We start from the raw sequence: 57,671 nt of genomic DNA, 5'->3' as shown, positions 1-57,671 counted from the left end.
GCACACTCAGCATTTGATGGTTTAATGATGGGGCTAGGTTTTACTGCTGTGCTTGTAGTGTTGGGCGCAACTCGTGAGGTACTTGGGCAAGGCACCCTATTTGATGGCGCAGATTTATTACTTGGAGATTGGGCTAAATCGCTTACCATTCACCTATGGCAAGTCGATAATGCATTTTTGCTGGCGTTACTTCCCCCAGGCGCATTTATTGCAATGGGATTATTAATTGCGTTGAAAAACGTTATTGACCTGAAAATGAAACAGCGCCAACCCCAAATGCCAACCCAGATTGTGGAGCGAGCACGTATCACTAAAGTGAGCTAGTTTTCTGATGAATAAAGACAAACGAATACAAATACTCAAACGATTACGGGACAACAATCCTAAGCCTGAGACTGAACTCAATTTTAGTTCGCCTTTTGAATTGTTAGTTGCGGTGACGTTATCGGCTCAAGCAACAGATGTGAGTGTAAATAAAGCCACAGATAAGTTATTTCCCATCGCCAATACCCCACAGGCTATTTATGATTTAGGGGTAGACGGATTAAAACATTATATTAAAACCATAGGGCTATATAATAATAAAGCCGTTAACGTTATTAACGCCTGTAAAATGTTAATCGACCTACATCAAGGCGAAGTCCCTGAAAATCGCGAAGCATTGGAAGCCCTTCCCGGAGTGGGGCGTAAAACAGCTAATGTGGTGCTCAATACCGCTTTTGGTTGGCCCACTATTGCTGTTGATACCCATATATTTAGGATGGCGAATCGCACTAAATTTGCGATGGGTAAAAATGTCGACCAAGTTGAAGAAAAAATGCTTAAGGTCACCCCTGCAGAATTTAAAGTTGATGTACATCACTGGTTTATTCTACATGGCAGATATACCTGCATTGCCAGAAAGCCACGTTGTGGTTCTTGCATCATTGAAGATTTATGCGAGTTTAACGAAAAATTTTATCCTGAAGAATAAACTCAATGGTTTATTTGAGATCGAAAAAGCCGCTACAAGCGGCTTTTTTGATTATGCTGATTTGATGGTCGATTAAAAATTTAAAAAAGTGAAACGAAAAAAGCACTGAAACAAATTGCAATGATTACGGTTGTGCCTAAAGCCATTTTTAGTTCGGTTGTCATGTTAAATCTCCCATTTGTTATAGGCAAATCATAGCGCGCTGGGAGAATTTTTGTAGCGTTGAATTGTGCATTTGTGAACTAAAGCAAATTTTAATTCATTTTTACAATCTTACCTACCACAGTACATCAGTGCGCAGAAACAGCGAAGAAAAAATACCTGATATCAATGCAAATTTTTGTGATTAGAACTTATCAACAATCTAAAAATTAACGCTATTATCAATTATTCCAAGAGTTAGAAGGAGCCAATTTTATTAAGATTGGTATCACACCCTCACCAGAAATCATTAAAGCTTAGCAAAGAGCCTTTTGTCATTTTGACATGATGAAAATGCTCGGTCTTATCTTGTTAACAGTATCATTAATAATAGTCATTGCTTATCAGAAGCTAACCTTAGGTAAGGTAAAATTGGTATTGTTAGCCTCATTCATTAGATAACCATAACTAAGCACCTGTTTATATTATTGTATCTTCACTTAACTTTGCTGTTATCCCTTTACAAGTATTGTTATGATCCCTGTTTGTCATTCGCCTTGTTATAGGACAACTATCATGTCGCAACTTTTACATACTATGATCCGCGTGGGTAATTTAGAACGCAGTATCGCTTTTTATACTAATGTGATGGGGATGAAACTGTTACGCCAATCTGAAAATCCTGAGTATAAATATACTCTTGCATTTGTTGGTTATGGAGAAGAATCAACCGGCCAAGCCGTCATTGAATTAACCTACAACTGGGGAGTTGAACAATACGATCTTGGCACTGGCTTTGGCCATTTAGCCATTGGTGAAGCAGACATCTATGCCCGTTGTGAAGCAATTGTTGCTGCTGGTGGCAAAATAACACGCGCCCCTGGACCGGTTGCTGGTGGTAAAACAGAAATTGCGTTTGTTGAAGATCCTGATGGTTATAAAATTGAGTTAATTCAAAAAAGCGCCGCTATGGCAGCCCTAGGTTAATGCGATAAATTTTGCAAAAAAAAGCCAGCAACAGCTGGCTTTTTTATGCAATCAGAATTTAGAACTTCATCGAGAAGCCTGCATAATATTGACGTCCAATTACATCATAAACTTCAGGTACTGTTCCACCATCAGAACCATTTGATACTCTTGATGGTTCTTCATCTGTTAGATTTTTAACACCTGCCATCAATGTCATATCATCATTGATATGATATGTGCCAGAGATATTGTGGTACAACACAGCATCGGCCTTAGCCAATGCAGCAATAGGATTGCCGCTTTCGTCATAATCAGTGTAATGGTCATCCATTTCACCGATGTAACGATTGAAGTACATTACACTCCAATCTCCCTGAGATGCTTGGATACTGAAGTTATTACGCACTTTGGCATAAGCACCAAAATTGCCATCGATGGTACCCGTATAATCTTCATTATCTTGCTCAAAGTTTAGCAAGTAAGTCGTATCGTTACTGATTTTCCAGTCTAAACCTAAGCCTTCAAAACTATAGGCTAAGTTAAAATCGATACCTGAAGTATTTTGAGAACCAACGTTAGTCAATGAACTCGTCAAGTTATCAAACTTAGCAGCTCCAGCAGTTGGATCAATACCGAAGGTATCACAAGCAGTGCTATCATTACCGATTAAACATGCATTAATACCTGATTGCACATCTAAACGTGTGATCGCATTGGTTACTTTGAAACTCCAGTAATCTAATGTTAATGATAAACCATCAATTGCGCTCGGAGAATATACTAAACCTGCAGTTAATGATTCAGATTCTTCTGCTTCTAAATCATCATCAGAAGTATAACGAACTAGAATTTGCGGGTCCTGCTCATGACCTAATGGATCGCTTAAGTAGTCAAATGAACCTGTGTCTCCACCGTATAATTCGCTGATGCTTGGGGCTCTGAAACCTGTTGCAGCAACACCACGAAGCATTAGATCATCAGTAGCTTCATAGGTTAAGCCTACTTTCCAAGTAGTTGCTTTACCAAAGGTAGAATAATCATCATAACGTAGCGCAAACTCACCGGTTAGCTTATCAGTGAACGGTACACTGACTTCTTGGAAAATAGAGAACACGTTATAATCGCCATCTGTTGCATCCTGTTGCGCAGCAGTACCGTCACCATCTTGAATCACTTGATCAGGCGTATAATATCCACTTTCATAGCGATATTCTGCACCAATAGCAAAAGCAACTGCTCCTGCATCTAAATCGAATAATTCACCGTTCAAACCTGCTGAGAAAGTATGTTGCTCATTACCACCGCTGTTTCGTTCGGTAAAACTGATGTCATCGATAATGGCTTGAGTTAATGGATCACCATTAAACCATGCACCTTGGTTAGCATATACAGAGTCTTCCATTTTGGTCGCATTGATTGAATTTTCGACCTGAGTTTTGGCTTTGTTATTTCCGTAAGTATAAGACGCATCCCAGTTGAAACCAGTATGCACATCTAAGGTACCTGCTAACCCTGCTGATACGCGATAGGTATCGGTATCTTGGGAGTAAATACGTGGGCCAACATCGGTAGTGCGACGACGATAATTAACACGGCCAGTATCATCAGCGCCAATACCGCCTTTAATCATTGCATCATCAAGTGTGATGCAAGGTTCCCCTGGTAATATATTGGCATCACCGCACACATTTAACATGATATCTGCAGGTTGAGCAGACATTTGTTGATTTGATTTACGTTTGGTATATAAAAAATCACCCGTAAATACAATATCGTCGTTAATTTCTTGCACCATGTTAGCGAACACACTGGTACGTTCATTTGGCGTTTGATAGAAACTGTCTTGGGTGAAATCATAGCCGGTGTTGCGTTTAACCCACTCACCTTCATCGTTAATAACTTTGCCGCCTAATGATCCCTCCGGAATAAAAGAGCTGTAGCCTGGTTCAGTCCAATCACGGTCTGATTGAATCACGCCTTCACGTTTAGAATAAGCCACACCAAAAGTATAGTTTCCTGAATCAGTATTCAAACCATAAAGTGCACTGATTTCACCATTTTCACCATCACTTTTATCCGTCATTCCACCTTGAACATCAAACTGAAATCCTTCAAAGTCTTTTTTGGTGATAATGTTAACCACACCCGCAATTGCATCAGAACCATAAACAGCTGAAGCACCGTCTTTTAAAATTTCAACGCGGGCAATCATTGCAACAGGTATTGCATTTAAATCGACAGCACTATCTGCACCAGAACCAGAATTGACCATACGACGGCCATTTAGTAGCACCAAAGTACGTTGTGAACCCATGCCACGTAAATCAACCTGTGCTACGCCATCTGCGCCATTGTTAGTACTTGAACCTACTGCAGCACCCGCCATTGATGTTTGTGCTTGTAACAATTCATCAACTGACGTGAAACCCTCAGCCTTAATTGCTGCTGCATCAATCACGGTCACGGGAGATGCCGTTTCCATATCCTGACGTTGAATACGAGAACCCGTTACCTCAATACGCTCTACTTTTGCCGTTTCTTCTGCTGCATAAGCAGAAATTGATACACTTGATGAAACAGCAATGGATGCGAATAACGCGGTTTTTATACTTGTGGAAAGAACTGTTCTTTGGGTCATATTATATTGGCTCCCTGGCAATAATTTATTGTTATATTTTCGTTAAGTAGATATTCATTAAATTAACGATAGCTGGATATTGAATAAAATATTAAAACAGGTCAAACCCCAAACTTTTAACCTTTATGGCTTAGTTTGTTAATTAATTAAATTGTAAAATAAGTGATATTGTTAACTCAGAAAAAATTCACTATGAAAAGTCGTCAAATAAGTTACAAAAACTGGCTATTGTTTTATTTAAAGAGGATTAAACCTGAAGAGATATAACAATAAATACACTTGATAACTTACTAAAATGTGATCAAGATCACAAATTATTTAATTTTATAATGTTAATTGGAACTATCACAAGAATAGTCAACCTCTGTTCAATAGCGATATCACAGGATTTGGAGGCACTAATGAGATAATTAGTAACCCCATAAGGCAAAGAAGTGTGTGCAATTAACGCTATGTAAATGAATGAACCGTAATTATTGTTATCGTTTCAAAATAAATCTGAATAATTTGACTACCCAACCATTAAATTGGCTGAATAAATAATATTAATTATTTATCAATACATTTATAAGGCAAAAACAATTATAAAATTTACTAACAAATAGCATTCTGGCAACATCAATTACACCTGAAACAATATGTAACTGCCGATTTGATTGTATTAAAAATGGAAACTCGATTTATAAACCATTAAAAATATCGTTAATATGAACTTTACATTCTTATATATTTATAATGACTCTTGCAAAAAAACATCAGCATTTTAAATGTGTAAATCAATGTTGATTTCTGATTAAAAGCATAAAAATAAAACACTCTAAAAATTTCGATTGTTCAACGATTGTCAGTATCTGCCATCCTCGCGTTATAAAATAAGTGTCATACGAATTCTAAAATGCTGTGTTTAACGTCTGTTTCCGCTCAATGTAAGATCGCAAGCTAAGAACGAGCTAGATGAACCAAAATTAAAGTAAAAGAGCCACCTTCTGATGAAGGTGGCTTTGATATCACTCCCTAAAATGGAGCTTTCCTACCATGCGTTAACAAGACTCCATAAATATATCCATATAGGCTCTATTAAATCATCCCTGATTTAGAAGCTTGTACCGCACCATTAGCAAAGCTAACGTATTACTTGAGTTAATCAGCTATTGAACATACTTCAGGCAAAGCCTAATGGATGATAGCCCCCTACTGAAGTAGGTGGTTTATGGGCTGAAAATAAAAAGCGCACCTTAGTGCGCTTTTATGAATCATTATACCGGTTGAATAATATTGAAGTGCTGATAGGCCCTTGCTGTTGCAATACGCCCTCTTGGAGTGCGTTGAATAAACCCCTGTTGGATTAAAAATGGTTCCAATACATCTTCAATGGTATCTCTATCTTCGCCAATCGCTGCAGCAAGGTTATCAAGACCCACAGGTCCACCCATAAACTTATCAATAATCGCTAGCAATAGTTTTCTGTCTAAATAATCAAACCCTTCTAGATCCACATCAAGTAAATCTAACGCTTGTTCAGCTACACCTTGGGTTACAACACCGTCGTGTTTGACTTCAGCATAATCACGTACTCGTCGTAATAATCGATTGGCAATACGCGGTGTTCCACGAGAACGCTTGGCGATTTCAACAGCACCTTCAGGTGCAATAGCTAACCCCATCACTTTTGCCGAACGTGTCACAATGGTGGTTAAATCTTTCACATTATAAAACTCAAGCCGCAATGGAATACCAAAACGCGCTCTTAATGGCGAAGTTAACGCCCCCGCTCTTGTGGTCGCTCCAACTAGGGTAAAAGGCGGCAAGTCTAACTTGATAGAGCGCGCAGCAGGCCCCTCACCAATCATAATGTCTAATTGATAATCTTCCAATGCAGGATAAAGGATCTCTTCAACAACAGGGCTTAAGCGATGTATTTCATCGATAAATAACACATCCCCTTCTTCTAAGTTAGTTAATAGCGCGGCTAAATCACCGGCTTTTTCTAACACAGGTCCTGAGGTCGATTTAATATTCACTCCCATCTCATTGGCCACAATCATGGCTAAGGTGGTTTTGCCTAAGCCTGGGGGGCCAAAAATCAACATATGATCGAGCGCTTCTTTTCGATTTAGCGCAGCTTGAATAAACACCTTTAATTGGGCGCGGGTATCGTCTTGCCCCGTATACTCGTCAAGCATTTTGGGACGCATAGCTCTATCAATAGCTTCGTCTTGCACCAAAACTTGAGGTTGTATTAATCGATCTGCTTCAATCATGTTACCGCTGTCCTTTTAGGTTAAAGCATCGACTTTAATGCCGCTTTAATAAGTATTTCAGATGTCATATCAACTTTATAATTTGCAGCTACGGCCTTACTGGCTTGGGCAGGTTTGTAACCTAACGAAATTAACGCAGATATTGCATCTTCTTCTACGCTTTCAACCGTAGGAGCTGGTGAATAATTAGATTGTAAAACAAACTCACGTTCTGAACCAACAGACGCCGCTAACAAGGACTTAAGTTTATCGCGCATTTCAACAACGAGACGTTCTGCGGTTTTTTTACCCACGCCAGGCAGTTTAACTAAGGTGGCTATATCATCACGCTCAACGCAGGTAACGAACTCATTGGCACTCATACCTGATAAAATGGTCAGCGCTAATTTAGGCCCTACACCGTTGGTTTTAATTAATAGCCTGAATAAGGCACGCTCTTGCTTGGTAATAAAACCGTATAGCAATTGGGCATCTTCACGCACAACAAAATGGGTATATACCATTGCAGGTTGATTTAGCTCGGGAAGTTCATAAAAACTGGTTAGGGGTACCTGTAATTCGTAGCCGACACCGTTAACATCAAGCACGATTTCTGGAGCTTGCTTCTCAACCAAAATACCTTTTAAACGACCAATCATTTGTATCTTCCGTAGGTTCTTATGTTCGCCCTGCCACCTAAGGCAGCTAAACTTTGATTTGTATGATAATGACACATGGCTACAGCAAGTGCATCGGCAGCGTCAGCTTGTGGCGCTGCGGGTAATTTTAGTAGCTGCGTAACCATGTGTTGAACTTGGGTCTTTTGTGCTCTACCAGTGCCGACAACCGCACTTTTTATTTGGGTAGCACTATACTCTGCAACGGGTAAATCTGCACATGTCGCCGCAACAATCGCGGCGCCTCTTGCTTGACCAAGCTTGAGTGCAGAATCAGCATTTTTAGCCATAAATACCCGTTCGATGGCGAATTCATCTGGTTGATATTGAAGAATTATTTCAGATAATCCAGCAAATATCTGTTGTAATCTCAGGGGTAACTCATCAGATTGTGTGCGAATGCAACCACTACCGAGGTAAACTTGCTGGCGACCAACACACTGGATAACACCATAACCGGTTATCCTTGAGCCCGGGTCAACACCTAAAATAATTGCCATTGTTTACCCTAAACTTTCCATAACATCATCACTGATATCTGCATTATGATAAACCTCTTGGACATCATCATGATCTTCTAAGGTATCGATAAGTTTTAAGAATTTTTCGGCACTGTCTAAATCGAGTTCGGCTTTGGTCGATGGCACCTGTGTCACTTCTGCATTGACACAAACTAAAGCTGCAGCATCAAGGGCATCTTTCACTTTGCCGAAAGTATCGGGTAAAGTGTAAACATCAATTGAACCATCTTCATTGATGACAACATCTTCAGCACCAGACTCAAGCGCGGCATCCATGACACTTTCTTCATCTAGCCCCTCAGCATAGGAAATAACACCTAACTTGGTAAATAAGTATGCCACCGAGCCATCGGTGCCTAAGTTACCGCCATTTTTGCTGAAGGCGTTACGCACACCAGATACCGTGCGATTGCGATTATCCGTCATGGTTTCAACCATAACCGCACTGCCGCCTGGACCATAACCCTCATAAATAATGGTTTCTAGCTGTTGCCCTTCCGTTTCCCCAGCGCCACGTTTAATTGCACGTTCTACCGTGTCGCGGGTCATGTTATTCGATAACGCTTTATCGATTGCGGCTCTGAGTCTGGGATTTGCATCTGGATCTGAGCCTCCTTCTCGGGCGGCCACTGTCAACTCACGGATAAACTTGGTAAATAGCTTTCCGCGCTTTGCATCCTGTGCAGCTTTACGGTGCTTGATATTAGCCCATTTACTGTGTCCTGCCATGAAAGACTCCTGTTGTATCTGTTAATCTATTCGTCATTGCAATAACTAATTCCATTGACGCAGTGTATTGACGAAATGTAATACTGAAACCAGCAACACTATAAACACAGACCGAGGCAATTGCCTCGGAATGTTAATAAAATCATAAGCATAACTGAGTAAGTTATTCTGCGTCGGCTTTGGGTTTCTCAATCACATTAATGCCTAGCTCAACAAGCTGCTGAGGGTTAGCAAAACCTGGCGCGTTGGTTAATGGACAAGCTGCTGTAGTAGTTTTTGGGAATGCCATTACATCACGAATTGAGCTTGCACCCGTCATTAACATAATGATGCGATCTAAACCAAAAGCAAGGCCAGCATGTGGTGGTGTGCCATAGCGCAATGCTTCTAATAAGAAACCAAATTTCTCTTTAGCTTCTTCTTTGTCAATGCCCAACAATTCGAATACTGTACTTTGCATTTCTGCATTATGGATACGTACCGAACCGCCGCCTAATTCACAGCCATTTAACACCATGTCGTAAGCGTCTGATACGGTATTGGCTGGGTCGAGTTTAAGTTGTTCGGCTGATACACCACGCGGCGCAGTAAATGGATGATGAACCGCATGCAGCCCCCCTTCCACTTTTTCAAACATCGGGAAATCAACAACCCAAAGTGGACGCCATTGACCTTGCAGTAAGTTAAAATCTTCACCGGCTTTAAGGCGTAATGCCCCCATAGCTTCAGCAACGATATTAGCTTTGTCTGCACCAAACAAAATAATGTCGCCCGTTTTGGCATCAGTACGGCTAATAATTTGCTTAACAATGTCTTCATTTAAGAATTTAAGCACTGGAGATTGAATACCGTCCATGCCTGCATCTAAATCATTTAGCTTCATCCAAGCTAAGCCTTTTGCGCCATAAATGCCAACAAACTTAGTGTAATCATCAATTTGCTTACGTGATAATGATGCGCCCGTTGGGATACGCAAAGCCGCTACACGCCCGTCAACGTCATTTGCTGGGCCATTGAACACGGCAAACTCAACGTCTTTCAATAAATCAGCCACATCAACAAGCTCTAAAGGATTACGTAAATCAGGCTTGTCTGAACCAAAACGACGCATCGCTTCAGCAAATGTCATACGCGGAAAGTCGCCTAAATCAACATTAAGCAAATCTTGGAATAAACCGCGCATCATCTGCTCGGTTTTTGCCATAACCTGCTCTGAGCTCATAAATGACGTTTCAATATCAATCTGAGTAAATTCAGGTTGACGATCAGCACGTAAATCCTCATCACGGAAACATTTGACGATTTGGTAGTAGCGGTCAAAGCCTGACATCATCAACAATTGTTTAAACAATTGCGGTGACTGTGGCAGTGCAAAGAATTGGCCTTTATAAGTCCGGCTAGGCACTAAATAATCACGTGCGCCTTCTGGGGTAGCTTTTGTCAAAATGGGGGTTTCAATATCTAAAAATCCATTTTTATCTAAAAAGTTACGTACATAACTGGTTACTTTTGCGCGGAAGATCAAACGCTCCGCCATTTCTGGACGACGTAAATCAAGGTAACGGTATTTTAAACGTTGTTCTTCGCTGTTGTTCTGGTAGTTGTCCATACTTAAAGGCAATGGCGCAGAAGCGTTAATTATGGTTAAGCCTTTACCTAAAATTTCTATCTCACCCGTTTTCATTTGAGTGTTAACTTGACTGTCTGGGCGAGCTCTAACAAGGCCTGTCACTTGAACACAAAATTCAGCGCGTAATGTACTTGCAACATCAAATACGTCTTTAAGATCTGGATCATATACAACTTGAACTAACCCTTCACGATCACGTAAGTCCAAGAAAACAACGCCGCCTAAGTCACGACTACGATTAACCCAACCAACTAAGGTAACTTCTTGACCCAAATGAGACTTATTGATGTCTCCACAATAATGGCTACGCATTGAACAGTATCCTTTAAATAAAAACGATTTTCGAAAAGCAAACGTTTCGCATATCAACAATGATAAAAACGGCATTATATACTTAAACAGCGTAAAGATGCTCGTTCCAGTATGAATTTATTGCTATATAAATGGCCGTAATCAGCAAAAATTGCATCTAAATTCGGCAAAGTAAAATATCAATTTAAAATAATGCGGGCAGTATCAGGCAGAACAAACAATTTAACCAGACCTACAAGGGATAATATGCAACAACTGAGCAAAAAAACGACAGAGGAAAACGCTTAAACCTAATTGGGTGGAAGTGGTTTGTTGTGTGAATTCACAGATAAATTTATCGCAAACCTGATGTTCATTGCTTTGAACCATCCTCCTTGGCCATGATGGGAAAATTTCCATTTTTTAGCAATTTTTAACTGAATTAAACCAGCACCCTGGCTGCACAAAAATACAAACCAAGCTTTCGAGGAGCACTGTTAATTATTACGATGGCGGTGTCCACCAACGCGCTTTGCTTGGTACATTAATAAATCTGCACACTTAAGTAACTCTTCTGACGTAGTGCCATCATCCGGATACATCGCAATACCAATACTTGCTGAAATTTGCACAGGTTTATCATCAATGGCAGTCACCTGCGACAGCTTTTTTAACACGGTATCGGCAAGCCTTTTACCATGGTCAATCGTGTCTAGGTTATTCAATAAGATAACAAATTCGTCGCCACCAAATCTGGCAACAAAGTCAGTGTTGCGAATAGCCCTTTTCAATAAATCAGCCACTAACTTAAGCAGCTGATCGCCTACATCATGTCCATACTCATCGTTTACAACTTTAAATCCATCTAAGTCGATAAACAAAATGGCAAACTTTGTATTGGCTTTTTGATGTAACTTTTTCGCTGATGCTAATTCTTGGTCCAGTAACGTTCTATTAGCTAAACCCGTCACATTGTCATGGTTTGCTATAAAGACCAGTTTATTTTCTGCGGCTTCACGACGGGCTATCTCAATTTTTAATCGACGATTTACCACTAATACCATCACAGCAATAACACTGACGATTAATAAACCAATAATAAGTGAATTCATCCAACGTTGATAAAATTGATTATCAGTATTGAGCTGTACATCATTCCATTTTTGATAGAGTTCTTGCTGAGTGGCTTTATCTATCGTAGCGAGTGTGCGATCAATCAAAGGTTTTAGCTCGGTTAAACCACTGAATATACCGATTCGACTTTGTTGATCTGCTAAGTCTGCTATCAAAGACAATTTTAAACTGGGATATTGACCCTTTTTCAATTTTTCCGCCAGGGTACTGACCTTTTCAACGAACATGTCAGCGTGACCATTAACAACCGCATCTAACCCTTCTTGTGTATCTGCGACAATCACGAGTGATAATTCAGGATGTAGTTGCCTTATTTGGTCGATTAATTGATAACCGTTCACCACAGCAATCTTTTTATTACTTAACTGACCAATATGAAAAATAGGTGGTTGCGCTAAATCACTGGCGACCGCCCATGGGGATGGCCAATAGGGTTCGCTGAACAATATACTTTTTTCACGCTCTGGGTTGTAAGCTAAACTGGCAACAAGTTGGATCTCACCACTTTCTAATTGTTGTAACATATCGTCAAAACGCTCAAAGGCGACAGGGATTATAGATATACCGAGGTGATTCACTAAAATAGACTTGATGTCTGAGTTAACCCCCAAAAACTCGCCATTTTTCCCCTGAAACTCCATGGGCCGCCAATCTTTTAAATAACCCATTTTTATCGCACCTAAAGTTGATAAGTAGGATTTTTGTTGATTAGATAAAATAATATGCTTCTCGATGCCACGATAGTAACGATCATCAGGATTAATAAGCCATTTACGCTCTATTTGTAAACGCTCTTCAGGTGAAATTAATTCAAAACCCGCTCGGATCCTTTTGGCTAATCCCGTGTCATCAATACGGGTTAAACTGTAGATATCTGTTGAAAATTCAATATTGGAATATTGTTTGAAATCAGTCCAAAGCTTATTGCTCAATAAATAATGAGAGGTCATGGCCGAAGATGCGATCAAACCGATGACATCCCCTTTTATTGTGGCATCAACTAATTGATCAATTGATTCATAAAAACGTAATTGAGCTTTTGGATAAAGTTTGTGAATTTCGGATATATACGGTGCAGTAGGAAAAACGCCAATACGCACATTTTCAATTTTATTCAGATCTTGTATATCATTTTTTAAACTGAAAAAACGACTTTTAATGGAGGTTAAATGCCACGCTTGTTCAAGACCCGTTCGCATTTCATTACTTTCAGGGTATCCAATATGGACATCTGCAAATCCCCGTTTTATATCCTCAACAGAGCTATTCATATCACCAACAACAAAATCGATGCTAATACCTGTTTTTTGGGACCAAAGTTTCCATAAATCGACATATAAACCATGTGGTAAACCATCATTACCGATGTCAGCATAAGGTTCAACATTGGTTTGCATTGCAATCAAAACACCGGCATTTTCTCTGTGGTATCCTAGCCAGCGTCGTTCAATTCGTTCAATTTGTTGCGCATCTATTGCTGCAAACCCTGCGTTAATGGTTGCTAATAGTGCGGGATGGCCTTTGGCTATCGCAGGTGAGATATCTGTTTTATCAATCGGTATTCGGGATGAAATATAATATTCAGTGGCAATGTTTTGCTCTAACGACATATTTCGTTGAAAACCTTCGATGCCAGCAAAGACCAATACCTCGCCGTTTACAGCGGCTAATAAAAGCGCTTCTCTATTAGGATATTTTCTAAATGAGAAATCAGTATTCATCGCCAATAAAGTCTGCTCATGGGATGAACCATCAACAATACCAATTTGATAAGGTAGTAGGTCTGTCAATCGATGCTTATCACCAATTGACTTATGCACGAACAAAAAAGTTTGTAAAGAAGATATCGGATTTGCAAAATCAAAAAAGGCTTTGCGGGAATCATTAGGACTCATACCAATATGGACATCATATTGACCATTTCTAACGCTATCTAACGATTGCTGCCAATTACGTACCTCAAATGACACTGGTATACTGGTGACTAAAGACCATTCACGCCATAGATCAACCAATATACCTGCAGGTTGACCTGAGTCGTCCAAGTATTGAAAAGGATAAGTGTCCTGCCCCATCACAATGCTGACATGGTTAATGGAGTCTTGGGTAATATCACTATTGTCTGCTGTCACATTCCAGCTATAAGTCCACAATAAAATGCAGAATAGTAATCGTCCGATTAATTTCAAGTGGTGTCCCTATCTACTTTCTGGCATATGCCACAAAAAATCGTATGAGTAAATAATACTTCAAGATGAACTGAATCATACCTGAATAATTTCAACAGCTTAGCAACCATACTTTCGGTAAACTGTATTATTTTAATTGTTTTTTGTCAAAATATCTTAAAAAAAACCAAAAGCATACTTCTATTTGCATGTATTAAGTTTGTTCCAGTAAAAATCACAGATACTATAACCATCATAGATAGGCAAGGTAATAAAAAATAATAAATTTTTACTCAATACTTGCTGCAATTTGCTTTGATTGGCTAAAATAGCATTAGAATTTTACAAAATCGCATTACATGAACTCTGAACTCGACAACATCTACGCTACAGCGAACGCTCAAGTCGCTGATTTTGTTTTTGATAAAAAAGTCGCTGGCGTATTCAATGATATGATACGTCGTTCCGTACCAGGTTATGGTCAAATCATTAATACTATTGGTGATTTTGCCCAGTCTTTTGTAACCCACAATTCCAATGTTTACGATTTAGGCTGTTCTCTAGGCTCTGCAACGTTAAGTATTAGGCGTCAAATTGATCAAAGACACTGCAAAATTATCGCTGTGGACAATAGCGAATCAATGATACAACGTTGTCATGAGAACTTATCTGCTTATGTCAGTGACACTCAAGTTGAGTTGATCTGTGGTGACATCAGAGATATTACATTCCAAAACGCCTCTATGGTGGTGTTGAATTTTACGCTGCAATTCCTTCCCGTGGCAGATAGAGACGCCTTAATTAATAATATTTATCAGGGTATGTTACCTGGGGGGATCCTGGTGCTATCTGAAAAGCTTCGCTTTCAAGATGAGACGATTCAACAACTACTCGATAAGCATCATTTAGACTTTAAACGAGCCAATGGCTACAGCGAATTGGAAATCAGTCAAAAAAGAAGTGCGTTAGAAAATGTGATGCGTCCAGATACCCTCGAACATCATACCAAACGATTTAGCGACTGCGGTTTTAGCCACTCAACGGTTTGGTTTCAGTGTTTCAATTTTGCGTCCATGGTTGCGATTAAATGATAAGTTTTAGTGGATTTTATAAACAAATAGCCGATTCTAGCCTTCAACATTGGTTAGAAACATTGCCGTCAATATTGGGCAATTGGCAGCGGGAACACAAGCACGGCACTTTTCCTAAATGGGAAAAAGTACTCAATAAACTGCATTATCCCGCGCCAGACATCATTAATTTTAGTTCAGGTGTGACTATTGGCAGTGGTCAGCAGCTTTGTGCAGGTGAAACAGAAAAGCTGACCAATTTATTAGGTATCTTCAAACCTTGGCGTAAAGGCCCTTTTTCGATACATGGGATTCAAATCGATACAGAATGGCGAAGTGATTGGAAATGGGATAGAGTTAAGCCTCACCTTTCGCCATTAAAAAATAGAACAGTATTAGATGTTGGCTGTGGAAGTGGATATCATATGTGGCGTATGTATGGTGAGGGGGCTAAATGCGTTGTTGGCATTGACCCTTCGCCGTTATTTTTATGCCAATTTGAAGCAGTTAAACGGTTAGCTGGGCAGCAACATCCTGTTCATTTATTGCCTTTGGGTATTGAAGAACTTCCCCCTTTAGATGCATTTGATACTGTATTTTCAATGGGGGTGCTTTATCATAGGCGCTCGCCAATTGACCATATTATGCAATTACGTGATCAATTGCGAATGGGCGGAGAGTTAGTGCTCGAAACGCTGGTAATAGATGGTGACGAAAATGCTGTCTTAGTTCCCAGTGACAGATACGGCAAAATGAACAACGTTTGGTTTTTACCTTCCGTTGAAGCGTTAATGCTGTGGTTAAGAAAATGTGATTTTACCAATGTGAGATGTGTGGATGTGGATATAACATCTCTTGCAGAACAACGAAGTACACAATGGATGCAAAATGAATCCCTAGTAGATTATCTCGACCCAAATGACGTAAGCTTAACGGTTGAAGGTTATCCAGCACCAAAAAGAGCAATAATAATTGCGACTAAAAATCAACCTAATTTAGATTTAATTTAACTCACAATATTCAACAGGAATTGACATGTTTAAGCAGGCACTTGCACTATCCATTGCGGCAATACTTGTCTCGGGTTGTACAGCAACTCAACAACCTAGCACACCTACAATTACTAATACTGACTTGAACACGACCCTACAGTCTTCTCAAGTGCAAATTATTTCTGCCTTTCACGAGCAATGTAGCCAACAGTCTGAAGATATAAATGAATTATCAGCTGAACTACGTAAGCTAAAAACTCAAGTCAGTGAAGCAATGGCACAATCGCAAAAAGTACGCGTTGTGGCAGCACCGCTCCCTACTCCTCGTCCAGTTGCGGTTCCTGCACAATGCCCTGAGGCATTAGTCGGTGAAAAGTTTTTACTTGGTGAAGTAGAAAGTGTTTACATTGATGAGGTCAAAACTAAGTTTGCAACACGCATTGATACGGGCGCAGAATCATCGTCTTTAGATGCGCGCAACATTGTCTTATTTGAGCGTAATGGCGAAGAATGGGTTCGTTTTGATGTAATGACAAACGGCCCAGATCAACCAGGTAATACCTTTGAATCCAAAGTGGAACGCTTTGTCAAAATTAAACAAGATGTTGAAAGCGGTGATGATCGTCGTCCGGTTATCCACGCACATTTAAAAATTGGTAAATATTCAGCCGAAACGGACTTAAATCTTACTGACAGAAGTCATTTAGATTATCCATTATTGCTTGGCCGTAAATTTATGAAAGACATTGCCATTGTCGATGTAGGTCAAATCTACATTCACGGTAAAGCTAAAAACCAAGTCACAACCCTAATTAAATAGGCTAACAAATGCATTCTCGTAAACCGTTTTATATATTCGTTATTTTGCTGTTTGTTACCGGCATCGGTGCCAGTATTTACCGTGGTATGGAGCACAATGTGCCTTTTTTACCCGGTGAGCAGGTTCAAAGTTGGGCTATTGACGCCAAAATCAGTTTCAATGGCCGTAACAAACCTGCAGAAGTGCAGTTCTCATTACCTAATGATCCAGCATTTGATATTTTAGTTGAAAATACCACATCTCCAGGTTACGGCTTAACCATTACCGATGATGTAAATCGTAAAGCGATTTGGTCAATTAGAGAAGCGTCTGGTCCGCAATCATTATTTTATCGTGTGACGCTTGTTCCAACTGGAAAATTAGCACTCCATGCTGAACAAGCTCCCGCCGATACTGAACTGTATCTTTGGCCTGCAACTGAAAAAACCGCTGCAGAGCAAATTGTTGAAGATGTATGGAGCCGCAGTGCGACAAATCTTTCTTTCGCAAAACAGTTAATGACATTGATTAATGATGATAATCAAAGTCAAAACATGTCTTTATTATTATCGACCAATACGTCAACCAAACTGTTTTTACAAATGCTGCATACCAAAGGCGTACCTGCACGTTATGTCAGCGGTTTATTACTTGAAGATCAACGTCGTCGTCAGCAGTTAACCACTTATGTGCAAGTGTACCAAGATGGTGAGTGGCATTTATTTGATGTTCAGAACAACAAGCAAGGCCGTGATAACAATCTTGTACTGTGGGAATATGCTGGTGGGTCAGTATTAGAAGTCATGGGTGGAAGTAACTCTTTAGTTAACTTCTCGATGTTACAAGATACGCGCTCTGCATTAGCCACATCAATTGATATGATGATGACAGATGATGCATTGGACTTTTCTTTGTATCAATTACCCCTTGAAGAGCAAAGCCTGTTCAAAGGAATCTTGTTAATCCCGATTGGTGTTTTAGTGGTGGTATTTTTGCGCGTGATTGTCGGGATTAAGACATCGGGTACCTTTATGCCGGTACTAATTGCAATGGCCTTTATTCAAACCACCCTATTAACCGGATTAATTGGCTTCCTGTTAATTGTATCTTTTGGTTTGATGATCCGCTCTTATTTATCAACACTCAACCTGTTGCTGATATCACGAATATCCGCGGTAATTATCGTGGTGATATTTATTATCGGTTTGTTCACATTAATTTCATTCAAATTAGGACTCAGTGAAGGATTAACCGTCACATTCTTCCCAATGATCATTCTTGCTTGGACGATTGAGCGCATGTCAATTTTATGGGAAGAAGAAGGCCCTAAAAAAGTATTTGTGTCAGGTGGTGGTAGTTTATTTGTGGCGACCATCGCTTATTTAGCAATGAGTAATGAATTAGTACAACATTGGGTATTTAACTTCTTAGGTATTCACTTAGTTATTCTTGCGCTAGTGCTTGTTATGGGGCAGTACACAGGTTACCGCTTAACAGAGCTAAAACGCTTTAAACCCTTAGTGGGAGAGAAGTAATGAAGTATGCCTGGCCTTGGGAACTGAGCCGCGCTGGCGTGCTTAACATGAACAAGCGAAACATCAGTTATATTGGTCGTTATAATCCACGCAAGCACTACAAGCGAGTGGATGACAAGCTGATCACGAAACAATTGGCGTTAGCCAATGGTATTGCTGTGCCGGATCTCATCGGCGTAGTTAAAGAGCAGCATGACATAGAACAAATACCAAACATGGTATTAGGCAGATCGGGTTTCGTGATTAAGCCTGCTAAAGGCTCCGGTGGTAAGGGCATTCTGGTCATTACCCGAGTTGAAAATGGCCGCTATTACAAAGCTAACGGTAACGAAGTTACCCCCAATGAAATCTATCGCCATGTTTCAAATACACTCAGTGGTTTATTTTCTCTGGGGGGGAAACCGGATGTCGCATTAATTGAGGGATTAATTGAATTTGATCCTATATTCAACGGTGTGAGCTATGAGGGTGTACCGGACATTCGTTTGATTGTATTTAAAGGCTTTCCAGTAATGGGAATGTTACGTTGTTCAACCGCGGCCTCTGATGGAAAAGCAAACTTACACCAAGGTGCTGTAGGGATTGGATTAGACATTGCCACTGGCAGAAGCTTGCATGCAGTACAGTTTGATGTGCCTGTGGATAAACATCCCGACACCCATTTTCCATTATCTAATATTCAAGTTCCCCACTGGGAAACCTTACTTCATACCGCTTCTAGTGCCTATGAAATGTGTGAACTTGGTTATTTAGGTACCGATATGGTGCTGGATAAAAATCGTGGTCCCTTGCTATTAGAATTAAACGCCCGCCCAGGGTTAACAATTCAAATTGCCAACGGTAAGGGAATTCTACCCCGCCTTAAACATGTAGAGTCATTAAAAGGCGCTGCCATGTCAGTTGAGCAACGAGTAGAATATGCGAAAAAGCATTTTTGCGATAAGCCTCTTTTTTAATTTTTTAGCCACGGCAATCGTCGTGGCTAATCCTTTAAATCTGTTTGTTGATCAATGTCTGCAATTTAATGCCTTACAAGAGATTGCCATTCCACAGGAGTGGCAATTATCATCAAATGCCTTCACCTCCCCTAAATTCGCGTCTGACAATTCATTAGTCAGATTCGAATCAAGTTTACTTTCTCTTAATAATTTAAATGATCGTAATAACTACTATAGAAGTTTGACCAAACAAACAGAATTACAGCAGCAACTTCTTAATTGCCAGGTACATTTAGCTGATGAATTGTCAGTATTGTTCAAAAATATTGATGCCGAGAAATTAAACCAAGATTTACGCCTACGTAGTCAAATCGATGCTAATGGTATGTCTACGCTTTATGTTAAAACGATACTGCACTTACAACAGCAACAATTGGCATACGATGTAAAATCACAGTTACATAGCTTACAAGCCAGTATTAGCCATTATTTTGCTCAAAATTTTCAATTTGATGTTGCTCAAGGCTGTGTATTACCAGAATTTTTTGAAAATGATGATAAACCTTCTTTAAAAGCATCCACCGAATCAAATGTCGCACGTTATCTAATATCACAGCCAGATAGAAAATGTCGTCAACAAGCCTGGTTTGCCTACCAAACACGGGTTAAAAGCCATAATCAATTAAACCTGTTAGCGTTGCACAAGCTGAGAACGGATTTGGCTCACAAACAAGGCTTTGCTAATTTCGCAGATTATCAATTATCGATGCAAGGTTTAACTGCCTCACAGTTAACGTTATTTCTTGATAGCCAGACAATCAATATTGAAATGGCACCTTGGGATTTGCCTAGCGCACTGCAAGCATTACCAAAAGTTGCAGTAAAGCCGCATGAATCATTATTGGTATTAGAACAAATGTTTGCGCAGTTAAGCGCATTTGAATTGCGTTTTGAGCTAATTTCAACAACCGATAATGCGTTACGTCTTTATCGAGTATGGCTAAGTGAAAGATTACTCGGTGAAATGTACGTTGAGTTAAATCAACATACGGGCAAAATTAGCCACCACAGAATCAAACAAGCGGTGATTGGTCATCAAGTCGGCCAGTACGCACTTAAAATGCCATTAACGCTAGCAAGTGTTCAACATTACAATGATTTGATATTTATCGTCGCTGACACCATTAATCAGCTAGCAAAAGGTAGTGTGTTTTATTATTTAAATCAGCAAGATATTTCGTTAACTAACCAACAGTTAGGTAGCTATTGGTTAGCAACTTGGTTAACAGATACATTGTCATTTGAACATACAAGCTCACCAAGAGTAAAATTACTACAATCGTTTACCCAACAACAACGCATCTTTAGAACCAAAGTGGCGCTATTGTTTTATCAGCAAGCTGATCTTTCAAATTACCTTCTTCATGAATCAAGCCTGCATCAAAGAGTGTCAAAAGCTTTCAATGACAGTTTTGGAGTACCGTGGATAAATGGTGCAAATGCAATATTTAGTTATCAGGCTATTGCTAATCAAGGGATTAGTTATTATCTTCTGCTGTGGCAAGAAACACTGGCGCAGTTAATCCACAACCAAATGCTTTCCAGCAGTCAAGCCAAGGAAATCTTTGATGTGCTCATTGTTAATGAGCACAATCGAACCATTTATGATCAATTGTCTGTTATTTTCAATCAGCCAATGGATTTTGAAAACCTATTACGGAGAATTAATTATGCTGGCACTAAGCAAGAGTAAAACACTCTCGTTAGTTGCATTATCCGCTGCGTTACTTAGCAGCAGTTTATTTGCCAAAGAACCCTATGTTAATCCAGAACACAATTTAACTGGCGAACAAGTTTATCAACAACTTAAAACTAATCTTGAAACCAACTTGTATTCATTGCCACCCCGTGTACAAGGGCATTATGCCATCCGTCAATTCCGCATGACTGGCGATGAAAAATACGCAAATGGTGCATTAATCGATCTGTTAACAATTGCAGAGCGTCAAGCGTATTACGCATGTAATTTGGATAAACCAAATTTTATTGAAACTGAATCTGCACTCGCAGGCAGCAAACTGGGTAAAGGTCCACGAGGTAAAGCCCGTAAAAAAGCCATTGTGCCTTATCCAAAGTTTATGTTGTTAAGCGATACCCTACTTCGTTATTCGAGTCGTATTGATGAGTTTGGCTTTACAGGCCCTTGTCATGACTTAATGATAAAAACATTAAAAGAGCATGATTTTACCCCTGCATTTACTGATAAGAAAATGATCAAGTCTTGGGCTGCACAGTTAATTAACTATGTATTCTGGGCAAAGCAAATTGGTGTGGGTGACTACTACCCTGCTTATAAAGCGGCATTCATCAAAACTTATCCAGATAGTAAAGATGCAAAATTATCTAAAGGCCAATTTAAAAACAAAATCTATGGCATGACGCACTTTATCTTTGCTGCCAGTGAATACTATCAATACCAGGTCGATCCAAAAGAGTATCAATGGATCTTAGATTACTTTGAAAAGAATATTGACAGAATTATTGCCGATACCACTGAAGATATTACAACAGAGGTGGGTATTAGTTTCTTAATAACCGGTCATAAAAATCATCCCGTTACCCAAAAAGTGAAGGACTATATTATTTCCTCTTACAACCCAGAAATGCAGATGATTCCATCACCATCTGGAAAAGCTGACTTAGCAACGGGGGAGCACAGAAACGTGTTAGCTATGATGTTACTTGATTGGCCAGACACACTTCACCCTGGTCCATATTTAGCAGATATCAAGAGTACTAAGAAAAATTTACCACGTCTTGTTAATGTCAAAACCGAAGATAACAAAGCCGTGATAAAACCGACATTGCACTAACAACTTAATTTTAGTGGCTGATGCTCAACAAAAAACCCAATGCTTGCATTGGGTTTTTTATGACTCGAATATTAAATCTGCAGATTATTCTGCAGCGTCTTCTGTACGGTATTTATCAGCTGTAGCTTTGATGATTGGCTGAAGCTCACCCTTTTGGAACATCTCTGTGACGATATCACAACCACCAATCAACTCGCCTTCAATCCATAATTGAGGGAATGTTGGCCAATTTGCATATTTAGGTAATTCAGCACGAATATCTGGGTGCTGTAAAATATCCACGAAAGCAAACTGTTCGCCACAGTTAATCATCACCTGTGCAACTTGTGAAGAAAAACCACAACTAGGTAATTTAGGAGAGCCTTTCATGTAAACAATGATTGGGTTTTCACTGATCTGCTGTTTAATTTTTTCTACAGTTTCCATTTTAATTCCTAATGGTAGACAAAGTATGAATAGCTAGAATGCCTATATTGTACGACACCTTGCGCAATAACAAAATGCTACAGTTTGTAAGGGTATAGATTAATTCAACTATTGAATCGTCTTAATCGGTATTATTCAAGAAACAATGATTCACATCACAAAAATAATCAGTACAATAGCTGCAGAGCAATGTACCAATTAGGTATAAAAACGATAAACCTAAATCCATGGAGAGAGACTAATGGCTTTCGAATTACCAGCATTACCTTATGCAAAGAACGCACTAGAACCACATATTTCTCAAGAAACAATTGAGTACCACTATGGTAAGCATCACAATACTTATGTTGTAAAATTAAATGGTTTAGTTGAAGGAACCGAGTTTGCTGGAAAAAGCTTAGAAGAAGTTGTTAAAACTTCTACTGGTGGTATGTTCAACAACGCAGCACAAGTTTGGAACCACACTTTTTATTGGAACTGTTTAGCCCCTAACGCAGGTGGCGCAGCAACGGGTTCAATCGCTGCAGCTATTGATGCATCTTTTGGCTCTTTTGAAGAATTCAAAGCAAAATTTACCGATTCTGCAGTCAACAACTTCGGTAGTGCATGGACTTGGTTAGTTAAAAAAGCTGATGGTTCATTAGCAATTGTTAACACCAGTAATGCAGCAACACCGTTAACTGATGAATCAGTTACCCCATTACTGACTGTTGACGTTTGGGAACATGCATATTACGTTGATTACCGTAATGCACGTCCAGAATACTTAAACCATTTCTGGCAATTAGTTAACTGGGAATTTGTGAACAGCAACTTTGCATAATCACAATTACCATTAACTTTCAAAGGAGCCTTAGGGCTCCTTTTTTGTATCTGTCAGTGTGTCCATAATAAATGCAACTATTGCAATTGCTACGTTTATCGTTGTTTTATAAACAATTATTTATAATTATCTTGCACAGTTTTCTATTTTTTATCCTAAACTCAATATGTAGAGGCCAAAATGATAGTTTGGTTAACACCCCAAATTAACTTATGCCTCACATTATGTTGCCATCCCGGCATTGATGTTTTAGGGGGTTATTATGGGCATTTTCGAACACTACCAACAACGTTACGAGAAAAAGCTTGATGAGGAATATACCTTAGAGCAGTTTCTTGAAATTTGTAAGCAGGATAAGAGTGCTTACGTATCCGCAGCTGAGCGTTTATTGATGGCTATTGGTGAACCTGAAGTTGTCGATACCTCAAAAAATTCGGTATTAAGCCGCATTTTTTCAAACCGGCTTATTTCCCGTTACCCTGCCTTTAAAGATTTTTATGGCATGGAAGAAGCGATTGAGCAAATCGTGTCTTACCTTAAACATTCTGCACAGGGATTAGAAGAGTCTAAACAAATATTGTATTTACTTGGGCCTGTAGGGGGTGGGAAATCATCTCTGGCGGAAAAGCTTAAATCACTGATTCAACATGTCCCTATTTATATTTTAAGCGCTAATGGTATGCGCAGTCCGGTTAATGACCATCCTTTCTGTTTGTTCGATTTAGAAGAGGACGGCGCCTTATTACAACAAGAATATAATATCCCTCACCGCTACTTGAAAACCATCATGTCCCCTTGGACAGTTAAACGTTTGCATGAGTTTGGTGGTGATATTTCTAAGTTTAGAGTGGTTAAAGTTTATCCTTCTATTCTAGATCAAATCGGTATTGCTAAAACCGAACCTGGGGATGAAAACAATCAAGATATTTCTGCATTAGTCGGTAAAGTTGATATTCGTCAATTAGAGCATTTTTCTCAAGATGATGCCGATGCTTACGCATACTCAGGAGCATTGTGTCGGGCAAATCAAGGGTTGATGGAATTTGTAGAGATGTTCAAAGCACCGATAAAAGTGTTACATCCACTATTAACCGCCACTCAAGAAGGCAATTATAACGGGACTGAAGGCTTGTCAGCTTTGCCTTATACAGGAATAATTTTGGCTCACAGTAACGAGTCGGAATGGTCAACCTTTAGAAATAATAAGAATAATGAAGCCTTTTTAGATCGTGTGTATATCGTTAAAGTCCCCTATTGCTTGAGGGTATCAGAAGAAATTGAAATTTATCAAAAATTATTAACAAATTCAGAGCTATCTAAATCGCCTTGTGCACCAGGTACATTAGAAACCCTTGCGCAATTTAGTGTGTTATCTCGCATTAAACCGCCAGAAAATTCGTCTATATATTCAAAAATGCGGGTCTATAACGGTGAAAGCTTAAAAGACACCGATCCGAAAGCCAAATCGTATCAGGAATACCGAGATTACGCCGGTGTCGATGAAGGCATGAATGGCCTATCAACTCGATTTTCCTTTAAAATTCTATCCAAAGTTTTTAATTTTGATCACACTGAAATTGCAGCTAATCCTGTGCACTTATTCTATGTGCTTGAAAAACAAATAGAGCAGGAACAGTTTCCAAATGAGCTTAGTGAGCGCTATTTAGAGTTTTTAAAAGGCTATCTTATTCCTAAATATGTTGAATTTATCGGTAAAGAGATCCAAACCGCCTACCTCGAATCTTACTCCGAATATGGTCAAAACATTTTCGACCGTTATGTCACTTATGCTGATTTTTGGATCCAAGATCAAGAATATCGTGACCCAGAAACAGGGCAGCTTTTCGATCGCGGTGCATTAAATGCTGAATTGGAAAAAATTGAAAAACCTGCGGGAATAAGCAATCCAAAAGATTTTCGCAATGAAATTGTCAACTTTGTACTTCGAGCGAGAGCTAATAATGAAGGAAACAACCCACTGTGGACAAGTTACGAAAAACTTCGCACCGTGATTGAAAAGAAAATGTTCTCTAATACGGAAGATTTATTGCCTGTGATTTCGTTTAACGGCAAAACATCAAACGATGACCAACGAAAACACGATGATTTTGTCAATCGCATGATGGATAAAGGCTATACCAAGAAGCAAGTGAGATTGCTATCAGAATGGTATTTACGTGTGCGTAAATCATCATAACCCAACAAAGGCTTTACTCTGCGGTATAAAGGCGTAAAGCCTGCATTCAGGCTTGGGAGGTTCGTATGGCTAATTTTATAGATAGACGGTTGAATGCTAAGGGAAAAAGCACCGTTAATCGTCAACGATTTATCGAAAGATATAAAAAGCAAATTAAAAAGGCTGTCAGTGATGCTGTCACCAGGCGAAGCGTTACTGATGTTGATAAAGGCGAGAAAATCAGTATCCCAACAAGGGATATCAGTGAGCCCCTTTTCAGGCAAGGTAAAGGGGGGCATCGTGAGATGGTTCACCCTGGTAATGATAAGTTTAACCGAGGTGACAAAATTGATCGCCCTCAAGGTGGACAAGGTAATGGCGGTTCTGGCAAAGGAGATGCCTCTGACTCGGGGGAAGGAAATGAAGACTTTGTATTTCAAATATCAAAAGATGAATACCTTGAATTATTATTTGAAGATTTAGAGTTACCCAATTTACAAAAAAATCGCTTGAACAAGTTGGTTGAATACCAGACCTATCGGGCGGGTTTTACCAACGATGGTGTACCGGCCAACATTAATATTGTCCGTTCGTTGCGCTCTTCTTTAGCCAGAAGAATCGCGATGTGCGGCAGCAAGAAAAAACTGCTGAAAGAAATTGAGCAAGAACTGTTTGAATTAGAAAATACGCCTGGTTCAAAAGCTGAACTTATCATTGATTTAAAAGCACAAATTGAATTACTCAAAAAGCAAATTGCTAAAGTGCCTTTTATAGATACATTTGATTTGCGCTATAACAACTATTCAAAAAAAGAAAAACCTTCTAGCCAAGCTGTCATGTTTTGTTTAATGGATGTGTCTGGTTCTATGGATCAAGCCACTAAAGACATGGCGAAACGATTTTATATTTTGTTATACCTGTTTTTAACCCGCACGTATAAAAATTTAGAAGTGGTATACATACGTCATCACACGCAAGCCAAAGAAGTTGATGAGCATGAGTTTTTCTATTCACAAGAAACTGGCGGCACCATAGTATCAAGTGCGTTAAAACTAATGCATGAAATCCAGCAGGCACGCTATCCTGCAAATGAATGGAATATTTATGCGGCGCAGGCATCAGATGGGGATAATTGGTCGGATGATTCACCTGTATGTAAAACCCTATTAACTCAACACATATTGCCGTTAGTTAGGTACTTTAGCTATATCGAAATCACTCACAGGGCGCATCAGTCACTGTGGCAAGAATATGAACAATTACAACAAAGCTTTGACAATATGGCGGTGCAGCATATCAAGCAAGTTGATGATATTTACCCAGTATTTAGAGAACTCTTTAAAAAACAAGCTGTTTAGGAGGCACTATGGATAAATCTACCCGTTCGCCTTTAAGTGATGGCCCCGAATGGACTTTCGACTTGCTGCAAGCCTATCTCGATGAAATTGAAAAGGCAGCTAAATTTTTTAACATTGATGCATACCCCAATCAAATTGAAATCATTACCGCTGAACAAATGATGGATGCTTATGCAGGCATAGGCATGCCTATTGGTTACACACATTGGTCTTTTGGGAAACGATTTATCGAGACTGAACAAGGCTACAAACGCGGCCAGATGGGACTAGCATATGAAATTGTGATCAATTCAGATCCCTGTATTGCCTACCTTATGGAAGAAAATACCATAACGATGCAAGCATTAGTGATGGCTCACGCCAGCTTTGGTCACAATAGCTTTTTTAAAAATAATTACCTGTTCAAAACCTGGACCGATGCCAGCTCTATCATTGATTATTTGGTATTTGCTAAAAATTATATCCATGAATGCGAACTCAAGTATGGCGTTGATCAAGTCGAGCTCACCATTGACTCATGCCACGCATTGATGAATTACGGTGTTGATAGATACAAGCGCCCTTCTGAAATATCCTATAGCGAAGAAAAAGCAAGACAAAAAGACCGCGAAGCATACCTACAAAGTCAGGTTAATGATTTATGGCGCACCGTGCCCACCAGCAATCAGGAGCATGTTGAAACCAAACGAAAACAATTTCCATCTGAGCCACAAGAAAATATTCTCTATTTTTTAGAAAAAAACGCCCCACTACTTGAACCTTGGCAACGTGAAATTGTCCGTATTGTTAGGAAAATGGCCCAATATTTTTACCCGCAAAAACAGACACAAGTAATGAACGAAGGTTGGGCCACTTTTTGGCATTACACCATTCTCAATCATTTATACGACAGCGGCAAAGTGACGGACAGATTTATGCTTGAATTCTTACAAAGTCACACAGCGGTGGTCGCACAACCAGCGTACAACAGCCCATATTACAATGGAATAAATCCTTACGCTCTAGGTTTTAGTATGTTTGTCGACATCAGACGCATATGCGAAAACCCAACCGACGAAGACAAATATTGGTTCCCAGATATTGCTGGCAGTGATTGGTTGTCTACAGTGCATTTTGCAATGAAAAACTTTAAAGACGAGAGCTTTATTAGCCAGTACCTGTCACCAAAAGTGATTCGAGACTTCAAACTATTTGGCATTTTAGATGACGATAAACGTTCATTTATTCATGTTTCCGCTATCCATGATGAAACTGGTTATCAAGAAATTCGCAATATGTTATCGCAACAATACAATTTATCTAATATTGAACCGAATATTCAGGTGCAAAATGTACAGGTCAATGGCGATAGATCACTCACCTTACGTTATACGCCGCAAAATAATATTCCGCTGTCGGATAATGTAAGTGAAGTTTTAAAGCATTTACATCGTTTATGGGGCTTTAAAGTGAGCTTAGAACAAATCGACGCGAATGAAAATATCAGCGTATTAGCAACCTGCCCTGAAATGAAACCCTCATCAGACCCAGTAACATCCTCTAGTTATACCCACGTCACTATCTAACTATCTCATGTCCCCCCAGAGACTACTGAGTCTCTTGGGGGATAAGATTTAGCCTGTAGATCTTCAAGGTTTTATTTTCAGCCAATGGTTGATCATTCGTACAAAGCTGATACTCCGTAATGTACTCATCCTAAATAATCGATAACGCAGTAAAAATGGTTAAGAAATACAACCGGAGATATTCAGATAAAAAACATGTTAGTCATTATGACTAATTTGTTATTTTTTTCACTACAAAATACCCCCTTACGATCTTCAAAAATAAATCCCCCTCCATAAAACACTGTAAATAAACAACAAACCCTATTGGCACACTCCCTGCATTGCACACCACAATAAATCAACATTTGTTACAAAAGTCAGCGTGACGAAGCCGTTAAACGGCGTAGGCTTATAGCAGCTCAAACGGTTTCATTCGTAACGTAGAACAGCATAATTATTTAAGGCAGGTTCCAATGGACAGGATTCAATCAGTAAAAAAATTTATTATCCCTTTTTGTTGTTTAGTGATGCTAGCGGGATGTAATGGAGAAGAAGAGCAAACAAAAGAAGAAGACAAATTTGCTGTTCCCGTTGAAACCACATTAGTGGCTTTGGGCAATGTATCCTCTTTCTATAGCACAACCGCAACCCTAGAAGCGCCTCAAGAAGCCCACGTGATGACGCGAATTTCTGGATTAATTGAAAACATTAATGTTGAAGAAGGTGATCGCGTTACCACAGGACAAGTACTCGCCGTTATCGATGCAAAACGTCAGCAATACGACTTCAATCGCTCACAGGCTGAAGTACAAATTATCGAGCAAGAATTAAATCGCTTACGCAAGATGACAAACAAAGAGTTTATTAGCCAGGACACAATGGCTAAACTCGAATTTAACCTACAAGCAGCCATTGCAAAGCGCGATTTGGCTGAACTGCAAGTCAAAGAAAGCCGTATCGTCTCGCCTATCAACGGTATCGTAGCAAAAAGGCATGTTAAGCAAGGCAACATGGTGCGTGAATTTGACGAATTATTCTATGTTGTTAACCAAGACGAACTCCACGGCATCGTGCATTTACCTGAGCAACAGCTTCCTAGCCTTCGCTTAGGCCAACATGCAAGCGTCCGTCAAAATCAACATGATACAAATATGGTCGATGCCACTGTACTAAGGATCAGCCCGATTGTGGATGCCCAGAGTGGCACCTTTAAAGTCACATTAGCGGTACCGAATAAAAATGCCCAATTAAAAGCAGGTATGTTTACTCGGGTCGAAATTAAATATGACACCCATGATGATGTGATAACCGTGCCATATAACGCGCTAATCAATCAGGATGATACTCAAGCTATATATGTTATCAAAGACGCGATTGCACAACGTCGAGTCGTCAGTCTAGGTTATCGTCAAGATAATACCGTTGAGGTGATATCAGGCGTTGCTTTAGGTGAGCAAATCGTCATCCGTGGCCAACAGAACTTAAAGGATCAATCTCTTGTAGAAGTGATTCAGCCTCTAAATGTTGCGGCTATTAAATAACGGAGCGATTTTATGTCAATCATTAACACTTCTGTTAATCGCCCTGTGTCGGTTTGGATGCTTATGCTTGCGGTCATGCTATTCGGTATGGTCGGATTTAGCCGACTTGCAGTAATGTTGCTGCCGGATTTAAGCTACCCAAGTGTCACCATCCGCACCGCTTATGATGGAGCAGCGCCCGTTGAAATTGAGCAATTGGTATCAAAGCCTATTGAAGAAGCCGTTGGCGTTGTTAAGGGGCTAAGAAAAATTAGCTCTATCTCTCGTTCAGGCATGTCTGATGTGGTGCTTGAATTTGAATGGGGCAGCAATATGGATATGGCAAGCCTCGAAGTACGAGAAAAACTCGACACCATTGAACTACCACTTGATATAAATAAGCCGCTTTTGTTGAGATTTAACCCCAATCTTGATCCTATTATGCGTTTAGCATTTTCAGTACCAGATGCGACGGAAAGTAACCTTAAGCAAATGCGGACATTTGCTGAAGAAGAACTGAAACGCCGCTTAGAAGCACTTTCAGGTGTTGCAGCGGTCAGGTTATCGGGAGGGCTTGAACAAGAGGTACATATTCTGTTGAATCAGCAAAAACTGGCACAACTTAACCTCAATGCGGATGATATAAAACAGCGGATCAATCAAGAGAACATTAACCTTTCTGCCGGTAAAGTGATTCAAAGTGACAAAGAGTATTTAGTCAGAACATTGAATCAATTTAATTCACTGGAAGAGTTAGGTAATGTGATTGTTTTTCGTGATGGGCAAACTTTAGTGCGTTTAAGTGAAGTGGCACAAATCAGTGACGCATATAAAGAACGTACTGATATTACGCGCATTGGCTCGGTTGAGTCTATCGAACTCGCGATTTATAAAGAAGGCGATGCGAACACGGTTACCGTAGCAAAAAAATTGCAAGCAGAGTTAGAAAAAATCAATAAAGCAGATGAGAATAAACAGCTCAATATTATTTATGATCAATCTGAATTTATTGAAAGTGCTGTAAATGAGGTCACATCGTCTGCGCTCATTGGCAGTATTTTGGCCATGTTAGTCATTTACCTATTCTTACGAAATATTGTGGCGACATTAATTATTTCCATCTCAATCCCCTTTTCTGTGATTGCCACATTTAACATGATGTACTTTGCCGATATCAGTCTCAATATTATGTCATTGGGCGGAATTGCATTAGCCATCGGGTTGTTGGTAGATAATGCTATTGTTGTACTTGAGAATATAGACAGATATCAATCTCAGGGATTAAGTAAGATGGACGCTGCTATTGCTGGTTGCCAAGAGGTTTCAGGTGCAATTGTGGCCTCAACCCTCACAACACTGGCGGTGTTTGTTCCTTTAGTCTTTGTTGATGGAATTGCAGGTGCACTGTTTGCCGATCAGGCACTGACCGTGACCTTTGCGTTACTGGCGTCTTTATTTGTCGCCTTAACAGCCATCCCCATGTTGGCGTCGCGTAAGGGGGTTAACAGTCTGCCGCCATCGACGCAAGATGAACCAGCAGTTAAGCCAACAACTCGATTGGCAAAATGGCGGTTTTACACTCTAGCTGTGATTAGTTGGCCCTTTAAATTACTGTTCCGTTATATTCCTGCAGGTTTACTGACCTTTGGTATTGTGTTGGTTCGATTTGTAAGTTGGTTGATAGGCTTTGTAATGCGTCCTTTGGCTACAGCATTTAACTACGGTTATAACACCATTGCCAAAATGTACGACCACTTGCTGATCCATGTGCTCAAGCATCAAGTGCTGACCTTGTTTATCGCGCTAGGTATCACCCTTGGTGCGGGTAGTTTGTTACCTAAATTGGGGATGGAATTGATCCCACCGATGAATCAAGGCGAGTTTTATGTTGAACTGCTCTTGCCACCAGGCACAGAAGTCAGCGAGACGGACAAAGTGCTTCAACAATTGGCTCTGACAATCACTGACAACCCTGACGTAAAGCATACCTTCAGCCAAGCTGGCAGTGGTGGTCTTATGACCTCTGACACAGCAAGAGGCGGAGAGAATTGGGGCAGACTTCAGGTCGTGCTTGCCGATGCTAGCGCATTTGAATCTGTGGCATCCATATTACGACAAACCGCGAAACGGATCCCTGAATTAGATGCGAAGATAGAGCAACCTGAGTTATTCAGTTTTAAAACACCATTAGAAATTGAATTATCTGGCTACGATTTAGCTCAATTAAAAAGCAGTGCAGATAAGTTGGTTGATGCACTGGGTCAATCGGCACGATTTACAGATTTGAATACTAGCTTACGTGATGGCCAGCCTGAGATCAGTATTCAATTTGATCATCAAAGACTGGCCGCTCTAGGTATGGATGCACCCACGGTTGCAGCACGTATCGCACAGCGTGTCGGCGGCACGGTTGCGAGTCAATATACGGTTCGAGATCGAAAAGTAGATATTTTAGTTCGAAGTGAATTATCAGAGCGCGATCAAATATCTGATATTGATTCGCTGATCATCAATCCAAATAGTTCACAACCCATTCCGTTGAGTGCTGTGGCAGACATTCAATTACAAGTTGGCCCCTCTGCAATTAACCGCATAAGCCAGCAACGCGTTGCAATTGTCTCTGCCAACCTTGGCTTTGGTGACTTAAGTGATGCGGTCGCGGAAGCCAAATTGATATTGGATAAGCAGCAGTTATCCTCATCAATTCAAACCAACTTTGGTGGTCAAAATGAAGAAATGGAACATTCATTTAACTCATTAAAAATAGCCTTAGTGTTAGCCATATTTCTTGTTTATTTAGTGATGGCGAGTCAGTTTGAATCACTACTGCACCCATTACTGATTTTAATCGCCATTCCTATGGCGGTTGCCGGCAGTATTCTTGGCTTATTTTTAACCAACACTCACCTAAGTGTTGTGGTATTTATTGGTTTAATTATGTTGGCGGGTATTGTCGTTAACAATGCCATTGTATTGGTCGATAGAATTAATCAATTACGTGTTGATGGTATGGATAAAATAACTGCCATTGAACAAGCTACCAAGTCACGTTTACGCCCTATTCTAATGACCACAATGACCACGGCATTAGGTTTATTACCTATGGCGATAGGTATGGGTGATGGGAGTGAAGTTAGAGCACCAATGGCGATTACCGTTATTTTTGGTTTGCTACTATCAACCCTACTCACTTTACTGGTTATTCCATGTTTATACAGTCTATTTGATCGCAAAACTTACGCAGCCCCTGCCGAACTGACAAGCGCTACCGAGGTGAGAGTATGAATATCACCAAGTTGGCGTTAAAACGCCCCGTGACCACCAGCATGTTTTTTGTTGCCATCATGTTGTTTGGTATGGCGGCTAGCAGAATGTTACCACTGGAGATGTTTCCTGGAATTGATATTCCACAAATCATGGTTCAGGTGCCCTACAAAGGCTCTAGTCCTGCAGAAGTTGAGCGAGACATCACCAAAGTACTAGAAGAAGCGCTTGCCACCATTGGTGGCATTGAAGAATTGCATTCAGATTCCACTCAAGATGGCGCCTTTATTCAACTAAATCTTAAATGGGGAGAAAAAGTTGCCACTAAAAGCTTAGAAGCCCGCGAAAAAATTGACTCGGTAAGGCATTTATTACCTAAAGATGTAGAGCGGGTCATTATTCAGCAGTTTTCAACGGCAGATATGCCGGTACTGACTATTCGGATATCAAGTGAAAAAGAGCTCTCAAATGCCTTTGATTTGCTTGATAAACAATTACGTAAGCCATTGGAGCGTGTTGATGGCGTATCCAAGGTGACATTGTACGGTGTAGAACAAAAACAAATTGATATTCGTATTGATGCCGACAAATTAATCGCCAGTGGAATCAGTAATCAAATATTACAGAGCCGTTTGCTCGAACAAAACTTTGTCATTAATGCTGGCACCTTAAAAAGTGATGGCAATGTGTATCAAGTCTCGCCAAAAGGCGAATTTACCAACCTTGATGACATCAATAACTTAGTGCTTATCCCAGGAATTACCCTTGGTGATATTGCTAAAATTAATTTTGCCCTACCAGAAAAAATTGAAGGGCGCCATTTAGACCAAAAATATGCTGTAGGATTGGATGTCTTTAAAGAGTCAGGTGCCAACTTAGTTGAAGTGTCTGATCGTGTGATGAAAGTCATCGAACAGACAAAGCAAGATAAACAATTCAATGGCATTAAGCTGTTTATCATGGAAGATCAAGCTTTTGGTGTGAAATCATCACTACAAGATTTACTGCTATCAGGTGTGATTGGTGCCCTGCTTTCATTTGGTGTGTTGTATTTATTCTTGCGCAATTTGAAAATGACCTTAGTGGTGGTGTCATCTGTCCCGATTTCACTTTGCATGACATTGGCAGGAATGTATTTTCTGGGTTACAGCTTAAATATCTTATCCATGATGGGGCTATTATTGGCCGTCGGTATGTTGATTGATAATGCCGTTGTCGTAACAGAGAGTGTGTTGCAGGAAAAACAAGCGGGTCATATTGACGATATCACACAACCTAAGGCTAACCGAACAGCTGTATTAGTAGGCGTCGATAAAGTCTCGCTTGCCGTGTTAGCCGGCACACTTACTACTGCGATTGTGTTTTTACCGAATATTTTTGGTGTTAAGGTTCAGCTGACTATCTTCCTTGAGCATGTGGCTATCGCCATTTGTATCTCACTAGCGGCATCATTATTAGTTGCTAAAACACTCATTCCGCTGATGTTAAATACATTTCACTTTGATATTGACCTGAATGAAAAACAAGGAAAATTAGCCGCATTTTATCACAATAGCTTAACCTGGGTATTGGCAAGACCAAAACGTTCAGCTGTGATTTCAGTGCTGATTTTGGCCTCAACGGCTTTGCCTTTATCTATGGTGCAACAAGACCAAGGTGACGGTGAAGGCAATGATCGCCTTTACATAAATTATCAATTAGAAGGCCGACATGCCCTACGAGTGACTGAAGCCTTGGTGTCTGAAATGGAAGCTTATTTATACGCCAACAAGGATAAGTTTCACATCGATGCAGTTTATAGTTATTACGCTCCGCACGATGCACAATCAACCATCATTTTGCAAAAAGATTTAGACATCGACATGAAGGAACTCAAGAAAAATATCCGTGAAGGATTTCCTAAGTTCTCGATTGCGACTCCACAATTTGGTTGGGGTAATGATCAAAATGGTGTCAGAGTGACGTTAACGGGCCGCTCCACATCTGAGCTTATCCGTTTAAGTAATCAAGTTGTACCTTTATTAAACGGTATTGATGGCCTTGTCGATGTTCGTTCAGAAGTAAATAGTGCACAGCAAGAAGTGGTCGTGATAGTTGACCGAGAAATGGCTGCCAGACTCGACGTTAAGCTGAACGAAGTTGCATCCAGTATTGCCTTGGCACTTAGAGGCATACCTTTAAGATCCTTTAGACATGACCCGTCAGGCGAATTAAGAATTGAACTCGCCTACGATAAATCATGGCAATATTCATTGGAACGCTTAAAGCAGCTGCCCATTTTGCGCAAAGACGATCGAGTTTATACCTTAGATAGCTTAGCGCAAATTAACATAGTGCCTCGTTTTGACAGCATCAAACATTACAATCGACAAACCGCATTATCGATAGGCGCAAATTTAGATGACATAACAACCGAAGAAGCTCAAAAGCAGATTACTCGGGTTATGGATTCAGTTAATTTTCCCTATGGCTACAACTATTCATTGCGTGGAGGTTTTGAACGTCAGGACGAAGACCAATCTATCATGGCTGTTAATATGTTATTGGCTATCGTCATGATTTATATCGTTATGGCCGCTTTATTTGAGTCATTATTATTACCCACGGCGATTATTACCTCAATTTTGTTTTCCATCACAGGGGTATTTTGGGGATTATGGATAACAGCAACACCCATGTCGGTTATGTCGATGATAGGGATCCTTATTCTCATGGGGATCGTAGTCAATAATGGCATTGTGTTGGTCGACCAAATTAATCAAATGACCCCTGCGCTAGATAAGTTGTCAGACACCATTATCAATGTATGTATTACACGATTACGTCCGGTGTTGATGACAGTGGCGACAACGGTATTAGGATTAGTGCCATTAGCAATGGGAGACACCCAAATAGGTGGAGGAGGCCCGCCCTATTCGCCCATGGCAATCGCCATTATTGGTGGGTTGACCTTCTCCACTGTAACAAGCTTATATTTAGTGCCATTGTGCTATCAAGGGTTGTATATATTGCGCCATAACGCTGCAATTAGGTTAGGTCTTGCTGACAAATATGCCAAAAAGCTGCTACCTTGGACTGTGTAGTTAAATTGGAAATTAATTTTAGGATAAGTCATGTCATTTACTACTTTAACGTATAAAAATAAACGATTTAAAAAAATATCAACATGCGCGTTTATTGCGGCAATGTCGCTGGCTGGACAAAGTGTCGCTAATGACAAGTTCAAAGATGTCAAAATCACCTCTACTCAACTGACGGGTTCAACCTACATGTTTGTCGGTTCTGGCGGCAATATCGGTGTATCAGCGGGATCTGATGGTTTACTGATTATTGATGATCAATTTGCGCCGCTGGCTGACAAAATCACTGCGTCATTGAATAACATTCAACCAGGAACGCCCAAATATATAGTCAATACCCATTACCATGGTGATCATACAGGAGGTAATGCTCACTTTGGTCAAAAGGGCACCATAGTCGCCCACCATAATGTATTAAAACGTTTATCATCAGACAGCAACACGCCATCCTCTGCTTTACCTGTTATTACATTCTCGGATCATATATCGATTCATTTTAACCAAGACACACTAGATGTGTTTCACCTAGGTCCAGGTCATACCGATGGTGACAGTGTAGTGCGTTGGGAAAAGGCCAATGTGATTCACATGGGCGATCTGTTCTTTAAAGACAGATTTCCCTATATCGATTTAAATGGTGGTGGTTCAGTAGTGGGTTATCGCGATAATGTCGCCTCTGTCATCGCAAAAATCGATAAGAACACACAAATCATTCCTGGTCATGGTGACTTGGCTAATAAAGATGATTTACTAAAATTCAAACATATGTTGGATGACAGCATTAATTGGATGAGAGCAAAAAAGGCCCATGGTCATAGCTTAGAAGACATAAAAAAAATGGGTGTACCTGAAGAATATAAAACTTGGAGCTGGGCATTTATCAATCAAGATAAATGGATTGAAACCCTTTACCAAGGTTTATAATAACCATGGTACTTAATTAACTTCAGCTGTGGATAATAAACGCTTACCAAACCCTTTGTCTTGCTAACGGTGTTTCATTAACGTGCAATAGGCTCACTATTGACGTGTTAATGCGCTGATATTCAAAACAAATGTCAAGTTTGCGACAAAATAAGCTCAATCTGTTGAATTGTGCTTATTGAGCCCATCTCTTCACCTGAGTTGAGATTAATTACTGGTAAGTAAAAAGGCCAATTATGAAATTGGCCTTTTTATTTTAAAGCGTCATTTATTAAACCGTTAAATTACGCATTGCTTTAAAGCGCGAAACAAGAATACAGAGTGGATGCATCAGCTTAGATTAACCTTGAGTTTCAAGTTTATCTTTGCTTTCTTCTACTACAGGCGCTTCAGTTATTTCAATCACTAACCATGCAGAGAATAGCTTATAGCTTAATGCTAACACCACTGCGCCAACGAATAATCCCACTATTCCTGAAAGTAACATACCACCAATTGCGCCTAGCAGAATAACCAGCATGGGGATATCAACTCCCCGGCCCATTAACATTGGCTTCAAAAACGTATCACTGCTACCAACGACAATACTCCAAATCATAAATATTGTCGCAACGGTCGAGCTTTCTACTGTATACACATACGCAATAATTGGACCTAATACTATTATTGCGGGTAATTGAACTATCGCTAAAATCAACACTAACAACATCCAAATCCCAGTGCCTGGAACGCCAACCAGCCCCATACCAATACCGGCTAATATGCATTGAATAAAGGCCACGCCAATAACACCTTGCACCACACTGCGCACTGTAGCGACGGCAAGTGAGCCAAATTCATTACCATGACTTCCAGCTAATTTTACGGCTATTTTATAAAACATTTGCCCAGAACCATCGGCATGCTTCATAAATACACCAGCAATAATGATAGAAATGATGAATTGCAGAATGGTTAATCCAAAGCTACCAATTGCTGAAGCTGCGGATGCAGAAAAACTGGTTATGAGCTCTTTATTTTCTTGGATAACATCCTGTAAATCTACCGATAAATGCAACCAAAATGCATGCAGCTTTTTACCAACAACGGGCAACTCTGCCACCGAATCTTTTGGCACAGGGATCACAAATGTTCCCTCTTTTATGTCAGATACAAAATCTGTTGTACCAGAGACTAATGCTTCAGAAAATAACACACTTGGGGTAATCAATAGTGACAATGCTAACAAGGTAACGATCAGACTGGATTTACCCACCGATATTTTCAGCTTATTGGCCAACACCATTACAATAGGATAAAGCGCAATTGCAATAATCCCCCCCCATAAAATGGGCATTAAAAAAGGTTTAATAATTTGAAAACACCAAATTACCATCACAAATACCAGGGCAACTTTAATAGCTGCATCAATTACCGCCTGGGTAAAAGCTCCTGATGCAAAATCATTTTTTGAATTCATCTATCAATCCTTTGGTTAATTTTAGAGTGAGTTAAATCTTTAATAATATTAAAACAGTATAGGTAAATCATTTACGTTTGTTCAAAAATGCCCTGCATACAATATGGCAAAAATCATCATAGTCACCACGCCCGATAAACTTAATCCATAGGCCACTAGCATGGATGCCCCTGAATGCAGTACCTCTAAAGAAGGTAGCACTTTGACTTATTTTTAGGTCTACTTTAAAAAGCACATTTATTCAGCGTTTTTTCAGAACAAGGCCCACATTTTCATTGTCATTAGCAGCTCAGCTTGTGGTTCAATAATCGCTTTACCTCACCTATTCTTGACGTTTATGGAAATGGAAACCATCATGCTTACGAGCTATCACTAAATAATCATTAAAAATCAATTTATTGTGAACAGAAGATGTTAAATACTATAATCAGGCGTTTTGCGGCTTATGATTATTTTTAGTCATTGCATTCATGATTTATGATTAACACAATCGTTAACTAAATGACATCACTTCAGCGTGGGTTAATAAGCGCCATTGTCCTTCAGGGATATCTAACATCACATTTCCAATTTGTTCACGGTGCAATTTATTGACCCTATTGCCTACCGCAAAAAACATTCTTTTGACTTGATGATAGCGTCCTTCATAGATGGTCAACTTCACTTCATAGTCATTAATAATGTCTACTTTTGCAGCCAATGTGGGCTTGGTTTCGCCTTGTAATAACAAGCCTTGCTGAATTTTACTTACCGCTTCATCATTAATAGGCTTGGCTAATATCACTCGATACACTTTCGGGCAGTCACTCTGTGGTCGGGTAATATTGAAGGACCAACGTCCATCATCGGTAATTAATACCAATCCTGTTGTATCAGCATCTAGGCGCCCGACTATGTGTAACTCATCTTTATTTTTAATTTCTAACGCCGTCAGTAATGACGGATAATGTCCGTCATTATTAGCACTCAATGTGTTAGCCATCTTATGCATTAGCATGTACCGAAAAGGTCTAGGTACAAGTAATACGCCACAATGTTCAATCTTGTTATCTTCGTGTACCTGACAATTTAATCGTGTTTCCATCGCACCATTAACGAAAACATTGCCTTTCGTAATTTGTGTTACTACTTCAGATTTTGTTAATTGGGTACTTTTTAAAACAAATTTATCGAGCCGCATGGGGTCCACTATTTTCTAGATGAGGGGTTAAAGCATTAAATGGATAATTTAGTACTATTGTCCGTCTTGAACCAGATTGGTTTCAGCTGATAAAAGTGCTAATGCGGCATCTTGCGCCATTGGCTTCCCATGGTAATAACCTTGGGTTCTAGCAACCCCAATCTGTTGCAATGCCTCATATTGCGAGACCGTTTCGACACCTTCTGCTGTCACGCCAATTCCTAGCCTATTAGCAAGTAACACGATACTTTCAACGATCGCTTGATCTTTTTCGTTATCCATTAATCGGCTAATAAAACTTCTGTCGATTTTGATGTTATGGATCGGAAAACGATGTAAATAACTCAAAGAAGAATACCCAGTACCAAAGTCATCTAAATGAATATTAATACCGAGTCCGTCAAGCTGATGTAAAATCTTCAATGTCACTTCTGGATCATTGATTAATACACTTTCGGTTATTTCAATATTTAAACAATTTGCGGGAAATGCATGTTTCTCTAGAATATTATTAATTTTGTCAACGACATGGTAAGTCGACAATAATTCACTTGAGGCATTACAGCTAATGGATAAATCATCCCTATTGAACGATATACGCCATTCAACAATTTGCTCGATTGCTTTATCTATCACAAAATAATCAATTTCTGCTATTCGCCCAATGTCTTCAGCCATGCGTAAAAAGGCATCGGGCTCTATCAAGCCTTCGGTTGGATGGAACCAACGAACAAGTGCCTCGAAACCAGCAATCTGCCCATTTTGGGCATTAATAATTGGCTGAAAAAATGCGACAAGGTGTTTATCATCCAACGCTTGACTCAATTCATTGCGCAGCCTTAACTGTGCCTTAGCCACTTTATGCATATCTGCATTAAATACCGCATAACATCCTCTACCATTTTGTTTTGCATGGTACATAGCGCTGTCAGCATCACGAAGATAATCCTGCGCTTCCATTAAGTTTTCATTGGCTAAAACGATACCGATACTAGCATTGGTAATAACAGACTCTTTTTTTAATATAAATGGCTCTGAAAGTGCGATGTTAATTCGCTGAGCCAAATCAATGGCCTGTTGATCATCGTTGATGTATTCCATTAATACACAAAATTCATCACCACCAAATCTGGCTAAAGTATCAGAATTACGAATAATCCGATTTAGTCTTTCTGAAAAATCAACGAGTAATTTATCGCCCTCTAAATGCCCTAGACTATCGTTAACCAATTTAAAGCCATCAAGATCAAGGAATAGTAAAGCAAAATTGTACTTATGATTACGGTGGTATTGTTTGATTGCTTTTGTTAAAAACTCAATGAATAAAGTTCTGTTAGCTAGCTTTGTTAAAGGATCATGAAACGCTAATTGATTGAGCTTCACCTCAGCTTGTTTTCTTAAACTAATATCAATGCACTGTATGAAAATATAATCAGATAAACCATGCGCGTTTTTTTGCACAAATACATTTATATAACAATAAAGTTCGGTCCCATCCTTACACACTAATACGCGTTCTGTGTCGTAGGAAGCTGACTTAACATGCTGAATTATTTCTAATTCACCATCACCGCCACTGCGTTCATCAAGGGGTAGTAAATCAATATAATTTAACTGGCATATTTCATCTTGGGTGTAACCAAAGGTCTGGCACATTGTACTATTTGCTTGTTGTATTTGTCCGTCTAAACTGACTACTGCCATACTAATCGTAGAGTTTTCAAAAACATTGTTAAACAACCTCTGGCTTTCTATTTTTGCTTGCTCAGCTTTATATTGTGAGGTGATATCTTGCACCGTTCCCGAAAGCACTCGCCCATCTTCACTAGCCTGTCCAGTTGAATGCACATACTGTATACCTTGAGGCTTATTGACATCATTTAGCTTATGAACAAAATTAAACGCTTTTTCTTCGATGATAAAACACTGATAAACCGCGGTAATTTCATCAAGCCCACTGTTACTTAAACAATCAAATAAAAACGGTAAATTGAGTTCATCTTGCGGTAAATTTTCTAGTTGTAATAACAATATTAATTGCTTTGAAACCGTTAATTTGCGTGTGGTGGTGTCATATTGCCAGCTTCCCAAACGAGCAATGGCCTGAGCATTCGTTAAACTGTCTTGGCTTAATTGTATTTGCTGTAATTGTTGTTCTAATACCAAATTTGCATTAGCTAGCTGTTTATCTCGTTTAATCAAATTTTGATTCATCAGATTAAATGCTTGTGCTAAGCGTCCGAGCTCATCAGGACGAGTTTCATCAATATGTTCGGCTTTCAGGCCTTGTGTTAGGGCTAATGTGGCTTGATTAAGATGAGATAATGGTCGGGTAATTTTTTGTTTCATTACCACGAATAACACCAGTAATTCGATTACCAGCGCGATGAATCCGGAAATAAAAACGATTATCGCCGTATTTGAAGCCACACTGGTCACCACCGACTTGGGAATTACGCTAACATAATACCATCCTGGTCCATCTAATTTACTGACCATTAAATAAGCCCGCAAAGAAGGTAGCTCAATCATTTGCTGCTTATCATCAGCATTAATGACCGTTTGATAAATGGACTTTAAATCATCATCACCATTTTGATTGATGATAAAATTACCATCAAACTCTTTGAGCTGTTGCACATATTTTTGATGCGCAATTAATCTGCCATCTTGCCGAAAAATAAGGTTATAGCCGCCTTGAGGCGCTTGATTTAGGGTTCTTTTAAATAATTCATCCAATGACATGTCATTGCCAATGGTTGCAATATGCTGTTGCTGGTAATAAATGGGGGTTTCAATAGATACCATCCAAATATCGGCTTGTTTATCTCGGTAAACGCCAGTCCAAACAGTTTTTTTCTGCGGATTATTCTCTTCAATCGATATGGCAAAATATTCTTCAAGCCGAATATCGAAATCGGCCTCGAGACGGTAAGTAAAGTCTGCTATTGATGGCCAGTAAATAGCGGCAAAATTTTCAATACCAAATGCATAGGTATTAATGAACCGATTACGCCAACTTTTACCATAATCACTAACAAGTTGATGTAATAAACCAACGCGATATTTCAACTCATCGGTAATATCAACATTTTTGGCTACCCACACACCTGCGCCGTCGTCAGCATTGAATATTTCTGGATTGACACGAATACCTCCATCTTCTTGAACGACAAGCTGTTCATCAAAAAACGTCTGCTTTTGTGAGGCATTAGCGGGGTGATAGGCATCAAGAATCGCTTTTTTCAGCAGTTTGTGGTTATCCTCTGCCAAGGTAAACACTTGACTTTCCCTTGCGGCTCTTTCTTGGGTAAACGATTGAATTTCTGATAATTTAGTTGATTCCATGTTAGAAAAAATATGGAAATAACTGATTGTTGTAACCAAAGAGATAACAAACAAAATTCGAATGCCAACAGAAACCAGCGTATGACTGACAATGGACTGATTGAAATTTTTTGAAAAAATGCCCATTTATATTTCCTATAGCGATTCTTATAAAATCAATAAGATTTTTATTATAAATATGCCTCAAAATTAAAGCATTAACTAATCGTTATCGTTTAAATTATCTCAAGCCAATTTTTAATTGATAACAAGCACAAGGGGATCTTTCAAGGTTATATTTATTTTAAATGTCTATCATACAGCGCACAATGGTCAAGAAACGCTGTTGCGAGTGGTTAAATGCTTGTTTATGAATAAAGCGTTGCTGGGATAAATAGGCATCAATCCATTCGCCTCTAATAAATCATGTTAAAATCGAACAGTTCCCCCAAATAAAGTAAAAGCAAAGCTCACCTACCCATGTAATTGGGCTTGCTGACTTTCCATTTGATTTACAATGACAAGGTGTTTTGAATAAACGACGTCGAGCGTAACGGTCTCAACGCCATAAGCCATAAAGATAATATTAATCAGCGCGTTTACTGATCCATTTTGCCATGGGCTGTGCTGACATCCCGTGTACAATAAGGCTGATAAATACGGTACAAACAACTGTCATGGCGATAAACTCGCCTCCAGGTAATCCTCTGTCTAACATAATAATAACGAAAACGATAGATGCCAGTCCCCTTGGGCCAAACCAACCAAGGAATAGTCTCGATGGAACATTTCCACCTTGCTTACCTAGCACCAAAAATATAGGTAACATGCGAACAATAGTTAAGCTCAATATGGCATAAATTAGCATCGTCCAAGTAAACTCATGAAACGATTTACCAATCACTAAGGCCCCAAACAATAACCAGGTCAGTAATGCCATGATCTCCCCAATCCCTTCGGTTGGTAACAAAAGTTTGTGTTTATGTTCTTGACATAAATAACCAAATAATAAGCCGCCTGAGAACGCCGCAATATAACCACTACCACCCAGCTCTTGCGCAAAGGCAAAAGACGATAAAGCCAAACTTAAGACGATATTCTGGCTCCAAACCTCAGTGATCCAGCCCTTGTTATGACTCCATTTAATTAAATTGGCGCCGATGAAACTGACACTTAAACCAACAACTAAGCCGATTCCTAATTCTTCAACCAAAAAATGTACCGCAAGATGTGAAACTTCACCTTCAGCGACACTGCCTGCGGCAAGCGCTAAAAAAACAAACAAAATGGGGACACAAATACCATCATTTAATCCGCTTTCAATGTTTAGCCCTTCACGTAATTTAGCAGGCACTATCGGACTGGAAACCACTGCTTTTCCCAAGGCCGCGTCGGTTGCAGCTAACATTGTTGCTAATGCGGCAATTTCAAACAAACTTAAATCAGGAAACAATACATATCCGACAACAAAACCCAGCATAATGGCTCCGGGTAAACCATAAAGTAGCATTCTTGTAGGTAGATTTAGATGATTTTTCAATACCTTTAGGTTTGAGTTAGCGGCATCACAAAATAGGACAATAGCCAGCGTAATATCGGCAAAAATTCGTATCCCCATCCCATCCATGTCTTTTCCAAGCCAATCTAAAACAGAGGGGCCGAGTATGAAACCTACCACCACAAATACCATTGGGCCAGAAATCATAGAGCGCTCAAATCGCCCCGCAACCAAGCTGTAACACAACGTAAAAGCTGCTAAAATGGCTAACTCTATATACATTAACTCGTTCCACCTTTAACAAATAAGATATTTAATATTAAAAAAACATTAAGTGTATGATTACATTACATGCGCAGTTGTTGAATAAGCAAATACTATTTAATGGAAATTTAATTTACCTACAAAGGTTAAAATCGCTATTGATGAGATATTCAATAAGCTTCTAATCAATATAAAGAACCAAAACAACCAGCCATTGTCATTAAGCTGATTGCAAACTACTTTCTTTAATTGGCGTTTAATTTCCACAATATTTATTCTTTTTGCGCACATATCTTTGTTAATTTGATTAAGTGTTACTGCAACTCAGCAACTGAATACCCGTTTCAACCATAGTTGAATCGCTGACATCCTAACACCAATCTTGATAAATCAATCTCAATCTTGAACGATAATGAGTGTCGCATGACGCACCTGCTAACGTGTTGACATCAAACAAATTGAGTTTGAATACAACAACGGGATTGATGTTTAAATCAATCCCGTTTTTTATCGTTTAATGTTGATTTATTCCATGCACCAGCCATGACTCACAATCAACGATTGTCCCGTTATTGAACAACTTTCAAAACCAGCTAAGAAAACCGCCGCTTTGGCGACATCCTCAGTTGAGGTAAACTCACCATCAACTGTATCTTTAAGCAATACTTTGCTGATCACTTCTTCCTCAGTTAATCCAAGTTCCTTTGCCTGCTGTGGCAATTGTTTTTCTACTAACGGAGTTTTAACATAACCCGGACAGATGACGTTGGCATGAACACCATGCTGAGCGGCTTCTTTTGCTACCGTTCGGCACAAACCTAATAAGCCATGCTTAGCGGTGACATAGGGAGCTTTTAGCGGTGATGCCTCTTTAGAATGCACTGAGCCAATATAAATAATTGCCCCACCGCGTTGTTGTTTGTACATTTGACGCAGGCAGGCGCGTGTAGTCAAAAACGCACCGTCGAGATGGATCCCCATCATCAATTTCCATTTATCAAATTCAAGATTTTCAATTCGTTCAATTACCTGTATGCCAGCGTTAGAAACCAAAACATCCACGCTACCTAATTCCGCAATAACCTTTTCAACGGCACTGTCGACCATTTGTTCATTGCTCACATCCATAGCAACAGCCATGGTTTTCTGACCATATTGCTCCAACGATAAGGCTGCAGCACGCGCCCCCTCTTCATTGAGATCGGCAATCACAACCATTGCACCTTCTTTTGCATAAGCATGTGCAATCTCTAATCCGATACCGCTAGCAGCACCTGTAATAATGGCAACTTTCCCTTTTAAACTCATTATTTACCTCAACTGTATTTTGATTAATAACAAACAATGACTTAGCTCAATTGAACTGTCTTGTATATTTTTTGCATTAAAACAGGGTTAAATTGTCCCGGGTCAGCCTCCAGCAAAATTGGTAGATCATGTTATCGGCTTGTTAACTTTGCATAGTATAACGACATGTCAAAGTCTTACTTTGAAAAAAGCTAAACTTTTCCCACCGATACAACCTTAGCCATCAGGTAACATATTATTCTTAAAGCAATATTAAAGCGTCAGTTGCAATTATTCAATGCCCATAAGGTCTATTTTTTGTTAACAAAAAAAGTTGCACTTATATGAAATATAACAGAAAAAATAATTTTACCTGAACAGCAATTCATTGCGACACGATCAGCTAGTTAACATGAAAAGTGCCTCAGCTTAAATTTACGAACACTGATATCAAACACTCAGTTTTGATCGGCACAACCACTTGAATATGAACTTCAGATTCGCAGCACGCGCTATGCGCTTTATAAAATCTGTCATTAGCGATAAACACACTTTATGATGACATACCTGACAGTTCACTTTTACAACTTAATTTATACCAATCACAATAAATCAGTTGTTTTCTATTCGCTTAGGATTTGAAGCCGTTATAGCGTACTTTCAAAGTTTGAATCAGCAGTTATTGATTATGATTGAATACAAAAACGGGATTGATGTTTAAATCAATCCCGTTTTTTAGTCGTTTAATAATGATTAAACCAATGGGCACATAAAAGGTTAGCCTGTGGTTTAAGTGCAGTAACCTTGACCTTAATTACTGATTATAGGTTGCTTATTACATACAAGACAGCAAACTTGAGTTATTAGCAAGCCTTGGCTTTGAATTAATCTCACTTTAACGTCCCCCTATCCTTGGAGGAAGTACAGCAAACAAATTTAACGCCATTATCAGTAAAAAAGCCTGTCGTGTAGACAGTGATAATGTGCATCTATGGTTAATTACTTAAGTGCTGGCGTACGCGGCGGGACCATACGCTTACTGCCCGTTGCCTCAAATGCACAGGCGAACTTCAATAGATTATTGTCATCATAAGCACGGCCGGCAAACGTTAACCCCGCAGGCATACCTATATCCGACATAATGCCCATTGGTACCGTCACAGTAGGGACACCTAGATGACGAATGGCCAGATTACCGTTGGCCACCCAAACACCATTACTCCAAGCAATGTCTGCGGATGCTGGATTGATGTGCGCATCGGCGGGCCCTACGTCAGCAACCGTTGGAAACAGCACTGCATCAAGTTTGAGCGAGTCCATCCAATCTTCCAAATCAAGTTTTCGGGTTTTCTCTAAACCACGCAAACCATCGGGTATGCTATCAATTTGGTTATAGGATTTGAGTCCACGCTTTGCCATGTTGACGTACTCATCCATACCAGCAGCAAGATCGCCCTCACGATTTCGCAAGGTGCCAAGATCATGCGGGAATATCAAGTGCCCATTCACATCTTCCAGCTTATTCATTTTAGGATCATTATTGGCACGCAAAAACTCATCAAAAGCCCAACCAGATAACGCCCACAGCTCATCTTCAAGAAATTCAGGAGTCACAATACCGCGATTGAATACTGTTGGAGCACCTGGGCGATCCCCTTCACAGTTAGAAACCAATGGAAAATCAACTTCTATCACTTCTGCGCCAGCTGATTCCAGTGCTGTACGAGCCGCTTCCCATAAAGCAATAACTGATGCGCGGGTATGAATGCGCTGACCCGTAGGGCCTCCTATGCCTGGGTTTTCACTGGTACCTGCCAATTCGTCCTTGTTGATGTACATACGTGGTACACCAAAGCGTTTACCTTTAAGTGAGTCAGCTTTCGCAACTAAATCTAAATAAGATTGCGGACGTACGCTAGAGGCTTTAGGGATCTCAACCCAAGGTTGCAAACGCCATAAGTCTCCACGAGTTATTGGATCATCGGCAACGATAACGTCAAGAACTTCAAGCATATCAGCCATTGTTCGAGTGTAAGGCACCACCACATCCATGGTCGGTGTCAACGGCCAGTTACCCCTAACTGAAATCACGCCCCGTGAAGGAGTATAAGCACACAAACCGTTATTAGATGCAGGTCCACGGCCGCTCGACCAGGTTTCTTCTGCTAACCCAAAGGCGGAATAGCTTGCAGCTGTACCAGTACCGGCTCCATTTGAAGAGCCCGAGGCAAAGGGAGCTGTTAAGTAATCTGCATTGTAAGGACTTTCTGCACGGCCATAATGGCCACGCTGCATGCCACCGTTCGCCATAGGAGGCATATTGGTTTTACCTAAACAAATGGCACCAGCAGCCCGCAAGCGCTCAACCGCAAAAGCATCGTATTGCGCAACTAAATTCTTAAAGGCTGGGCTGCCAGATGCGGCTGTTAGTCCCTTCACTAAATAGCTATCTTTAGCAGTATATGGAATACCATCAAGTGGACTAAGCGTTTGTCCACTGGCGCGACGTGCATCAGAAGCCTCTGCTTCTTTTATCGCATCAGGGTTGTGAACCACGAGTGCATTTAGTTTGGTCTGTGTTGCTGGGCCGTCATAAACCTCAACTCTTGCAAGGTAAGACTTAACAAGTTCAACCGCTGTAGTGCGACCAGACTCTAAGGCTGCACGTAGCTCAGCAATAGAAACCTCTGTTACTTCAAACATGTTACGACCTCATTTTGAAAGCCTATTGTATTGAAAGCTAATGATGTTAAAACAACAGTGACATTATGGGTCATTGTGTTCTCCTTGTTTTTAGCTATTTCCCAGTAGGGATCTGCTGGGTAATACAATGAATATTGCCCCCACCCAGTAAGATTTCGCGCGCGGGTACGCCAACAATCTCATACTCAGGGAAAATTTCCTGCAATTTTTGTGCAGCAATATCGTCTGTCAATGGGTCAAGTAGTGGGAACACAATACGTTGGTTGGTAATTAAAAAGTTTACATAAGAACCCGCTAAACGTTCACCCGCAGTGCGAGGAACACCCGTACCCACTTCAACGCCTTGCGCTTCTTCAGCAGTGCAATACAAAGGACCGGGTTGCGGTAATAGGTGAATTTTTAGCTTACGACCTTGAGCATCAACTGCATTTTGCAACACCTCTAGTGCTGCTTTTGAACGCGCATATTGGGGATCGCTTTGATCATCCGTCCAGTGCAAGACTACTTCACCAGGGCGAGCGAAACAGCACATATTATCGATATGGCCGTCAGTTTCATCCATATATACGCCTTCTTCTAACCAGATAAATTGCTGCACATTTAAATAGTCAGACAAGTAAGCTTCAATCTGTTCGCGAGTTAAATCAGGGTTGCGGTTACTGTTTAGCAAACATTCAGCACTGGTTAAACAGGTGCCTTCACCATCGACATGAATTGATCCGCCTTCAAGGATCAGCGGCGCTTGATAGCGTTCAAAACCATGAACAGAAAGCAACTGTTGTGCGACTTTCTCATCCTTGTCCCATGGCGAGTACAAGCCACCATTTAAACCACCCCAAGCATTAAATCCCCAGTCAACGCCACGGCATTCACCGTTGGCATTGACCACAATGGTTGGGCCAGTATCACGCGCCCAACAATCATCGCTATTGATGTCGACCAAGGTAACATGGGCAGGCATCACCTCCTTAGCATGGGGCAAAAATGCCTTAGGTACTGCCATATAAACTGGAGTAACCTTACCAATGGCATCAGCAACCTTAGCAAAAGTAGCCTGTGCATAAGCCCCTGCTGAGCGCCAGTTATCCGGACGATATGGCCAAATCATCCATACCGCTTGCTGTGGTGCCCACTCGGCAGGCATGCTAAATCCATCTAGGGATGGCTTACTCGATAACTCAGCGGCATCCACATTCACGTTTGTCATGAGGTTTGTCTCCAGTAATGCTGAAAAACTCTAAAAAAGGTAGCCCTAGCATAGGGCGAAAGAATAAAAAAATATATGTTACATTCATCAAATTATCGCAATTGCCGATGAAAAATAAGGCAGAGATAGTCAAGTATTAACTGACGCTGTTTTAATTTCGCAAGCAAATAGTGATATATCATATCACCTAAGACTCCCTCGGCTAAATAGTTGAATGTATAAGATTGATGTGAATTCTTAAGAGAAAACGCATATCAGGATCGATTAATCATCATCAGCTGTTAAAGATTTATTTAATCGCGAAGTTCTGTTTTGAAAATCGTTGTCAGGTGATGACTTTTAAACTCGTTAATGCACTAATATCATGGCAGAGAAAATGTTTTGTTTTAAGTGTAAATAGCAAATTTTGAACAATAGGCAAGTTCACGGCAACAACTAAAATGATAACCATCTACATAAATCAATAATCAGTAATAGCGAAGGAAGCATACATAGAAACAATGAAGATTTGTAAGACGTCATTACTCTCACTCTGCAATCGACAATTTATCGCTTTTCTGGTTATTTTCACCCGCAAAAATGGGCAATGATTGATTACGCTTAATGTGATACGCCATATTTGCAAAAACGCTGAGCAAGTGCTCAGCGTATTTGTATTGTGCAAACTGCTTTATAACGCCTTAGATGGACATTAGAAAGACACTCGCGCACCTAATGCATAACGACTGCCGTACTGACGAGCAAAAAGGAACTGCTCTTCAAATCGACCATAACCTTGCTCAACTTCATTATTAAGGTTTATCCCCTCAAGGAAGACCGTTATATGCTCGTTAATATCATAGTTGATACTGGCATCAAGTTGACCAAAATCCTTGGCATACTGCGGTGGTGCATCTGCAGAGCCTTGAGATTGCCCTACACCAATAAGGTAACTATCACGCCAAGCATAAGTTAACTTTACCGATAAGCCATCTTTTTCATAGAAGGCTTGGAAGTTAGCAGAATTACCCAAACCTTCTAGCGGTTGCTGTTGCGCTAAGCTGTATGGGTCAAACTCAACATCCCCATCGACAAATGTGCCATTAGCACCAAGGCCAAAGCCAGACTCACCGAACACATGTTGTAACGCTAACTCTATCCCTTGCACTGACTTTTTATTACTGTTTATTGGGCTTGTTAGATCCCAAACAATCAGCGGATCAGAGTCAAGCGGCATAATTTGACCGTCAGCATTACCATGACCATTAGCAATCATCTGCGCGAAAATAGTATTTTCATTGACTGCAGTACCTGCGGTCTCAAGTTGTGAAACAGCCTCTAAATAACGTGGACTATTGTAAACATCATGAAGACCATCGATGGTGGTTTGCGATGTTGAACGTGACACAAAGTTATCAACATCTTTATGGAATAAACCAATCGCAGCATAACTGGCATCGGCATAGTAATATTCCAACGATAAATCTAAGTTAAATGATTCCAGTGGGAGAAGTCCTGGATTGCCACTTCCACCTCGACGAGCACCAATTTTAGGGCTACCACTTAAGCTTCTACCTGCAACCATATCACCCAACAATGGACGAGCAATGGTTTTGCCTGCAGAAAAACGCACCACGACGTCTTCAATCACCTCGGCATCAATGTCTAACATAGGTAGCCAAACATCATAATCGCCAGTTTGCGTGAGATAGTTATCATCCCCACCATCAACATATTGCATGATCCATTCGGTAGGACTTGCCCACACAACTTGCTGTTCAACTCTTTGTTTAACCGTGCTTGAAGTATCAGTTTGTTCATATCTCAAACCCAAATTGACGTTCACACCGACATCACCAATGTCAAAACCCCATTTGGTATTCAAATATAACGCGAGCGTTTCCTCTTCCACTAAGCTAGAACTGTCAACCCCATCAATGTAAGGGTCGATTGAGTAATAGTTATCCCCTGCGTTTTCTGGGGTAATATAAGCCAGCTGACGAACAATGGCCTCATCAAAATTAAAAGTGTAATAATAGCCAGGATTGATACTTCCGCCACCACCACTCAGCGCGTCTAGTAAATCTGATGCATCTTGCAGCTGAAACATCGCATCAGGAAAGATCTCAGTGTATGAAGGATTAAAACCAGGGCCACCGCGCAAGCCACTCCATGCTGTCGTGCCTGACATCGTTTGATCAGTATAAGAAGCGCCAAAATCAACTTGAACTAAATTATCAATAAACTCAGGGTACCACTTAGTATTGAACTGAGCCTGTTGAATGTCACTTTTACCGGGTGAATGAATAAACTGACTGAAGTTTGAATCTATCTCACCTGGCGTGAGTTGATTAGTCCCATTTTTCCAATTGATTAAATAATGAGGAATATCACCTGTACGGTAATCATAAATCTTAGAATTCAACTGATCTGAACCTAAGATAATTTGACCCGCACTGCCTAATCCGTCGTCAGCTCCATTATCGATTTTATTAGATGAATCATGATAATCAAACGCAAAACGCCAATTGTCGTTTGCAGTCCAATCGAGGTTTAAACCAACACTTTCAGCTTTAACTTCTGTGGTGTTGCGATCCGCCGTAAATGAACCATCACCACCTCGAAGCTGGGTATAAACGGCAGTGCCATTTTCATCAATTTCGTAGGCCATCAACGGAGAACCATCTGTTGAAGAGTTCCAAATCCCCCAACCAAAACCATTGCTCGCCGTTAACGCACGGGTCCCAATATAATCTGCGGTGATCACCAAGCTATCAATTGGACTATATTGCACTGATACCATGCCATTAGTGCGCTCACGTTCGACATCGTTGATACTAAAATTCAAGTCTCTTGGCATAAAAAACGGTGCAATGTCATTGCCTTCGGCATCTTTAAAATGTGCAACAGGATTACCAGCGGCATCAGTTTGACGGTGGTCTATGCCCTGACTTCCCGCAAGAACCGGCAAACGGCTATTATCAGTTTGGGCTACCCAGCCCTGAACATTAGATGTTTGCTGACGAAAATCACGTTCTTGATGAGAAACTGATACCATGAAGCCCAAATCGTCATCAAGAAAAGTGTTACTGTAAATACCGGCAACTTCAGGAGTAACATCATCCCCCAGCTCATTGGACTCATCATGAATCCCTTTTAAAGATAAATTAAAAGATTGACCAGGGTTACTTAACGGCTTTTGAGTCACAATATTAACTGTTGCACCTAGTCCACCAGTAGGGGTTTCAGCCCGAGCGGTTTTAACCACTTCAAGCGTTTTAACTCCTTCAGATGACAGGTTTTCTAAATTGTATGAACGTGTGTATCCTGTACCAGGCATTTGTCTGCCATTAACAGTAATCAAGTTATATTCGGGTCCAAAGCCACGCACGGTGATCTGACTTCCTTCACCATTGGCACGGCTAACTGTTACGCCTGTAATACGTTGTAATGATTCTGCAAGGTTTGTATCAGGAAATTTACCTAATTCCTCTGAAGATATCGCGTCAACCACACCATTTGATCCACGTTTAAGATCCATTGAGCGGAAAAGGCTTCCCTTTATCCCTTTAACCTCAATCACTTCGATTGTAGATTCATCTATCTCTGGTGCTTCCTCTGCAGCAAAAACATTTGGGAAGATTGCGATGCCCATTATCGCAGCCAAGGTGGCTGACAATCTGTTGATTCTGAATTTTTGTTCGCACATAATTGCCTCATTATTCTTCGAATTGAAACAGTCTTATTACATTGATTCTATTTGTTTTAGCTCTGCCACCTCAGTCATTAAAAGTGACAGAGTTATGTCTCAGATCGCTAAGGCGTACCTATGATAGCGTTATCAAGTCTGAATACCGCGCCGTTACCTGTACCCCATGATGGGAAGACCATTAAGACATCAATTGCGCTGGCATCAAGTCCAGCGTCAGCCAGCGTTTGAAGCGGAAATGTGTACGTCTGCCATTGACCGACAACCGGTTCAACACCTTCAAGACTGTCGGACAAGTTAAGCTCAACTGCGGTACTTGCATCACCAGACTCGATCTTAAATAGCCATTTTGAGCTTGGATCGCTGGGTGCACTTACCACTTTCATCTCAAAGCGAACCACACCAGAAGGAACCGCTGCACTGGCATCATAGTAAACCCCATCATCAGCGAAGAAACCAACGACAGTGGGTTGCTCACCAATCACATATTCTGCAACCGCTCCATGGTCACTATCGTCAGAGACCACCGTAGGAGTGCTACCAGCACAACAATCCCAAATAGACCAAGTATCGGCAATTTGATCGGCAAATAAAGTTAACCTATCGGCTGAAGGTGCATCTGCACCAGGCTGTGAAATTTTCACATTATCAACGCGATATACCGCGCCTTCACCTTGGCCCCAAGCAGGGAAAATCATCAACACATCTATGGCACTGACATCAAGGCCTGCGGCCGAAAGATCCGCTAGCGAAAAGCTGAATGTTTGCCATTGAGCACTAGGGACGTTCCCTTCCACACTTGCAGTTAACGCCACTTCAACAGCGGTTTCACCGTTATTAGATTCCACCTTGAACAACCAAGGAGCATCCGCAGTATTAGGAGCATTGACCACTTTGAGTTCGAACTGTATCAAGCCTTTTTCAAGTATAGAGGTCGCATCAAACATCGCCCCAGAACCACCAAATTCGGTGCGATTGATATATCCCATCACAGTAGGACTGCTACCGACGGTAAATTCAGAAACGATCCCATGTTCAGCATCATCAGACACAACCGAAGGTGTTGAGCCACCGCAACAATCCCACATTGGCCAATCAGGGTTTTCGTTATCGGTAAATACCGTCAAAGAAGGAAGGCTGGCATTGGGTCGGGAAATCTTAACTTCGTCCATCAAGTATTCTGCGCCATTGCCACTTCCCCATGCAGGAAACAACATCACCACATCGATTGCAGATAAATCTAATCCTTTAGACGCTAACGTTGAAAGGGGAAAACTATAGGTTTGCCATTGACCTACCGATGGGGCGAGTCCTTCAGTGCTGTCAGTTATAGGTAACTCAACAGCCGTTGCACCTTCATTACTTTCCAACTTAACCAACCAAGCCACATCGGGTGCAACAGGTGCACTGACCAACTTCATCGCAAAACTCAGCACACCGTTAGACTCTATCGGTGAGGCATCAAAGGGACTTGGTACGCCTTCAGGATCCGTTATAAAAGCTGAGCGACTAATAAAGCCATTTACTGTTGGGCTTTCTCCCACCACAAACCGATACACATCACCTTTGTCCGCATCGGCTACTAAATCAGGTGTTGAACCACCACAACAATCCCACGCTGGCCAACTAGGGTTTGGCGTACTGTCAAAAATGAGTAAATCTTTTGCAACACCATCAGATGGTGGTGTTGGCGCTGGCGCCTTACCTTCAACTAAGGCATCATCTAACTTGTCATAACCTGGGCGGACAGTTTCACAACCTTTGCCAGTGTCAGGGTTAGCAGTACATTCATACACCCTAACATAATCAACTATATACTTGTTTTCACTATTAAATGCTGTTTCATCAATACCGGTTTCATTCACATTAATTGGCCAGTTCCCACCGACAGCAAAGTTCAACATCAAATGAAACTTTTCATCAAAAGGCTGATCACCCCAGGTTAAATTTAACTCCCCTGTGGATTGATCGTAATATTCGGTAAACCATCCCTTGTAAGCTAAACCAACCGGTTGTTCTTTCGCGTTATATCTCACTTCTGAGCGACGTTGAGTCGCATACAAATAATCATCCACATACCAGCGAATTTCACCTTGCTGCCATTCAATTGCATAAGTATGAAAATCATCTGCAGGATTAATATTGTCAGGTAAAAGGTAAGCTTTACCTGATTGCTCATTTTTAGGCCATTCACGGCCATAATGCAGGGTACCATGAACATGTGCCTCGGGATTACCCTCAGCATCTTTAGCCTTCAGGTTAACCGCTTCAACAATATCGATTTCACCACTTCTAGGCCATATTCCATAAACATTGTCAGTAGGCAACATCCAAAATGCTGGCCAACTGCCTTGCCCACTTGGCAACTTGGCACGCATTTCAATACGACCATACAGAAAATCAGCCTTACCTTTAGTAGTAAGTCTTGCCGAAGTGAAAGGTTTCTCGGCCCCCTCGTCAGCTTTTAAGGCAGCAATGTTAAGCATGCCGTCTGCCACCCAAGAGTTTTCAGGCGCATCGGTATAACATTGTGATTCTTGATTACCGCCACCTGCGCAATTGACTTCATGGGACCATTTAGCGGCATCAATACTTGTACCGTCAAACTCATCATTCCACACCATTTCCCAGCCCGTTGAGGGACCAGAGATATCGACGTTATCTAAATTGGTAGAAGTATTGGTGTCTCCCCCACACCCCTGAATTGCCAACGCCATTAAACCAAGAGAAAAATATTTGGTCGTTCCAGAACTTTTTTTCATCATCAAGCCCAACCTACTGTTTATTAGAATTTAATAAATTTCATGCCGTAATTATTGTTAATTCTTACCTTGCCAAAGCGAATGAAAGCGCTTACATAAGTCATATTAGTGACATAAACGTAAAAATCAATAGCTTTATGTTAATTGTTTGTAACTTTCTGACGCGTTGGAATGGTTGATCTAAATGAAAGTTTTAGACGGTATGTTTACTGACATTTAATTTCTTCATTTCATTTATAAATGAGTGTCTAAAACCGTATGATGTCGGCCGTTGATGCGACTTACCCTATTTGGCTTTTCAGCTTAGCCAACTGTTTACAATAGGTTTTTTAGCAATCTTCATTACACCATATTGGCTGATAATCAAATAACAGGTGGGCACTTTTACCTATTTAGGAACAAAATTAGCTTCTGCTTTTTCGCAAATTAACAGTGATGCTTTAATATCAAAAGGGAATCTAAAAAGTTGGATGGTGCGAACCAGCTTGCTATGTCGTGCCACTTTTTAAGTGGGCTAATCTTGAAAGCTTTTTATTGTTGTTATCAATATTCAAATAACACACTGTCAGTGTGTTAAATCTGCCAATTAGAGTTACAAAAAACGTCTGTACGAGTTTAATTACATTTTTATGGACATAAAAATGCGAATAATTAATACAGCAATTTTACTCTAACAGCATGCGAAACATTTAATTTCTCAAATACCTCGCGCTATGGTGTAGCGAAATGTGAACCTTTGTTCGTACCCGACTGATGCCTTAACCCCGATAAAGCCCATTTACAGTGTAAGCGGTCAATTAACCGGTGAAGCTTATTCTGCTTTACCTAGATCAACATTCCACGGCAGTAAATCAGACAAT

General features: G+C 40.3%; 35 protein-coding genes (1 of these 35 running past the window's edge). 18 read left to right on the top strand and 17 right to left on the bottom strand.

Annotated elements, in window-relative coordinates:
• The 3 genes from OHT75_RS14510 to gloA form a co-directional block, all read left to right on the top strand.
• Window positions 1-324, top strand: partial view of an electron transport complex subunit E gene (locus OHT75_RS14510; protein ID WP_264727890.1) — the final stretch only. It extends 372 nt beyond the left edge of the window; 324 of the gene's 696 nt are visible here — the last part of the coding sequence; its start codon lies off the left edge, out of view; it ends in the stop codon at window positions 322-324.
• A 7-nt stretch (window positions 325-331) separates the two neighbouring features.
• Complete coding sequence (gene nth / locus OHT75_RS14505) at window positions 332-973, top strand: endonuclease III (protein WP_264727888.1); 642 nt, start codon at window positions 332-334, stop codon at window positions 971-973.
• A gap of 717 nt (window positions 974-1,690) precedes the next feature.
• Window positions 1,691-2,101, top strand: a complete 411-nt coding sequence (gene gloA / locus OHT75_RS14500) for a lactoylglutathione lyase (RefSeq protein WP_264727886.1) — start codon at window positions 1,691-1,693, stop codon at window positions 2,099-2,101.
• Between the two features lie 58 nt (window positions 2,102-2,159).
• Here gloA and OHT75_RS14495 read toward each other — a convergent pair whose 3' ends face one another.
• The 7 genes from OHT75_RS14495 to OHT75_RS14465 all read right to left on the bottom strand — a co-directional run bounded on the left by OHT75_RS14495 (window position 2,160) and on the right by OHT75_RS14465 (window position 14,132).
• Entirely contained in the window at window positions 2,160-4,721 is a 2,562-nt protein-coding gene (locus tag OHT75_RS14495; RefSeq protein WP_264727885.1) for a TonB-dependent receptor, read from the bottom strand.
• Window positions 4,722-5,977: 1,256 nt separating this feature from the next.
• Window positions 5,978-6,982 (bottom strand): Holliday junction branch migration DNA helicase RuvB, encoded by a 1,005-nt coding sequence (gene ruvB, locus OHT75_RS14490; protein WP_264727883.1) that lies wholly within the window; start codon window positions 6,980-6,982, stop codon window positions 5,978-5,980.
• A gap of 20 nt (window positions 6,983-7,002) precedes the next feature.
• Window positions 7,003-7,620, bottom strand: coding sequence for a Holliday junction branch migration protein RuvA (ruvA, locus tag OHT75_RS14485; protein ID WP_264727881.1), 618 nt, complete (start codon window positions 7,618-7,620; stop codon window positions 7,003-7,005).
• Window positions 7,617-8,138, bottom strand: a complete 522-nt coding sequence (gene ruvC, locus OHT75_RS14480; protein WP_264727880.1) for a crossover junction endodeoxyribonuclease RuvC — start codon at window positions 8,136-8,138, stop codon at window positions 7,617-7,619. Before ruvC ends, ruvA begins: the two co-directional genes overlap by 4 nt.
• Before the next feature lie 3 nt (window positions 8,139-8,141).
• Entirely contained in the window at window positions 8,142-8,888 is a 747-nt protein-coding gene (locus tag OHT75_RS14475) for a YebC/PmpR family DNA-binding transcriptional regulator (protein ID WP_264727878.1), read from the bottom strand.
• Window positions 8,889-9,051: 163 nt separating this feature from the next.
• Complete coding sequence (gene aspS, locus OHT75_RS14470) at window positions 9,052-10,830, bottom strand: aspartate--tRNA ligase (RefSeq protein WP_264727876.1); 1,779 nt, start codon at window positions 10,828-10,830, stop codon at window positions 9,052-9,054.
• Between the two features lie 476 nt (window positions 10,831-11,306).
• Window positions 11,307-14,132, bottom strand: coding sequence for a diguanylate cyclase domain-containing protein (locus tag OHT75_RS14465; protein ID WP_264727874.1), 2,826 nt, complete (start codon window positions 14,130-14,132; stop codon window positions 11,307-11,309).
• A 338-nt stretch (window positions 14,133-14,470) separates the two neighbouring features.
• Here OHT75_RS14465 and cmoA point away from each other — a divergent pair, with 338 nt between their 5' ends.
• The 7 genes from cmoA to OHT75_RS14430 are packed head-to-tail and all read left to right on the top strand — an operon-like array spanning window position 14,471 to window position 22,318.
• A complete protein-coding gene (gene cmoA / locus OHT75_RS14460) occupies window positions 14,471-15,202 on the top strand; it encodes a carboxy-S-adenosyl-L-methionine synthase CmoA (protein WP_264727872.1) in 732 nt (243 codons plus the stop codon).
• A complete protein-coding gene (gene cmoB, locus OHT75_RS14455) occupies window positions 15,199-16,191 on the top strand; it encodes a tRNA 5-methoxyuridine(34)/uridine 5-oxyacetic acid(34) synthase CmoB (protein ID WP_264727870.1) in 993 nt (330 codons plus the stop codon). The genes cmoA and cmoB overlap by 4 nt, the downstream gene beginning before the upstream one ends.
• A gap of 25 nt (window positions 16,192-16,216) precedes the next feature.
• Entirely contained in the window at window positions 16,217-16,993 is a 777-nt protein-coding gene (locus tag OHT75_RS14450) for an ATP-dependent zinc protease family protein (protein WP_264727868.1), read from the top strand.
• 8 nt (window positions 16,994-17,001) lie between these two features.
• A complete protein-coding gene (locus OHT75_RS14445; protein WP_264727866.1) occupies window positions 17,002-18,507 on the top strand; it encodes a UUP1 family membrane protein in 1,506 nt (501 codons plus the stop codon).
• A complete protein-coding gene (locus OHT75_RS14440; protein WP_264727864.1) occupies window positions 18,507-19,463 on the top strand; it encodes an alpha-L-glutamate ligase-like protein in 957 nt (318 codons plus the stop codon). Before OHT75_RS14445 ends, OHT75_RS14440 begins: the two co-directional genes overlap by 1 nt.
• Window positions 19,426-21,198, top strand: coding sequence for a hypothetical protein (locus tag OHT75_RS14435; RefSeq protein WP_264727862.1), 1,773 nt, complete (start codon window positions 19,426-19,428; stop codon window positions 21,196-21,198). The genes OHT75_RS14440 and OHT75_RS14435 overlap by 38 nt, the downstream gene beginning before the upstream one ends.
• Window positions 21,176-22,318: a DUF3541 domain-containing protein gene (locus OHT75_RS14430; RefSeq protein WP_264727860.1), complete on the top strand. Its 1,143-nt coding sequence runs from the start codon at window positions 21,176-21,178 to the stop codon at window positions 22,316-22,318. The genes OHT75_RS14435 and OHT75_RS14430 overlap by 23 nt, the downstream gene beginning before the upstream one ends.
• An 84-nt stretch (window positions 22,319-22,402) precedes the next feature.
• On the opposite strand, the gene OHT75_RS14425 is transcribed toward OHT75_RS14430, so the two are convergent.
• On the bottom strand, window positions 22,403-22,744 hold the full coding sequence (locus tag OHT75_RS14425; protein ID WP_264727858.1) for a Grx4 family monothiol glutaredoxin: 342 nt from the start codon (window positions 22,742-22,744) through the stop codon (window positions 22,403-22,405).
• Window positions 22,745-22,985: 241 nt separating this feature from the next.
• Here OHT75_RS14425 and sodB point away from each other — a divergent pair, with 241 nt between their 5' ends.
• The 8 genes from sodB to OHT75_RS14385 all read left to right on the top strand — a co-directional run bounded on the left by sodB (window position 22,986) and on the right by OHT75_RS14385 (window position 37,436).
• Complete coding sequence (sodB, locus tag OHT75_RS14420) at window positions 22,986-23,567, top strand: superoxide dismutase [Fe] (protein ID WP_188839649.1); 582 nt, start codon at window positions 22,986-22,988, stop codon at window positions 23,565-23,567.
• Window positions 23,568-23,829: 262 nt separating this feature from the next.
• Window positions 23,830-25,764 carry a PrkA family serine protein kinase gene (locus OHT75_RS14415; RefSeq protein WP_264727856.1) on the top strand — a complete coding sequence of 645 codons (1,935 nt, stop codon included), beginning with the start codon at window positions 23,830-23,832 and terminating at the stop codon, window positions 25,762-25,764.
• Between the two features lie 65 nt (window positions 25,765-25,829).
• The gene (locus OHT75_RS14410; protein WP_264727854.1) at window positions 25,830-27,101 is read left to right on the top strand and encodes a YeaH/YhbH family protein; all 1,272 of its coding nucleotides are present in this window, start codon (window positions 25,830-25,832) and stop codon (window positions 27,099-27,101) included.
• Between the two features lie 8 nt (window positions 27,102-27,109).
• Window positions 27,110-28,666, top strand: a complete 1,557-nt coding sequence (locus OHT75_RS14405) for a SpoVR family protein (protein ID WP_264727851.1) — start codon at window positions 27,110-27,112, stop codon at window positions 28,664-28,666.
• A gap of 455 nt (window positions 28,667-29,121) precedes the next feature.
• The gene (locus OHT75_RS14400; protein ID WP_264727848.1) at window positions 29,122-30,189 is read left to right on the top strand and encodes an efflux RND transporter periplasmic adaptor subunit; all 1,068 of its coding nucleotides are present in this window, start codon (window positions 29,122-29,124) and stop codon (window positions 30,187-30,189) included.
• Window positions 30,190-30,201: 12 nt separating this feature from the next.
• A complete protein-coding gene (locus OHT75_RS14395) occupies window positions 30,202-33,453 on the top strand; it encodes an efflux RND transporter permease subunit (protein WP_264727846.1) in 3,252 nt (1,083 codons plus the stop codon).
• Complete coding sequence (locus tag OHT75_RS14390; RefSeq protein WP_264727844.1) at window positions 33,450-36,515, top strand: efflux RND transporter permease subunit; 3,066 nt, start codon at window positions 33,450-33,452, stop codon at window positions 36,513-36,515. The genes OHT75_RS14395 and OHT75_RS14390 overlap by 4 nt, the downstream gene beginning before the upstream one ends.
• A gap of 30 nt (window positions 36,516-36,545) precedes the next feature.
• Window positions 36,546-37,436, top strand: a complete 891-nt coding sequence (locus OHT75_RS14385; RefSeq protein ID WP_264727842.1) for an MBL fold metallo-hydrolase — start codon at window positions 36,546-36,548, stop codon at window positions 37,434-37,436.
• A gap of 340 nt (window positions 37,437-37,776) precedes the next feature.
• Here OHT75_RS14385 and OHT75_RS14380 read toward each other — a convergent pair whose 3' ends face one another.
• The 9 genes from OHT75_RS14380 to OHT75_RS14340 all read right to left on the bottom strand — a co-directional run bounded on the left by OHT75_RS14380 (window position 37,777) and on the right by OHT75_RS14340 (window position 56,811).
• Window positions 37,777-38,895, bottom strand: a complete 1,119-nt coding sequence (locus OHT75_RS14380) for an AI-2E family transporter (RefSeq protein ID WP_264727840.1) — start codon at window positions 38,893-38,895, stop codon at window positions 37,777-37,779.
• A gap of 493 nt (window positions 38,896-39,388) precedes the next feature.
• Window positions 39,389-40,075 (bottom strand): pseudouridine synthase, encoded by a 687-nt coding sequence (locus OHT75_RS14375; protein ID WP_264727838.1) that lies wholly within the window; start codon window positions 40,073-40,075, stop codon window positions 39,389-39,391.
• 54 nt (window positions 40,076-40,129) lie between these two features.
• Window positions 40,130-43,549: an EAL domain-containing protein gene (locus OHT75_RS14370; RefSeq protein WP_264727836.1), complete on the bottom strand. Its 3,420-nt coding sequence runs from the start codon at window positions 43,547-43,549 to the stop codon at window positions 40,130-40,132.
• A gap of 439 nt (window positions 43,550-43,988) precedes the next feature.
• On the bottom strand, window positions 43,989-45,182 hold the full coding sequence (locus OHT75_RS14365) for a cation:proton antiporter (RefSeq protein WP_264727834.1): 1,194 nt from the start codon (window positions 45,180-45,182) through the stop codon (window positions 43,989-43,991).
• Window positions 45,183-45,689: 507 nt separating this feature from the next.
• Window positions 45,690-46,472, bottom strand: coding sequence for a 3-hydroxybutyrate dehydrogenase (locus OHT75_RS14360; RefSeq protein WP_264727833.1), 783 nt, complete (start codon window positions 46,470-46,472; stop codon window positions 45,690-45,692).
• Window positions 46,473-47,450: 978 nt separating this feature from the next.
• Window positions 47,451-49,154 carry an amidase gene (locus tag OHT75_RS14355; protein ID WP_264727831.1) on the bottom strand — a complete coding sequence of 568 codons (1,704 nt, stop codon included), beginning with the start codon at window positions 49,152-49,154 and terminating at the stop codon, window positions 47,451-47,453.
• A 94-nt stretch (window positions 49,155-49,248) separates the two neighbouring features.
• Window positions 49,249-50,361: an agmatine deiminase gene (gene aguA / locus OHT75_RS14350; RefSeq protein ID WP_264727829.1), complete on the bottom strand. Its 1,113-nt coding sequence runs from the start codon at window positions 50,359-50,361 to the stop codon at window positions 49,249-49,251.
• A 691-nt stretch (window positions 50,362-51,052) separates the two neighbouring features.
• Entirely contained in the window at window positions 51,053-54,049 is a 2,997-nt protein-coding gene (locus OHT75_RS14345) for a TonB-dependent receptor (RefSeq protein WP_264727826.1), read from the bottom strand.
• A gap of 107 nt (window positions 54,050-54,156) precedes the next feature.
• Window positions 54,157-56,811, bottom strand: coding sequence for a family 16 glycosylhydrolase (locus OHT75_RS14340; protein WP_406682035.1), 2,655 nt, complete (start codon window positions 56,809-56,811; stop codon window positions 54,157-54,159).
• Window positions 56,812-57,671 lie beyond the last annotated feature (860 nt).

The sequence above is a fragment of the Shewanella subflava genome (assembly GCF_025971955.1).
GTDB lineage: Bacteria > Pseudomonadota > Gammaproteobacteria > Enterobacterales > Shewanellaceae > Shewanella > Shewanella subflava.
Note: the sequence above shows the minus strand (reverse complement) of the source record. Positions and strands in the feature narration are given on the sequence as shown.

What these genes read in the sequence shown, in the direction of transcription:
- nth (WP_264727888.1), top strand. Translation starts at nt 332, where the DNA reads ATGAATAAAGACAAACGAATACAAATACTCAAACGATTACGGGACAAC.
- gloA (WP_264727886.1), top strand. Translation starts at nt 1,691, where the DNA reads ATGTCGCAACTTTTACATACTATGATCCGCGTGGGTAATTTAGAACGC.
- OHT75_RS14495 (WP_264727885.1), bottom strand. Translation starts at nt 4,721, where the DNA reads ATGACCCAAAGAACAGTTCTTTCCACAAGTATAAAAACCGCGTTATTC.
- ruvB (WP_264727883.1), bottom strand. Translation starts at nt 6,982, where the DNA reads ATGATTGAAGCAGATCGATTAATACAACCTCAAGTTTTGGTGCAAGAC.
- ruvA (WP_264727881.1), bottom strand. Translation starts at nt 7,620, where the DNA reads ATGATTGGTCGTTTAAAAGGTATTTTGGTTGAGAAGCAAGCTCCAGAA.
- ruvC (WP_264727880.1), bottom strand. Translation starts at nt 8,138, where the DNA reads ATGGCAATTATTTTAGGTGTTGACCCGGGCTCAAGGATAACCGGTTAT.
- OHT75_RS14475 (WP_264727878.1), bottom strand. Translation starts at nt 8,888, where the DNA reads ATGGCAGGACACAGTAAATGGGCTAATATCAAGCACCGTAAAGCTGCA.
- aspS (WP_264727876.1), bottom strand. Translation starts at nt 10,830, where the DNA reads ATGCGTAGCCATTATTGTGGAGACATCAATAAGTCTCATTTGGGTCAA.
- cmoA (WP_264727872.1), top strand. Translation starts at nt 14,471, where the DNA reads ATGAACTCTGAACTCGACAACATCTACGCTACAGCGAACGCTCAAGTC.
- cmoB (WP_264727870.1), top strand. Translation starts at nt 15,199, where the DNA reads ATGATAAGTTTTAGTGGATTTTATAAACAAATAGCCGATTCTAGCCTT.
- OHT75_RS14450 (WP_264727868.1), top strand. Translation starts at nt 16,217, where the DNA reads ATGTTTAAGCAGGCACTTGCACTATCCATTGCGGCAATACTTGTCTCG.
- OHT75_RS14445 (WP_264727866.1), top strand. Translation starts at nt 17,002, where the DNA reads ATGCATTCTCGTAAACCGTTTTATATATTCGTTATTTTGCTGTTTGTT.
- OHT75_RS14440 (WP_264727864.1), top strand. Translation starts at nt 18,507, where the DNA reads ATGAAGTATGCCTGGCCTTGGGAACTGAGCCGCGCTGGCGTGCTTAAC.
- OHT75_RS14435 (WP_264727862.1), top strand. Translation starts at nt 19,426, where the DNA reads ATGCGAAAAAGCATTTTTGCGATAAGCCTCTTTTTTAATTTTTTAGCC.
- OHT75_RS14430 (WP_264727860.1), top strand. Translation starts at nt 21,176, where the DNA reads ATGCTGGCACTAAGCAAGAGTAAAACACTCTCGTTAGTTGCATTATCC.
- OHT75_RS14425 (WP_264727858.1), bottom strand. Translation starts at nt 22,744, where the DNA reads ATGGAAACTGTAGAAAAAATTAAACAGCAGATCAGTGAAAACCCAATC.
- sodB (WP_188839649.1), top strand. Translation starts at nt 22,986, where the DNA reads ATGGCTTTCGAATTACCAGCATTACCTTATGCAAAGAACGCACTAGAA.
- OHT75_RS14415 (WP_264727856.1), top strand. Translation starts at nt 23,830, where the DNA reads ATGGGCATTTTCGAACACTACCAACAACGTTACGAGAAAAAGCTTGAT.
- OHT75_RS14410 (WP_264727854.1), top strand. Translation starts at nt 25,830, where the DNA reads ATGGCTAATTTTATAGATAGACGGTTGAATGCTAAGGGAAAAAGCACC.
- OHT75_RS14405 (WP_264727851.1), top strand. Translation starts at nt 27,110, where the DNA reads ATGGATAAATCTACCCGTTCGCCTTTAAGTGATGGCCCCGAATGGACT.
- OHT75_RS14400 (WP_264727848.1), top strand. Translation starts at nt 29,122, where the DNA reads ATGGACAGGATTCAATCAGTAAAAAAATTTATTATCCCTTTTTGTTGT.
- OHT75_RS14395 (WP_264727846.1), top strand. Translation starts at nt 30,202, where the DNA reads ATGTCAATCATTAACACTTCTGTTAATCGCCCTGTGTCGGTTTGGATG.
- OHT75_RS14390 (WP_264727844.1), top strand. Translation starts at nt 33,450, where the DNA reads ATGAATATCACCAAGTTGGCGTTAAAACGCCCCGTGACCACCAGCATG.
- OHT75_RS14385 (WP_264727842.1), top strand. Translation starts at nt 36,546, where the DNA reads ATGTCATTTACTACTTTAACGTATAAAAATAAACGATTTAAAAAAATA.
- OHT75_RS14380 (WP_264727840.1), bottom strand. Translation starts at nt 38,895, where the DNA reads ATGAATTCAAAAAATGATTTTGCATCAGGAGCTTTTACCCAGGCGGTA.
- OHT75_RS14375 (WP_264727838.1), bottom strand. Translation starts at nt 40,075, where the DNA reads ATGCGGCTCGATAAATTTGTTTTAAAAAGTACCCAATTAACAAAATCT.
- OHT75_RS14370 (WP_264727836.1), bottom strand. Translation starts at nt 43,549, where the DNA reads ATGGGCATTTTTTCAAAAAATTTCAATCAGTCCATTGTCAGTCATACG.
- OHT75_RS14365 (WP_264727834.1), bottom strand. Translation starts at nt 45,182, where the DNA reads ATGTATATAGAGTTAGCCATTTTAGCAGCTTTTACGTTGTGTTACAGC.
- OHT75_RS14360 (WP_264727833.1), bottom strand. Translation starts at nt 46,472, where the DNA reads ATGAGTTTAAAAGGGAAAGTTGCCATTATTACAGGTGCTGCTAGCGGT.
- OHT75_RS14355 (WP_264727831.1), bottom strand. Translation starts at nt 49,154, where the DNA reads ATGTTTGAAGTAACAGAGGTTTCTATTGCTGAGCTACGTGCAGCCTTA.
- aguA (WP_264727829.1), bottom strand. Translation starts at nt 50,361, where the DNA reads ATGACAAACGTGAATGTGGATGCCGCTGAGTTATCGAGTAAGCCATCC.
- OHT75_RS14345 (WP_264727826.1), bottom strand. Translation starts at nt 54,049, where the DNA reads ATGTGCGAACAAAAATTCAGAATCAACAGATTGTCAGCCACCTTGGCT.
- OHT75_RS14340 (WP_406682035.1), bottom strand. Translation starts at nt 56,811, where the DNA reads ATGAAAAAAAGTTCTGGAACGACCAAATATTTTTCTCTTGGTTTAATG.